The organism is Flaviaestuariibacter amylovorans (assembly GCF_039541815.1).
GTDB classification, from domain to species: domain Bacteria; phylum Bacteroidota; class Bacteroidia; order Chitinophagales; family Chitinophagaceae; genus Flavisolibacter; species Flavisolibacter amylovorans.
In genome coordinates this window covers 56,030-112,774 of record NZ_BAABGY010000011.1, presented here as the reverse complement: position 1 = coordinate 112,774, position 56,745 = coordinate 56,030, and the positions used below count along the sequence as shown (strand labels likewise).

Sequence of the window (56,745 nt, the reverse complement as noted above, 5' to 3'; positions counted from 1 at the left end):
GGCGGAGGCGGACGCCGGGAGGAGGGAAACAGCGGCTAAAAGTTTGAAAATTAAGCGCATATATAATCGACGTTTAATTAATGAACACTGTTTAGTATAAGGTCAAAAAAATAGCTAGGCCCGTTCCAGCATTTCGATGAAGTTGCGTTGCCCGGCATCCACCAGCGTCTCGGGATCCACCCCTTCGAAGGCCTGCACCCGGTTGCGGACGTACAGGGCGGCGATGCCGTGCACCCCGGCCCAGATCGTGAAAGCGAGCCCGTCCACATCCTTACCCGGGAAGCGCCCGGCGGCCTGGCACTCGCGGATCACGCTTTTCAGGATCCCCAGCGTGCGGTCGCCCTCCTCCCACTTCTCGTGCTCCATGCATTTCATGGGCGCCCGCATGATGAACATGAGGTCATAATAGTCGGGATTCTTCCGCGCAAAGTCAATATAGACGTGCCCCATGGCCTTCAGCCGCTCAAAGGGGTCGGCCACGTGGGCCAGCGGCGCCATGTACTCCAGCATCTTCACGAAGCCCTCCTCGTGCAGGGCATGGAAGATCTCGTCCTTGTCCTTGAAATAGAGATATAGAGTGCCGGCGCTGTACTGGATGGCCTCGGCGATCGTGCGCATGCTGGCGCCTGCGAACCCCTTCTCCATGAAGATGCGGCGGGCCGCATCCAGGATCAGCTGGCGCATCTCTTCCTTCTCTCTCTGCTTTCGGGCGGCGATGGTCATACGTGGATTTGCAGGAACAAAAATAATGAACAGTGTTTAGTAAAGAAAAAATATTTGTGGCGAGCTGTGGGGCCGGGCGTACGAACTGCCGGTTTCGGGGGATGGCCGGTGCCCGCATAAAAAAACCCCCGACGCTTCCGTCGGGGGTTTTGCAGATGTTCCAATAGAGCTTAGAGCTTTACCAGCGTGCGGCGGCTCTGAGCGCCGGTGCGGCGGTCGGTGAGCACCACCTGGTAGGAGCCGGGGCGCAGGAGTGCGGTTCCGATCGTGACGTTGTTGCCGCTGAAGCTGATGGGCGACAGCACGGGCACGCCGGAGGCATCGAGTACCTGCACGGTGAGCTGGGTGGCGGCGCCGCTGTACTGCAGGCGCACGTTGCCCTGGGCCGGGTTGGGGCTCAGCGTCATGGCCGGGGCGATGCGGGCCGTGTTGCCGTCGCCTTCGGTGTCGCCGTGGATCGTTACCGGTCCGCAGGGGTTTACCGTAATGCGGAACAGGCGGGTCTTGCCGGGGCAGCTGCCACCGGTGCCGATGGGCGTTACGCGGATGTTGGCGTACTGAGCGGTAGCGCCGTTATTGACCGTGTTGAACGACGGGATGTTGCCCGTGCCCGAAAGCGCGAGGCCGATCGACGGGTTGTCGTTGGTCCAGGTATAGCTGCTGGCGCTGCCGGTGAACACGATGGGCTGCGTGGCGGTGCCGCTGCAATACACCGGGTTATTGGGAGCGTCCACTGCGGCCTGCGGGCGGATGGTGATCGTGGTGGACGCGTAACCATCGCAGTAGTAATCATAGGCGTTCAGGTAATATTCTACCGTATAAGTGCCGGGTTGCGAGGCCGCAAGGTTCACGGTGCCGGTGGCCGAGTTGAGGCTGAGGCCGCCAGGATAGGAATAAAAGCTCCCGTTGTTGGAAGCGGTACGCGTTACCGTAGCCGTACCGGTGCGGCAGAAGGAGCTAGCGCCGTACGAAATAGTGCCGGCGGCAGGGCTGATGTACGCGTATCCCGAGAGGGGGGCGCCGGAGCATCCGCCCAGCGAAGGCGTGACCGTGATCGTGGCGTAGTCCATGTAATCCAGCTCGTTTACGGCCTTGAAGGCAGGCAGGTTGCCGGTGCCGGAGGCAGCCAGGCCGTTGGTAGTGCTGCTGTTGGTCCAGGTAAACGTAGTGCCGGGGAGGTTGCTCTGGAACACCACCGGGCTGGTAGTGCTGCCGGCGCACTCGAAGATCTGGACGTTGGGGCCGGTGATGACGGGCGTGGGATTTACGGAGATGCGGAATACTTCCTTCTTGAAGGAGCAGCCCGTACCGCCGCTTGCCTGCACCCCGATCAGTGCGGAAACCGTGGTATCGTCGATTGCTTGCGGCATGAACGAAGGAATGGCGCCAGTGCCCGAAGCAGCAAGGCCGATGTTCGTGTTGTTGTTGGTCCAGGCATAGGTGAGCGAGCCGGAGCCGGGGAAGGCGATCTCACTGGAAAGCGTTCCGGCGCAGAACTGCCGGTTGCCGATGGGGGTCACGAACGCCGATGACGGGCGCACCCCTAAGGTAAAGGTGGAATGGTCGACACACTGGCCGTTGCTGACGGAGTAGGTAACCACGTAGTTGCCCGACTGCGAGGCAGCCAGGTCGATGGCGCCGGTAGCGGGGTCGATGGCGAGACCCGGGGTAGACGAGAAGGTGCCGCCCTGGAGGCCGGTGATCGTGGGCGTCACCACACCCGTGCTGACGCAGTAAGGCGCGTTGGCATAGGCGATGCTCGCGAGCTTCTGACCTACTGTGAGCGACACGGCGCAGAACGACTGGGTGGCCGAGATACCACCGGTGGCGCCGGTGAAGCCGAAGTAAACGGTGGGATTACCGCCAAAGATGGTGTTCCGGATGTCTTCCGTATGCGTAAACAGAAGGCTTCCGTTGCGGTACATCGAAAAAGCGGTTATAGCCGGATCCCACGTGAGGCGGACGGTGCTGGCCGCACCGTTCCCGAGCAACGGCGAGATATTGAAAGGTCCTTTCACGGGGGTATAGCTCCTGTTCTTGACGAGCGCGATGTGCGAGTTGTTCTGGTCGGCCTCAGTGCTGCCGTTGTTGTAGATGTCGAACTCAATGGCGAGCGACTGCTGGAACAAGTTGTGGGGGGCGTACGTGTTGTAATACCCTAGCTCGCCTCCGAGGGCGTTGGTGGCTACGTTGTTGCCGTCGTTCTGCAGGATGAACATCATGCCGTCGGCACCGCCCGACTGCGTCACCGTGAAGGTGAGGTCGAAGGGTTTAGTGAGGTCGAGCGGGGTTTGGTGCCAGGCAGTTCCCAGGAGTTCGCTCTGGTTGGGGGTCAGCTGCGTGCAGTTGCCGCTGCCGGTGGCCGAGCCGAGCCGGTTGAACGATTGTGTGCTGAGCTGGGTAAAGCACGAAGGCGCCAAAGCGGCGGAGCGTGCCTTGGTTTGGGCCGAAGCTAGGAGGCTGCTGCCGAGGAGAGCGCCGAGGAGGGCGAGGCGCTTGGGGGTAAAGTTGCTTCTCATTTGCGTTTTATTGGTTTAAGATCAGTTGACAACGGGGTATGCCGTCGCCAGGCCGGACGCTGCTGTGAAGACACAGCACAGCGCGCATGCCGGGAGGCTGGTTCACCTGGCTTTCGGCCAGGCGCTGGGTTGCGTGAGCAGGTAAAAGGGGAGCGGTGAATCCTGAAAACAGCAAATGCTGGAACGGAACGAGATAAGACCGGGCTCCCGGTAGCGTTGGTGGGAGGATGCGCCCGGGTGGGGCGCGGCCGGATCATTAAAGCAGTTCGGACAGCGGTGTTTTGGAAAGCCGGTCGCGAAGGTAAGAAGACCGTTCCTACCGAAAGCAGCGGATACCAAAAAAATTTCGACAACGCCCGATCAGGAGAAATACGATCGTACTCATACGGATTCTCCCTTACCCATCGGCATATTGAAGATGTCTGCCTGGCCACCGGGCGGGCGGCTTTTTTTACGATCGGGTTTGCCGCCTGCACGTCATGCACCTGTATTATTACTGAAGCACCGAGAGGACGTGGAAGCAAAACGACGGCACAAAAAAAGACACGGCAGGGCCGTGTCGTTCCTAAAAAGAAGGGGTGCCGGTTGCTACCAGATGATCATCAGCGTGTCCGTCTTTTCTTTTTTCCGGGCCACCGAGTCGCGGAGCGCGGGCTTCTTCCCGGCAGCGGCTGCCGATGCAGGGGCAACGGGCACGCCGGCAGGCAGCACCGGCGTGCCGGTGGAAAAGGCGGTGGTTGCAGTGGGCGCTCCCGGGGCAGCAACCGGTGTGGCGGGAATCTTACCGGCGACGACGGACTTCTGATCTTTTTGCGCCGGCCCCGTCGCGGGCACTGCTTTCGCGCCGGTCGTGGGCTTGCCGCCTTCTGTGTGCGCTTTTGTTTGCGCAGGTGCGGCAACCGTGGCCACTTCGGGTGAAGCGGCGGTTGGTGCAGAAGGCACAACGATGTCTCGCTGCGGGTTGCCGGTGCCCGTGTTTTGCGGGGCGCTGGAAGAGTCCGGCCACAGCAGTCCTGCAGTGACCGCGATGAGCAGCAGCGCGCCGAAGAGCCACAGCCCGCCGCGGCGCTTTTTCTTTTTCGCCGCGCCGGCCTGCAGGGCCTGGAAGGCGGCGAAGTCGGCGTCCATCGCGGCATTGTCTGCCGGCAGCGCGTCGAGTGCGTTGCGCAGGGCTTCGTCGAAGCGGTGGGGATCGTTATTTCTGGAGAATATGAGCTTCATGGATCGCTTGTTGAAGGAGACGTTCTTTTAGTTGCGTGCGGGCCTGGTGCAGGTGCCACTTCGAAGTGCCTTTCGGGATCTTCAGCGCGGCGGCCACCTGCTCGTGGGTGTAGCCCTCCATCACATACAGGTTGAAGACGGTGCGCGTGGTATCGGGCAGGGCGTGCACCAGGTCGAGCAGGCGGCGTGCCTCGATGCCGGCATATACCTCCGGACCGGCCGAAAAGGAATTCAGTCCCTCGTCGGTGAAGTCTACGGAGCTGAAGCGCAGCCTGCCGCGCAGCTCATTGAGGCAGGTGTTGACGATGATGCGGCGCACCCAGCCCATCACCGCACCTTCGCGGCGGTAGTCGCGGATCTTTTGGAACACCTGCAGCATCGCCTTGTTGAAGGACGCGGCCGCCTCGTCGGCCGAGGCATGGTAGCGCAGCGCCACCTTCATCAGCTCGCCGTGGCAATGCCGGTAGAAGGCAGACTGGCAGCGCGCGTCGCCCTGCTCGAGCCCGTTGAGTATTACTTCCAGTTGCTGCTGGTCCATTTGGTTTATTGGTCTATTAGTCTATTTGTCTATTAGTAAGAGGTCGTTCACAGGGCAAAAGTCATTGCGTCGATCAACAGGCATTGTCACCCTGAGCTTGCCGAAGAGTCCTTCGTTACGCATAGTAATGGACGCGGCCACTTCCTATCTTACTCAGTTGATCTTTTCACCCGCTCACGTTATCCGTAGTCTTCGACTACGGATACAGCTCACCCAAACTTATACCCCACCTTCACCCCGATCGACGGGATGAAGGCCAGGTGGATGCCGGCCGCGGGCACGTTGAAGCGCTTGCCCACGAGCGGGTTCAGCGACACGCCCCAGGTAACGCCCTTCTCCGGCGGCACGTGGCGGTAGCCGATCATAAAGGTACCCAGCACGTCGGGAAGGCGCATACCCAATTGCTGGATGGTGTATTGATCCTTCGGGCCTTCGCGGGGGCGCTGCGGCACGGAAAGAAAATACGTGATGCCGGCTCCCAGCTCCAGGAACCCCTTGCGGCGCCCCACCAGGTAGTTGACCATGAGCGGGATCGAGAAGAGGGCCTGCTTCAGCGTGTCGTTGTAGTAGCTGATGGTGGGCACCATCCAGAAGCCGATGCCGGCGCGGAGGCCCCATCCGTCGCGGCGGCCGCGCTGCAGGCGGCTGTCGTAGCTCACCGAGTTGAGGCCGCCGGCGCCGAGCACCTCGAGGTACACGGCACGGTGGCGGTCCCTACCGGCACACGGCGCCGCTTTCCGCGGTGCCGTCGTGTCGGGTTTGGGATATTCCTTCGTCAGCTTCCAGATGCTGTTGAGTGGCACGGTCACCGTGTCTTTTTCGCGGCTCCGCACGATCTTGATGTACTTCGACGGGGCCTGCTCGATGATGAGCCCTTCGTATACGGTAACGCTGTCCAGTAGAAATACTTTTTCCGTGAACACCTGCGCGCGGGCGCCGCCGGCCGTCAACAGGGCAAGGAGGAGAAAGGCTGCGCGCATCAGGAACGTTTTACGTAAGTGTCATACAGAACATAGCTCTTTCCGGGCTCGTACACCGTACGCTTCAGCACCATCTTGCGGTCGCTGAGGTAGTCGATGCCCCAGGTGGCCACGTCGCCGGCCCCGAAGGCGCCCGGCATGGCGCGGGTATAGCTAAGCTTCAGCACGGCGCCGTGCTCGGCGATCTCCCAGGAGCCGTAAGAGCCGGAAGCGGTCGGGAACGAGGGGTTGCACTCGTTGGCCCCCCACTGCACCGAGGCATCGCCACTGAGGTCGAAGCGGTAGACGTCGTCGAGCTTGCAGGGCTCGGAAGGACCGTGGTCCACATCGTCGGGGCCGTATACGACCGCTTCGTGCTGGAAGATCCAGGCGCCGGTGGCGATGGCGGTCTTCGCCTCGTCGGGCGAGAGGATGCGGCCTTCTTCTTTTTCCTTTTTTGCGCAGGCGGTGACCAGCAGGGTGGCAGCGAGTGCGGCGGCGCCGAGGTGTTTCATTCGTTTCATATGATGGTTGTTTGCCCTAATGACACCGCCTTGTGAAAAGGGGTTGGCGAAAAGTAGACATTTCTTTGCGGCCGCGGAAAATACCCTGATCACGGTATTGCGCCGGCGCGCCGGAAAGGGGTTCTTTGTTTTACCGGCCCGTGTACACCGCGTGCCGCGGTTGACCGGCAACTGCTTCCGGGAAATGGTTTTAGGGTCGCCGCCAAGGTGGCTACTGCTTTTGAGACTGGGATTACAAGACGCCCCGGCGGTACCGCCGGGGCTTTTTTTGCGCCAGCAGGAACCTGCTCGTTTGTATAGAAGATACTGCGGCCATCAGCGGATGCTCGTTCCCCTGCTGTCGGTGCTGCTTTGCAGGTACCGGAACGAGCCGGGCGCGCCTGCATACTGCGACAGGAAGGTGAACGACACCACGAGGTTGCCCGCGCGGTCGACACTGATCGACTGCCGGCCGTTGGGCACGAACTGGAAGGAGACGCCACCGGGGAGTTTGGCTTGTGTTCCGGCCACCGCGGCCCCAACGTGCTGCTCCAGGTACATGGCAAGGGTGTCGGTCACCCCGCGGTCGACCCAGGTGCCGATGGCCGTTTCATCCTGCCCGAAGGCAAGGAACGGGGCGGAGGCGCGGATGGCGACCACGGTCTTCGCGCTCAGCGTGAACGACACCTCGGCGTAGGTAGTGGTATTAGGCACATTGGAATAGAAGATATTCCGGTGCATCCGCGGCGCCTCCTGTGCGGAAGCCGCCCCGGAGAGCGCAACAAGGGCAGGAAGAAGGAGGCGGGCGAAGCGCATGGAGGCACAGCAGTTGGTGAAACGGCAATGTAATCAACTAATATCACCCCGGCCGCGTTTTGTCAAACCAAAAAAGCCCCGGCTCTCGTGCCGGGACTTTCCATCTGTTTATTAAGGTCCTGCCTACACCACGCCCGAATGGTCGGTTTCGATACGCTGTCGGCCACCCGTGAGCGCGGCCACCGGCGACTCGAAGAGGCGGGGCTGCCCAAGCTCGTCCTGCACCAGGATGCCCGCGGCGCCTTCGTGCTCCGGGTCGTCCATGTAGTAGCTCACCGTGAAATACTCGGTGGGGATGATGTTGGGGTTCTCGCGGTGCACCGGGTGCACGTCCACCTTCAGCCATACGTCGCGGCCATTGATCTCCTGCTTTTCGATCATCGTTCCAGTTTAGGAAACTCCCTGCAAAGGTGAAGCCAGAGAGAGATCTCAGATGTGTGATCTCAGATCTATGGCTGACGCACGCGGGGAGGGATCTCAGATCTACAGCGGCGTTAGCCATAGATCTTAGATCCGAGATCCGAGATCAGATCTTGTGGAGCAGGGTCACCTCGGGGCGGCTGAGCACGCCGGCGCTTGCCATGGTCTTGCCCAGCTCGGGGTTGGAGAAGAAGCTCTGGAAAGCCTCGGCGGAGTCGGCCTCGCTGTGCATGGTGATGCGGTTGGGGTTGTCGGCTCCGCGGTAGATGGCGTGTACCCGGATGCCGGCGCCTTCGCGGGCGGCAGCGCCAGCGTCGAAATGAGGTTTCCAGGCATCGAAATCCTGAACGTCGTGCGTGATCATTGCGTGTACCATATAGCAGTTGGTTTGATGAGGCAGGAAGATAGAACATCTCATCCGTATTTACACGGATGGAGGATTTTAGATTTCAGATGTGTGATTTCAGATTTATTGCTGACGCACACCAGGAAGATCTCGGATTTGAGATGTGTGATTTCAGATTTGGGGCTGACGCACGCCAGGGGAGCAGGTTGCATCGGGGATTCTGAATCTGAAATCTGAAATCAAACATCTGAAATCCTTACCGGATGAGGTCCACGAATCCGTTGAAGCGCTGCCCGTTGTCGTCGATGCGGAGCACATAGTAGTAAGTGCCGGCGGGCAATTGTTTACCGCCGCTTTCGCCGGTCCAGGGCCGGGGGTCGTTGCGGCGGCGCAGCACCGGTTGGCCCCAGCGGTTGAACACCTCGAGCGTATAACTACGGTAGGCCTCCAGCGCGGGGATCTCCCATCGGTCGTTGACGCCGTCGCCATTGGGCGTGAATACGTTGGGCACTTCCACCTTACGGAACACGCGGATGCGCACCGTATCGCGCACCTCACCGCAGCCGGCGCTTGAGCGCGCGGTGAGCACATAGGCGGTATCCACCAGGGGGCGGGCGTCGGTTTCGAGACTCAGCGGGTCGGCCAGCGCATAGGGCGGCGTCCAGGCGGTGGTGTAATCGGAGCCGCTAACGGTGCCCGACAGCCGCACGGCGTCGCCGCGCATGAGGCTCCGGTCAGCGCCGGCGTCTACCACGAGCGGGGGGCGTACGTTCACCTGCACCCGGGCCGTATCGGTACATCCCTCGGCATTCGTAACCACTACTTCATACCCGCTGCTGTCGGCCGGGCTGGCCACGGGGCTGGCGATCGCCGGGTCGGAGAGGCCCGTAGCCGGCGACCAGAGGTAGCTGCCCCCGCCCGAGGCCGCGAGGACGCCGCTGCCACCGGCGCAGATCGTGATCGTATCGGCCCCTGCCACCGCCACCGGGCGCGGGTGCACCACGAAGGTGAACGCGCTGTCGTCGGTACAGCCATGCACCGAAGCACCCGTGAGCACGTAGGTGCCGGCATCGGAAGGGGCAGCCGCGCTGAGCGTGAGGCGGTCGGTGCTGTTGCCATCGGCGCCCGAGGGGAGTCGCCAGCTGTAGGTGGCCGCGCCCGCCGCCACGAAGCTCACCGCCGCGCCGGCGCAAGCCGACGCCGGGCCCGTAACGGTGACCTCGGGCAGGGCGTGCACGCTCACGGTGAGGGGCTGCGAAGCGATGGTGCAGGTGGCGTTGCCCCAGTTGGCGCTTTCGGCCACGGTGAGGCGGTAGCGGTAAGAGCCGGGCGCCGTACCCGCGGGGAACACGACGCGCCAGGTTTGCGTAGTGGCGAAGGCGATATCGTTCCAGGCACCGCCGTTCAGGCTCAGCTGCCATTGAAAGCGGGGTGCGGTGTAGCCGGCCGACAGCAATACGTTGAGGTCGTACGCTGCGGTGGTGCCGAAGCAGAGGTTCTGCTCCGGCCCGGGGCTGCCCACAAACGAAGGCGTGACCAGGGGCCCGCAGGGGCGGAAGGTGATGTCGTCGAGGATGAGGTCGTTGCCGCAGCCGCCGGGCGCGTTGTTGACGATGCGCACCACTACGTCGGAGAGCGTGGCGGGCGTGGTGAAGAAGAAGCCGTACTGGTTCCATTGGGGCGCCGCGGTCAAGGGCACGTCGCCGCTGTTGTAGGTGCGGAGCAGGGTACCGTCGGTGCGCTCGAGGCGGAAGGTGAGGTTGGGGCGGATGGGGTTGCCGTTGCAGCCGTTGGGGCGGCTGACGTTCATTACCCAGGCTGCGAACTCGTAGGTGGTGCCGCTGCAGAGCCCGCGGATCGTGTCTACGTAGAAGTCGCCGGGCGTGTGGCTCGCATTCACCAGCATGAAGTAGCCGCCGGAGTTGCCACCATGATCTTGTGTGATGTTGTGCCAGGTGCTGCCCCAGCAGTTGACGGTGCTGTTGCGTACGGAGTAGGAGCCGTCGGGCGGACAATCGTTGCCGGAATACAGGTAGGCAGGCCCGGCGGTGGAGAGCGAAGGGCCGGGGTTGCCGCCGCTGCCGAAGGTGATGTGTACGATGGGATCACCGAGCGAGCCGGTGCACAGCTGCGCGGCCGAGCGCACGCCTAACAGCATCAGAGAAAGCAATAGCAAGACCGACCGGCCCATGGCAAGGTGTGTTTTCGTTAGCGTGCAGCCCACCGAAGATAAGCAATGTGCTAATGGGGTGATGGGGTAATGTGCTAATGAGGTTCAGGGAGGTTCAGAAGGGTTCAGAAAGGTTCAGGAGGGTTTGGGACACGAAGGGAAATTTGAGAAGATACAGCTGACATCCCCCGCGTGCGTCAGCCCAGATCCGAGATCTGAGATCCCCACGTGCGTTAGCAATAAATCTCAAATCACACATCTGAAATCTGAAATCCTCCACAGATCTGAGATCCGAGATCACACATCTGAGATCCCCAGGCAGCCTTTCCCGGCCCGGGTGCGTATTCACCTCCGGATGCTGCGCCACCTTTCCTACAACGCCCTGCAGGGAGTCATCAACCAGGCCCTCGGCCTCGCCGTGTTCGTGCTGCTGGCCAACGGCCTGCCGCGCGCGGAATTCGGCGCCTTCAACTGGATGGGGGCGCTGCTGCTCACGGCCTACGGCATTGCTTCGTTCGGCACCGAGCAGCTGCTGGTGCAGCAGGTAGCCGCCGGCCGGAAGCCGGCAGAAGCGCTCCCGCCTGCCCTCCTGCATGCGGCCGCCGGCATCGTGCTCTTATTGGGAGCCTGGGCGATCTGGGGCCGCAGCGGCGCTGCCGGCAACGCCCTGGCCGTGCTCCTGCTCGGCAAGGGGGCCTACGCGCTGGCCGCACCCTACAAAAGCGCCGCTGCAGGCCTCGAGCGCTTTCGGCTGCTGCTGCCGATGTCGGTGGGCGCCAACATCGCGAAGGCCGCCGGGCTGCTCCTAGCCGGCGCCGATGGCATCAGCCTTTTCGAAGCAGTGCTGGTATTTGCAGTGTCGGATGCGATCGAGCTCCTGGCCGCCGCCACCCTTTTTCACCGCTCCGTGCCCGGGGGCCTGCAGTGGCGCGGCCTGTGGCCGCGCTACCGTGCCCTGCTCCGCGATGCGGGGCCCCTGCTCGGCACCGTAGCCCTCGCCGCCGCCACCGCCCGCTTCGACTGGATCTTCCTCGGCGCCCGCTCGCCGGCGCTGCTGGCCGAATACAGCTTCGCCTACAAGGCCTTTGAGCTCGCGCAGCTCCCGCTGCTGGTGATCGCCCCGCTGCTCGTGCCCCGCTTTACGCGGCAGCTCCGGTCGGGCGAGGCCCTCTCGTTCGAAACCCTGAACCGCTACGAGGCGCTGCTGGCGGCGGGCGTGGCGCTCGGGCTCAACGGGTGCTGGGCGCCGCTGGCCGACCAGGCTTCCGGCGGCCGCTACGGCGCGGTCAACACCGGCACCATCGCGTTGCTTTCCCTGGCCATGCCGCTGCTTTACCTCAACAACCTGTGCTGGTCGCTGCACTTCGCGGCGGGTAGGCGGGGTCTCCTCTTCCGGATCTTCGCCATCACCTTTGCCATAAACGCGGTGACCTGCGTGCTGCTCGTGCCCGCCTGGGGCAAGGAAGGCGCCGCGGCGGCGTATACCATTGCCATCGGATTGCAAACCGTGCTCTACCACCGTGCGCTGCCAGCTGCGCAGCGTCCCTCCTGGAGGCCCCTCCTCGCGTGCTCGGGAGCGGCAGGAGCCGGGGTCGCACTCGCAGCCTTGCTGGGCGGACCCACCGGCGTCCTCAGCGGTGCGCTCCTGTTTGTATTGCTGCTGCTGGCTACGCGCCAGTTGCGACTCGGGGAATACCGGCTTCTTGCAGCATGGCGCCGGTCCTGACCGCTGTTCGAGTTACAAGAGGCGCAAGAATTGCCAAAACAGACGGCCGCAAGCGGCCTTATCACGCAACGACGCAACGACGCGACGGCGTGGCGAAGAAATACGAGCTGGCTCTTGATGATTAAGTCGTCCTGGTTGCGCCGCCCTTCGTAGCGCCGCCGCGTGGAACAGGCCGCTTGCGGCCGTCCACTCAACAAATTACAAAGCGTCATGATTACCAATAGCCACGAAGCCTCCCTAAGGTGCTGTGATAAGACCCTTCCTTCCCCTCCTGTGCACCCAGCAGGCAACCGATGCAGCCCGGTTTGCGTATTCGACATCAAAGAACCCGCATGCACCCACCGGCTGCCGCGTGGCGGGCGCAGCTAAACAAGATCGACCCGCTGCTCCTGCTGTTCCTGATCCTGCTGCTCAACGTGAAGCTGGTGGTGAAACTCCTGGCCCTTGCCCTCGTATGCCTGCTCCGCCCGCACTTCCGCTTTGGCTTCCGCGAAGGCCGCCTGCCCCTCTTCTACCCGGCCATTATAGGCCTTGCCGTCATCGGCGCGCTGGTCAACGGGAGCTTCGGCGCCCCCAACTACGGGTATGCCTTTGCCACCGGCATCGCCTTCTGGGGGGCTGCGCTGCTGGCCATTCACCAGCTGAAAGGATTCACCGAGCGCAACAGCGACGCCCGCCTCCACCGCACGCTGCTCGTCTTCTTCGTGCTCAACGCGCTCGTATCCTGGGGCACCCTCGCGGGCATCATCCTGGAAACCGGGGCGCTCAACCCCTACCGCTACCAGGGCGATTTCCAGAAATACTTCATCAACACCGGCGATCATATCCGCGGGCTTTCCTTCGACACCTCCACCACCAACGCCGCCATCAACGCGGCCGCCGTGCTGTATTTCTACGGTCGGAGGCACTGGTGGCCGATGGCCCTATGCCTGGGCACGCTCCTGCTCGCCGGCTCCAACCTCGTGAACGCGGCGCTCCTCGGTTGCTTCGTCTTCCTGTTCTGCTTCCGCTCCGACCGCACACAGAAAAGCATCCTCGCGGGCTGCTGCCTGCCGATGATCGTGTTCTGGGCCCGGGTGTCGCCGCAGAACAACGACTATATCGGCAAGATCCTCTCCGGCACCCTCGGTGTAAGCCGTCCACACGCCCCTGCAGCAAAACCCGTCCCGATTTGGGAGCGCCCCGACAGCAGCCTCACCTCCGACGAGCGCCGGCAGAAGCGCGCGCGCCTGTACCTCGACAGCCTCGGCAGCGGCATCCTGCAGGAGCTGCGCACCGCACCGCCCGCCCCTGCGGTGAGCGCCACGCTGGCCGCCGTCGCCGAAAAGCCCGCGCTCCCCGAGGCCAATATCCACACGGCTCCCTACCAGCACAAGGACGATACGAGCACCGAGCGGCGGCAATGGATGCAGTTCGCCGCCACCGCACTACCGGCCGCTACCGCCGCCGCCCCGGCACCATCGCGCCTGCCCGGGAAGCTGCGCGCGCTGCAGCAAACGGCTTCGCACCTGGCGGCGCACCCGGCACTGCTCCTCTTCGGCGCCGGCACCGGGCGCTGGTCGTCGAAGCTCGCCTTCCGCGCTACCGGCCTCCGCATCGCCGGCGCCTATCCCCAACGCCTTACGTACATTGACCCGGCTTTCCGCGAGGGTCATCTCGCACTCCACCTCTCCTACTTTACCCGCTCCGAATACCTGCACTCGGTGATCCACACACCCAACTCGGTGTACGACCAATTGGCCGGGGAATACGGGCTCCCCGGCGTGGCCGCATTTCTACTGCTCTACGCCGGCTTCTTCCTACGCAAGTGGCGGCGCCTCACCTACGGTCTGTCCCTCCTGCTGCTCGCGTCGGTGCTGATCGGAACCGACTACTGGTTCGAGCAGCTCTCGCTCCTGCCGCTGCTCGAGCTCCTGCTTTTCCTTGACCTGAAAACCACTGCCCATGACGCCGCATGAGCCGAAGATCACGGTGCTGATGCCGGCCTACAACGTAGCCCGCTACATCGCCGACGCGGTGCGCTCCGTACTGGCGCAGACCTTTACCGACTTCGAGTTGCTGGTGATCGACGACGGCTCCACCGACAACACGGCTTCTGTGGTGCGCACCTTTGCCGACCCCCGCATCCGCCTCGTGCGGCAGGCCAACAGCGGTGTGGCGGGCGCGCTGAATACCGGTCTTGAGCTGGCGCGTGCGCCGCTCGTGGCCCGATTCGATGCCGACGATATCTGCTACCCGCAGCGGCTCGCCGTGCAATACGCCGCCCTGCAGGAAGACCCGTCGCTCGTGGTGCTCGGCTCCGCCGCCGACTATATCGACGCCGAGCGCCGCTTCGTGTTCGCGGCCACGCCGCCCGCACTCACCGACGCGGCCATCCGCGCACAGTATCAACAAGCCTGTCCCTTCATTCATTCGAGCGTGCTCTACCGCAAGGCCGATGTGATCGCCGCCGGTGGCTACGACCTGCGGGCGCACAGCTTCGAGGACCACCTGCTCTGGGGCCGCCTCCTACAGGCGGGCACTGCCCGCAACCTCGATACGCCGCTGATCCAGGTGCGGCTCAATGCGCAGTCGGTGACCATCGACGAGCGCTGGCGTACGGCCCGCTTCCGCGCGCTAAAAAGCGAAGTGCTGCAACGCGGCGCCATCAGTGCCGAAGAAGGCGAGGAGCTGAAGGCGATCCTTCAAAAGCAAGACCGCCGCCGCATCAAGGAAGGCGCCTACCACGCGCTGATCGGAAAGAAATACCTCTGGAACAATTACCAGCCGGCGCATGCCCGCCGCAGCCTTCGCCGCGCCCTTGCGTGCCGGCCGTTTTATGCCACCGGCTACGGGCTGCTGGCCGCCTCCTTCCTGCCCGAGGCCTGGCTCCGCCGCATCTACCAAACCATCAAAAAGAGCGGATGACGAATCACCGGCCCATACGCCTCTTTGTGGATGCCCACGTGTTCGACGGCCCTTACCAGGGCACGCGCTCCTTCATCGGCGGCCTCTACCGCGAGCTCGCCGGGCGCGAAGGCATCGAGCTGTACCTCGCCGCGCGCGACACCGCAGCGCTGAAAGAGCATTTCGGCGAGCGGGACGGCGTGCACTTCGTGCCGCTGCGCAGCCGCTCCTCCTACCGGCGCCTTCTGCTCGAAATTCCGGCGCTGCTGCGGCGGCACCGCATCGACTTCGCGCACTTTCAATACATCGCGCCGCCGCTGAAGCGCTGCCGATATATCGTGACCACGCACGACGTGCTGTTCTGCGACCTGCCCGGAGCGTACACAATGGGCTACCGGCTGCTGAAGCGCTGGCTCTATGGCCGCACGGCCCGGCGCGCCGACATCCTGACCACCGTGTCGGCGCACGCACGCGGGGCGATGGAGCGGCACCTGCGGGTACCCCGCGAACGCGTGCACCTGCTGCCCAACGGCGTGGCCCCGCATTTCTACGGGGGCGCCCCGAAGGGCGAAGCGGCCCGCTATATCCGGGAAAAGTATGGACTGGAGTGCTTCGTGCTGCTGGTGAGCCGCTTCGAGCCCCGCAAGAACCACGCGCTGCTGCTGCGGCTCTTCTTCGGAAGCGGCCTGCACCGGCAGGGCTATCGCCTCGTGCTGATCGGCAGCCCTACCCTGCCGGTGCCGGAGCTCGACGAGCTGCTGGGGCGCCTTTCGCCCTCGGAGCAGGAGGCCCTGCACCACCTTCCCTGGGTGCCGCCCGAAGACCTTCCGTATTTCTACAAGGCGGCGGAGCTGTTCCTCTACCCGTCGAAGGGTGAAGGCTTCGGCATCCCGCCCCTCGAAGCCGCGGCGGCCCGCACGCCGGTGCTCTGCTCCAACGCGCTTGCCCTCGGCGACTTCGACTTCTTCGGTCCCGACCACCTCGACCCTGCCGACGAACGCGCCTTCGCAACCCGCTTTCAGCAGCTGCTGCAGGCCCCGACGCCGGAATCGGAGCTGCAGCGCCGCGCGGCGCTCGTGCAGGCCCGCTACTGCTGGAAGCGCTCCGCCGATACGCTGCACCAATTGATCCTTGCTCACCATCAAAACCTGCCCGCATGATCCGCTTCGACCATCTGGAGGCCCATAAGGATGACTACCGCCTGCAGTTCCTGCTTGCCCGCCCCTTTCCGCACCTCGCCATCGACGGACTTTGCGAAGACGACAAGCTGCACGCACTGCTGGCCGGCCTCCCGGAGCTCCATACGAAGAGCCGCGACTACGTGTTCGCGGCCAACAAGTTCGAGAAGTCGAAGTTCCGCGACCTGTCGCCCCTCTTCACCGAGCTGTACAACGACCTGTGCTCGGAGCGCTTCGGCGCCTTCCTGCAGTATATCTCCAATGAGCCCGTGTTCGTGGACAAAGCCTTCCACGGCGGCGGCATCCACCAGGGCAAGAAGGGTTCCTTCCTCGACATGCACATCGACTTCAACTACCACCCGCTCCACAGCAACTGGTACCGCACGCTCAACCTGCTGCTGTATCTCAACAACGACTGGAAGGAGGAGTACGGCGGGCAGCTGAAGCTCGAGGACCTGCGCACGGGCGAGAAGAAAAGCATCGGCATCCCCTTCAACCGGCTCGTGATCCAGCTCACCAACCGCTATACGCTGCACGGCTACGACCGCACTTCCTTCCCCGAAGGGCAGCACCGCACCTCCATCGCCGGCTATGCTTATATGATCCATCAACGCACCATCGAGCGGCCCCGCACCACCGACTGGCATGTGGGCGACGACGAGCCCCTGAAGAAGCTGCTCGCGCGCCTCTACGACCCTGCGGTGAAGATCAAGAACAAGCTGTTCGGGTCGGCCACGGCGAAGCATTAGCGTCAATCGTGAATCGTCAATCGTGAATGAGCCGTTCAAAGTGGGAGACCTTTTTGTACCGCGAGTAGTGCGAGAAGATTTGACTAAATTGGAATAACTGCTAACTAATAAAATGGGTACTAACCAGCTATACCGGATGAATCCTCCCAAAGCGTGCCGGTGCACGGATGTCTTTACTTGCGGCCTGATCCTCTTCACGATTCATGCTTCACGCTTCACGAACACCGGTGCCCCATGCGCATAGCGATCATCGGCACCAGGGGTATCCCGAACCACTACGGCGGCTTCGAGCAGATCACGGAGTACCTCTCGGTGGGCCTGGCCGCGCGCGGCCACGACGTGTCGGTGTATTGCTCGCACCGGCACCCCTACCAACAGCCCGAGTGGAACGGCATCCGCCTCATTCACTGCTACGATCCCGAGCACCTGCTGGGCACCGCCGGCCAGTTCGTGTACGACCTCAACTGCATCCGCCACGCGCGCCGCGCCCGCTTCGACGTGCTCCTCTTCATGGGTTATACGAGCTCCTCGGTGTGGTACCCGCTCTTCCCACGCCGCAGCGTCATCCTTTCCAATATGGACGGCCTCGAGTGGATGCGCAGCAAGTACTCCGCGCCGGTGCAACGCTTCCTCAAATGGGCCGAAGGCCTCGCGGTACGCCACAGCGACGGGCACATCGCCGACTCCGAAGTGATCAAGGAGCTCCTCGACGGCGAGTACGGGATCAACAGCCGCTACATTCCTTACGGCGCGGAGCTGCCCGGCCCGCCCGATGCGCGGCACCTCGAATCGTACGGACTGCAGCCCAACGGCTACTTCATGCTGATGGCCCGCATGGAGCCCGAGAACCACATCGAGACCATCCTCGACGGCTTCGTGAAAAGCGACATCCCGCGCCAGATGGTGGTGGTGGGCAACACCGGCAATGCCTATGGCACGATGCTCCGCAAAAAATACCGGCGCCAGGAAAGCATCCGCTTCCTTGGCCCCATCTTCGACCAGGCGGTGGTGCACAGCCTGCGCGCCGACGCGGCCTTGTATTTCCACGGGCACAGCGTAGGCGGCACCAACCCTTCGCTGCTGGAGGCGATGGCCAGTGGCGCCCTCATCGCAGCGCACCGCAATCCGTTCAACCAAAGCATCCTCGGCGCCGACGGCTTCTACTTCTCCGACCTGCAGGAGGTGGCCGACCTCATGGATGGCATCGTGCGCCACGAGCACCGCCAAAAGACCCGCAACAACCGCGCGAAGATCGCGCGGCACTTCAACTGGGAACGCATCGTATCGGCCTACGACGAGCTGATCTGCGCTACCGTAAAACAACGCTCCGCATGCCCGCAGATACCGCTCCCCGAATAACGGCGGCGCAGAAGATCTCGCTCGGGCACGGGCTGCTCTTTGTAGCGTCCCTGCCCTTCGAGCGCTTCTACAGCCAGCTGCTGCTGCTCTCGCTCGTGGCCCATACGCTCATCCAGGTACGGCGCAGCGATCTTCACAGGCTGTGGCGCCGGGAGGTGCTCCTGCTGCAAGGGGTATTCTGGATCACCCTCGCGGCCACGGCCTGGTCGTCGGAGAAAGGCACCGCCTTTACGATGTGGGAGCGGCACCTCGCCTTCGCGCTGTTCCCGCTGCTGCTGCCCCTGCAGGACGGCGACCTGCGGCGTGCCACGCACCTCATCCTGCGCGCATTCGCGGTCGTCAACGCGGCGGTGGTGCTGTATCTCTACGGTGACGCGCTCGCGGTGATCCGCTTTCATGGGCTTCCGATTTCCGACCTGTTCGGGCCGCACTTTATCAGCCACCGGTTTGCCGAGCCTATCGGGCTGCACGCTACGTACGGGTCGCTTTTCTGCGCGCTGTCGCTGACCGTAGTGCTGCGCGAAGGACTGCGCGAGCGGCGGAGGCTTCGGGCAGCGGGCTGGATGCTGCTTGCCTCCGTGCTTTTGGCCGCACTCGTGCAGCTCGGCTCGCGGTCGGTGCTGCTGGCGACCGGGCTCATCGTGCTCGGCATCGTTCCCTTCTTCCTGGAGCGCCGCGCGGCCCGCATCCGCTACCTCGTGGTGACGGTGCTGCTCACCGGCATCCTGGCAGTTGCCATCAACCGCTCCGACGGCTTATCGCAACGCCTCGTTACCGACCTGCGCAGCGACCTCACTACGGAAGGCGGCCGCTACTCCGTGGCCGACCCGCGCGCCGCGCGCTGGGCCCTCGGCTGGGAGCTCGTAAAAGCATCGCCGCTATGGGGCCACGGAACCGGAGACGAGGTGGCGCTCCTCAAAGAAAAGTACTGGAACGCACGGCTATATGACTCTTACCTCAACGAGCTCAATGCGCACAACCAGTACCTCAGCTTCGCCATTCGCGGCGGCATACTGGGAGTGTTGGGCTACTGCGGCTTCCTCGCCTTCCTTGCCCGCCTTGCGTGGCGGAGCCGCAACGGCGTCTTCGGCGCCTTCGTGCTGCTGGTGGCCGTTACCGGGGTTTCCGAAAACCTGCTCGACGTCAACAAGGGGATCTTCTTCGTGGCCTTTTTCGGATCGCTCTTCGGATGGGCCGCGTTACAGGAACATGAAATAAAGCATGCACCGGGCAACCCCGCCACCACGCGCCGCGTTTTTACTGGAAACCGCATCCCGGTAAAAATGTGATCGCCTTGTCTCCCCACACCGACATACTCGCCACGCTCACCTACTTCGACCTGTTCCATTACCCGCTCACGGCCGTGGAGCTGCGCCTTTTCTCGCACCATACGCATACACCCGCCGCCATCGGCGCGGCGCTGCGCGAGCTGCTCGCCGCCAAGCAGGTGTATTGCTTCGACGAGCTCTATACGCTGCACAACGATCCTTCGCTTGCCCCACGCCGGCGCGCGGGTAACGCGAAGGCCCGCGCCCTGCTGCACACGGCCGGCAAAGTGGCGCGCCTCGTCTCCTGCTTTCCCTTCGTGCGCGGCGTGGCCGTATCGGGCTCGCTGTCGAAGAACTGGGCCGACGAGCGCTCCGACATCGACCTCTTCATCATCACCGCACCCAACCGCCTCTGGCTCGCACGCACGCTGCTGCATGGCCTCAAGAAGCTCTCCTACCTCGCAGGCAGGCAGCACCATTTCTGCATGAACTATTTCGTGGACGAATGTGCACTCGAGATCCGCGAGAAGAACCTCTATACCGCCACCGAGATCGTGACGCTGCTCCCGCTCCGCGGCATCGGCGCCTTCGATGCCTTCTTCCGGCAGAACGCCTGGACGCGCAACTACCTGCCCAACTTCTCGATGCGCGTTTCCTACCTCGAAGAGACCCGCCGGCACCCGCTGCGCCGGGCCGTCGAATGCTCCCTCAACAACGCGGCGGGCAATGCACTCGACTCGCTGCTGTGGCGCATCACGGCACGACGCTGGAGCCGCAAGACCGAGCGCGGGCGCCGCAACAGCCGCGGCATCGTGATGAGCATGGCCGCCGGCAAGCACTTCGCCAAGCCCGACCCGGCGCAATTCCAGAACAAGCTGATGGCGCGCTACGAGGCCGGCGTGTTCGGCATCTACACCGCGCAGCCGCAAAGCCTCCGGCCCGTTTGCTGATCTAAAACACCTGTTATGGCACCGATCTCCGTCGTCATCATCACCCACAACGAAGCAGCCAACCTGGGCGCCTGCCTCGCCTCCGCCCGCCGGCTCAGCAGCGATATCGTGGTGGTCGACTGCGGCTCCGACGATGGCACGGCGGCCCTCGCGCAGGTACTGGGCGCTACCGTGCTGCACCTGCCCTGGCGTGGCTACGGTGCCGCGCGCAATGCCGGCGCCGCGGCCGCGAAACACCACTGGGTGCTGGCCCTCGATGCCGACGAGCGTCTTTCGGAGGAGCTGGTGGCCGCACTTGCCGCACTCCCCCTGCACGACCCGTCCGTCGCTTACCGTTTCCGCCGCCGGAATCACTTCAAGGGTCGCGCCATCCGCTTCGGCACCTTCGGCTTCGACGCGGTTACGCGGCTCTACCACCGTGGGGTCGTACGCTGGAACGACTACCCCGTGCACGAGTTGCCCGAGGGCCACACGCGCGTGCAGCACATAGCGGGCGACCTGCTGCATTACGGCATCACCGACACCGCCCTCTTCCGCCGGAAAAAGGATCATTACGCGCTGCTCTGCGCCCGGCGCTACCACGACGCGGGTCTCCCGGCCGGGCCGCTGCAGCTGCTCGCGCCGCTGTTCAACTCGGTGAAGTCGTACCTTTTCCTGGGTGGCTTTCTCGATGGCTATTGCGGGCTCTTCCTCGCCCGCAGCATCTACCGCTACACGCGGCTTAAGTACCGGCACCTGGCGCGCCTGCGGCGCGATGAAGCGCGTTCCGCACCGCAATCATTCCCCGCCCGCTCAGGACTTTTTTCGTAAGGTGATGATGAAGTAATCGCCGATGCCGCGCCAGGGCCGGCTGCTCTTGAAGCGATCTTCCAGTCGCTGTAGAATGCGATAGAGTCGCGGCCACCGTTGCGGAAAGCGCTCCCGGTACGAGGGCGGCACCAGCGTGCACAATCCTTCCAGATCCAGCACATCGAATTCTTCTGCCACCATCCGGCGCACGGCGCGTGGCGAGTAGTACCAGCAGGTAAAGGGCAGGCCGTCGATGGTGGCGGTGCGGCCTCCGTGGCTGAAGAAGCGGCGGAGTGCCGTGCGGAACTCCCCTTTGAAGAGCAGCAGCGTTTCCCACAGGCAGAAGGGTGGAATGATGACCAGCGTAGCCGTGCCGCCCGGCCGTAGTAATACGGATGCCTGGCGCAGCACCGAAGGGAGGTCGCCTGTGCAGTTGAGCCCGCCGAAGTTGGAAAAGAGGTGATCGAAGGGGCCGCGGTGCTGCAGGCCGTCGAGTGCCTCAAACGAGCATTGCTCCCAGGTAACGGAGTCGCCCGCCCCGGCGGCACGCACCTTGCGGCCCAAGGCTTCCAGCATGCCGGTGGAAAGGTCCGTAGCATGCACGCGGTGTCCCTGCCCGGCCAAATAAAGCGCGTCTTCGCCGGTGCCGGCGTTGAGCTCGAGGATGCGGCTTCCGGGCCGCAGCCAGCGCACCGTGGCCGCCCGCACCCGCGCACGCTTGTAGGCAATGATGTCGTTGCTCCCATAGGTGCTGTCGAAGTGCGCCGACTGCCGGCTGAAGGCCGCCGCCGCGGGCGTTTCGGTAAGAGGGGACGCAGGCCGGCTCATGAGGTGCCGCGGAGTTGGTGAAGGCGATAGCGGGCCACGAGGCTCGCGGGGATATAGAAAAGGGCGGAGGCCGCTTTTTTGAGCGAAGCCCCGTTGGCGCGCAGCGGGTGCCGTAGCAATTGCGCGGCCTGTTGCAGTGCCTGGCGCTTCCGGTACGACCGGTGCACGTAGCGGTGCAGCTGCCGGTAGAAGCGCGCGCCGTGGTGGTTGCGGAACAGGAGCAGCAGCTCGTCGGAGTCGGTCCAGTTGGCCTTTTCGCCGAGCTGCGCACGCACCTTCTCGTAGAAGCGCGTGCCGGGCAGCGGGTACGATACGGAGATACCGATATCGTGCGGGCGCAGGGAGCGGATCATACGCAGCGTGGCGTCGATGTCGGCGTCGGTTTCGCCGAGGTAGCCGAACTGGATGAAGAAGCAGGGCGCGATGCCGTGGCGACGGAGCTGCGCGGTGGCTTCGGCGATCTGCTCCACGGTGATGCCTTTGTCCATGGCGTCGAGGACCGCCTGCGAGCCGCTCTCCGCTCCCATCCACACGGTGGCGCAGCCTGCGGCGGCGAGCGCGGCAGCGTAGCGCTCCTGCAGCAACAGGTCGGCGCGCGACTGGATCTTGAAGGGAATCCGCAGGCCTTCGGCGCGCAGCAATTCGGCAAAGCGCTCCACCCAGCCCGGCTTCAGCCCGAAGATGTCGTCGCAGAACCAGATATGCTTCGGATCGTACAGCTTGCGCAGCCACTTCAGCTCGGCTACCACCGATTCCGGCGAGCGCACATTGTAGCGGTTGCCGTAAATGGGCTTCGCGCACCAGTTGCATTTATACGGGCAGCCGCGCGTGGTGGCGATGTTGAGTGAAAGGGCGCCGGCGCTCCGCTCCCACATGTAGCGGTACGGAGCAATGTCGAGCAGGTTCCAGGCGGGCAGGGGCAGGGAGTCGAGGTCGCGGAGCACGGGGCGCTTGGCGGTCTTCATGATTCCGACCGCGGATCGGTACGCCATGCCGGCTACCGTCGATACATCCGTCCCTTCCTGCAATGCCGTTACGAGCTCGAGCAGCGTCGTCTCGGCCTCGCCGAGCAACACGTAGTCGGCGCCCGCTTCCAGGTAACGTTCAAAATGGTCGGTGCTGTCGGAGCTCGATACGATGACGGTGCAGCCCATCTTTTTTGCACGAGCAATGGTAGCGAAGGCGGCATCCCGCATATTGGAAAGGCACATCTTCGTGAGGTAGTTGAAGCCATCGTCGAAGAGTACGAAGCAGCGCGGGCGATAACGTTGCAGGGGGGTGTCGATAGCTTCGGGTCCTTCATCGAACTGTGCATCGTGCACCGCCACCTCGTGCCCGTTGGCGCGCAGCAGCGCCGCGGCATAGAGGGTGCCCAGCGGCGGGTAGGGCTGCCGCAGCTTCCACTGCTTCGGATCGAGGCGCAGGAGGTATGCGTGTGAAAGCAGGATCATGGCGCGGTGGGCAGGGGGCTTTTATGAGGGGGTAAGTATAAGGCGCACACGCAGCGGCGGCAGGTGTCGTTGACCGCGGTATCCAGTCCCTTGCGAAAGGCGCGGGCGGCCGCACCGTTGAGTGCAGCGTCGAACCCTTCGTGGTGGATGTTGCCGATCGCCGCATGAAAGAAGCAGGGGCGCACGGCGCCGTCGGCCTCCACCACGGCCGATACCCAGGGGGCGTTGCAGCGGCGCTGCGGGAAATCGCCCTGCCCGTGCGCGGCGCGGTAATAGGCAACGATCGCGCGCAGCTTCTGCGGCGACTCCAGAATGAATCCTTCGTCGAGCGCATCGTGCTGTGTGCGCAGCAATCGCCCGAGTACGGCATCCAGCTCATCGAGGTCGGCTTCGGGAATGAGTACGTCGTGCTGGCGTTCGGCGCCCCAGGGATCTTTGCGGTTGAAGGCCGTGCTGCTCACGTCGGCCGGCAGAAACGACACGGAGTCGACGCCGAGGTCGCGGGCCGTATCCACGATGAGTGGCCAGTTGCGGAAGTTCCACTTGTGGATGACGCAGCGCGCGCTCACCTGGAAGCGTGCGTTCAACGCCTTGAGTGCGCGTACGCCGGCCTGCAGCTTGTCGAAGGCTCCGGGTACGTTCCGAACCGCATCGTGCGTGGCGGGATCGCCGTCGAGCGACACGATCACTTCGTCTACCGCCGTCACCAGTTGTGGTGCATGGCGCTCGAGCGTAAGCCCGGTCGACAGCAGTGTCAGATACAGGCCTTCGCTTTTGAGGAGCGCGCAGAGCTGGAAGAAAGCGGGATGCAGGAGGGCTTCGCCGCCCGAGAGCAGCACCTGCTGCGTGCCGAGGCGCCGGAAGGAAGCGAGCAGGCCGGCGATATCGTCCACCGACAACTGCCTTGCATCCCGGTTGCCCTTCCAGATATCGCACATCACACAGCGGCAGTTGCAGCCGCCATGCGGCATGAGGATGGCGATGGGCAGTGCATGCAGGCGGTGCGTGCGGCGGCTGCGGTAGCGTTGCCAGGTATGATACAGCGCATTCATGGGGCAACAGCTTTTGTGATCGTATACCACGGGAAGGGCCTTGCACCCCGCCGGAGGAGGCCGAAGATCATTTCCGCGCGGTTGCCGAGCCGGGGCCGGAAGGGCGCGAGGGCGGCGCGGCGGTGATGAAAATAGTATCCGGCCATCCCGGCACAGCCCATCGAAGCAAAATAGGCGCGGCTCCGTGCTGCCGCGGCAACGGCTTCCCGGTTGCCGTAGAAATACGTGTCCACGACATGCACCGCTCCGCCCGGCTTCAGGAGCGCCAGCGCCGCTTGCAAGGCGCCGCCCAGGTCGGGGAAGTAGTGCAGCGCCGCGGCAAAGACCACCACGTCGAACGAGCCGGGCGTAAAGCGATCCAGCCCGGTATCGGTGAAGAACAGGTTGCTGCGCACGAACACCCGCTGTGCCTGCGCCAGCTCCTGGCGGTTGATATCGGTGCCGACCACCACGCACTGCGGCACCGCCGCCAGCCGGTGTGCCAGCCAGCCGTTGCCGCAGCCCACTTCGAGCACGCGAAGCGGGCGGCGCTGCGCGCCCAGCCAGCGGCACAGCCGCCCGGCGCTGAGGCGACGCAGCTCCCACTCTGCGGCATAGGGATGATCGGACGGCACCTCGGGAAGCATCCGGAGCTCGGCGTCGGAATATAGCCGCCCTTCCTTCGCGCGGAGCGCGAGGTAGGCAGGCTCGAAGGCGCCCCCGGGGTTTGTTGCCGTATCCTGCTTCATGCCGTTTCGATCCGGTAAATAAAATGATCCTCGAGGATCCCCTGCCTGCGCTGCACCAGCTGCAACACGAAGCCGCCCGCTGCCGCATGCGCGCCGATCATGGCCAGGTCGCAGCCGGAGCAAAGCACCATCAGCACATCGCTATCCGCATGTAAGAAACCGCGGAGCTGCGTAAAAAGCCGTTGAAAATATTCGCCCTCCGCGCCGCAATACCAGGCCTGCTCCTTCGGCGAGGCCGGCTGCCGGCGGTAGTAAGGCGGGTTGATGGCCACGACGTCGAAAGCACCGGCGGGAAACGCATCGAACAGGTCGGAATGCAGCACACGTAGCGATACGCCGTTCTGCCGCGCGTTGCCGGACAGTATTTCCACGGAAGCGGGGTTGATGTCGGAGGCGGTCACGACCGCGCCCTGCTGCGCCGCATAGACGGCCAGGAGCCCGCTGCCCGCGCCAAGCTCCAAAAAAGACCGCCCCTTCAGCGGCGTCCGCTGCAGGTAGCGCAGAAGCATCCGCGTGCTCGTAAAGAAGCCCGGGTGAAACACCTCCGGCGGCACCTGCAGCACGATGTTGCGGTACCGGTACGTACGCGTGCCGGAGAGGTATTTCACCAGCACCGGCTTTACCGTGATCGAAACGAGGTATTTGACGAGGGATTTCAAGAAGGTTTAGGAGGTTTAGGAGGTTTAGGAGGTTGGTCCCATTCACGATTGACGATTCACGATTCACGACTAGAATCCCTCGATCTCCGGTTGCCGGTAGCGCCAGAGGCGCTGCAGGGCCTTCACTTCGTAAGGCATCTTATACAGGCCCGTCTTGTAGCGGAGCGACGACACCGTGCGGATGAGGCGGCGCTTCAGGGGGCTCATGCGGATGTCGGACACCGTCGGGTAATAGCCGTTGAGCACCGTTTCGAAGTCGCGGATGGTATCGATCATCTGGGGCGTGAGCCAGGGCGTGAGCGGGTTCTTGCGCAGGTCGAAGGCGTCCCAGGCGGGCGAGATCCAGTCTTCCAGCGTTTGTGGAAAGCGGAAGCCGCTCTCCAGCACCTGCTCATACAGGGCCGTTCCCTCCGCGGGCACCGGGCTGTACACGTAGATCACGATCTCAGTGGCTGGGTTGATGGACTTGATCTCCCGGATGAACGCGATGTCGCCGTCGATCTGCGCCTGCACCTTTTCGGGCGTCTCCGCGGGGGTGCCGAGCACGAAGGAGTATTCGGGAATGATGTCGAAGCGGGCCATGCGCGCGGCGAACTCCTTGATCTGTGCCGCCGACTGCGTACCGCCTTTGTCCATCCGCCGGAGCACCTCGTCGTTGCCGGTCTCGGCGCCGAAGAAGATCATCTTGCAGCCCGAGTCGCGCAGGATGCGGAGCGATTCGTCGCTGTATTTGCTGAGGGTATCGATGCGCCCTTCGCCCCACCAGGTCATGCCTTCGGGCGCGATGAGCCTGGCGAATTCCACGGTCCGCCTTTCCGATACGAAGAAGTTGTTGTCGTGAAATTCGATGGCATTGCCGCCGTATTGCTCCTTGAGGTACTTGATGTCTTTGTAGATGGCCGCGGCCGACTTCCCCGACCAGCGCGCATTGTAGATCGGCACCACGGCGCAGAAGGCGCATTTGAACGGGCAGCCGATGCTGGAGTGATAGGCGATGGTGCGGGTACCGAGACAGCTCTTGCCGAGGTATTGCCGCAGCGGGTAAAATTCGTTGAGGCGCTCGTAGGGCAAGGGCGGAAGCGCGTCCTGGTCGTAGAGTGCGTCCTTTTGCGTCTTCACCAGGGCGTCGTTTTCGAGATAGATCAGGTTGGGAATGGATGCGCAGGAAGCACCGCTTTCAAGGGCATCGAGCAGCATCGGGAAGGCGCGGTCGCCGGGGCCGTTCACCACGAAGTCGACATAGCCCGAGCGGAGCACCACGGCCGGCTGGTTGGAGGCGAAGTAGCCGCCCCACACGGTGCGTATCTCCGGGAAACGTGCCCGCACCGCCTTGCTGATGGGGATGGCCTGCTTCAGTTGCGGGCCGGGCATCGCCGTCACCGCGAAATAGCCGAAGCCGCCCCCTTCGAGGTAGGCCATGATCTTTTGCCCCGGGTCGGTTTCGCGGTTGCCGTCTACGATCACGTAGTCGTAGCGGCCCGCGATGGACGCGGCAATGCTCAGCACGGAGTTGGGCAGTCGGGGCTTGGAGCGGGCGCTCCGGGGGTTGAACAGCAGTACCTTCGGCATCGGCGATGGGTCTGTTGGTACATACGGGCAGCGGCGCGTATAGTTGCCTGCGCCCGGTTTTTTATACCCTCTACCAAGAGGCTGTGTGAAGTAATGTGCTTTCCCTAAAGCACAGAAATGATCGGCCGCAAGCGGCCTCCGCGCGCGACGGCGCAACGACGCGACGGCGCGACGGCGCGACGATGAAACGCATGGAAGAATTTTCAGCACGTTGCTACTTCGCTGCGCCGCCGCCCGCTGCGTCGCCGCGTGGAATAGGCCGCTTGCGGCCTTGCCCCCCATCAACCAACTTAAACATCCTAAAGCAGCCTTTTTGGCGGATCCTGCGTTTTAAAGGATAGGCCCCAACAAACCTGTGGCTATCACGAAACGCCCTCCCGATGCGCCTGCTGTTTACCGGCTATACACAGACTTCCGGATTCCGGAGCCCCCAGGCCTGGCTGGAGCGCCTTTCGTTCTACACGGGCATCCACACCGCGCTCGCGGCTACGCATACCGTGTGCAGCGTGGAGCACATCGGCTGGAGCGGATCCTTGCTGCAGGGCGGCGTGCACTACGAGTTCCTGCCGCTCGGGCCGGTGGCGCAACGGCTTCCGGTCGCAACGCACCGCTTTATCCGGCAGTGGCGCCCCGATGCCGTGCTTGTGAACGGCTTCCACCAGCCCGCGCAATTGCTGCAGCTACGCTGGGCCCTCGGGCCGCGGCCGAAGCTGCTGGTGCTGCACCGCGCCGACCGGCCGCTGCACGGTTTCCGGCGGCGCCTGCAGCAAGAGGTGGCAAAGTCTGTGTCCGGCTGGCTCTTTACTGAACGGGCACAGGCGGAACCGTATCGGTTGGCCCGTATTATTACGGACGACTCCCGCGTGCACGAGGTGATCCAGGCTTCTTCGCACTTCACCCCGCTCGACCGTGCCGCCGCGCGCACCGCGCTGGGCGTTACCGGTGCACCGCTCTGCCTGTGGGTAGGCCGGCTCAATGCCAACAAAGACCCGCTGACCGTGCTGCGCGCGTTCACCCGGTTTCAGGCAGAGCGGCCGGGCGCAAGGCTCTATGTCATTCATCAATCTTCGGAGCTCCTTCCCGAACTGCAGTCCTTCGTGGCCCGGCACCCGGTTGCGCGTGCCGCGGTGCAGTTTATCGGACCGGTACCGCACACCGCGCTGCAGCAGTGGTATGCCGCCGCCGACCTCCTCCTGTCGGGATCGCACGCGGAGGGCAGCGGCATCGTGGTGGCCGAAGCCATGTCGTGCGGATGTATTCCCCTGCTCACCGAAATTCCTTCCTTTCGCCGGATGGTGGGCCCGCTCCTTCCGCGCTACACGCCCGGGGATGCCGATGGATTGTACCGGCTACTGGCCGATAGCAGGAGCTGGAACTTCGATGTCTTAAGGAACGAGGTGCTCCGGCGCTTCCGGCAGGAGTTGTCCTTCGATGCCATTGCGGAACAGATCGACCGTATTCTTACGGGCTAGGTCCGGGAACAGCGTTGCCAGCTGATCCACCGTGTCGGTCATGAGAAAGGGCTGCACCGGCACCTGGGGTTCTTCATTACGTAACAGGTCCAGCGCTGCGGGCAACAGGCCCTCCGCTGCGGGCACGATATGCCATTGCGGCACGGGGCTGTCGAGCGCAGCGCAGTGGCTCAGCACCCGGGCGCCGGCAGCCAGCGCTTCCATGCATACCCCTGAAAAGCCCTCGTAGGAAGAAGGGTGCACGAAGAGCCGGCTGCGCTGCATGAGGAGAAGTACGTCGGGCTGCGGCAGCTCGCCGGTGAAGGTGAGGTTGTCTTCCACGCCCAGCTCCAGCGCCAGGGCGCGCAAGGCCCCTCCTTCGGAGCCGGCCCCGACGAGTATGGCGCGCACAGCCGGCCACTCCTTTTTGAGGGCAGCCACCAGGGCAATGAACCGGTCGAACCGCTTCAGGGGAATGAGCGAGCCGGCCGCCATCAGGTCGATGTCGCGCACGCGGGGCAGTGGGGGAAAGTCTGACGGATCGATGCCGGGAAGCAGCACCCGCTCCGGCAGGGTCCCATGGCTGCGCGCGAACTCCGATTGCAGGAAGGGCGAAAGTGCGAGCAGCCGGGCTGCGGGCAATTGCAGTCGCGCCGGCCACCGGTTCGCCGCCCGCGCGTCCTGCCCGAGGATCCAGCAGAAATGGGGTACCCCCGTTCGCTGCATAAAGCGCTCGCCCACGGCCGCGCAGTCGCCATACCAGAAGCTCAGGACGCCGAGCACCGCGCGCTGCCGGTTGATGCGCAACAGCCGCCGCAACACCTTCCGGCGCAGCTGCCAGGCCCGCAGCCCGCCGCGGTTGCGGCCGTTCATCGGGAGCACATGAACGCCATGGAACCCGTAAGGCTCCTCGCGGTACGGGTACTGAAACGCGATAACCTGCAGCTCCACGCCCGGGTAGCGCGCGGCAAGCGTGCGTGCGAGGAGCGCGTGCATGGGCAGGCAGGCGCGGTCATCGGCCGACGCCGGAAAACCGGGCGTCAGCAAGAGCAGCAGCGGTAGTTGCGGGTTCATGGAGTGTCCAGGTATGCGTACAATAAGAAAGGCTTTGGCGGCGGTGCGTGATGAGGAGCACGATGCGTCCACCGGTAGCGAGGCGGCGCAAGCAGCGCAGGAGGTTCTTTTCGCTTTCGGCATCGAGCTCACTGGCGGGCTCGTCGAGCAGGAGCAGCGTCGCGTCGCGGTAAAGGGCGCGGGCCAGGCAGAGCCGCTGCAGCTGCCCGCCACTGAGGTTGCGCCCGCCTTCGGCAACGATCGCCTGCAGTCCATCCGGCCACGCGTCCAGCACGGCATCGAAACCCGCGTCGGCGAGCGCACGCCGCAGCCGGTCTTCATCAGGCGCTTCGTCGGAGAGCAGGATATTGCGCAGCATCGTATCGTGCAGCACAAAAGGCTGCTGCGGCACGTAGGCTACCGTAGGCCAGAGTTGCTGCCGTGCAGTCGCGTTACGCATTGCTCCGTTGACGCGTATTGTGCCGGCATCGGCCTCGAGGAAGCCGAGCAGGAGGTTGATGAGGGTGCTCTTGCCGGTACCCGAGGGGGCGCTGATGCCCACGAGGTCGCCGGCCTCCGCCTGCACCGAAAGATCGCGCAGCACCGGGGAGGCCCCGTAACTAAAAGAAATGTGTTCGAGCCACAGCGAGCGCACCGACGGTGCATCGTCCGTAGATCTACGGGGCGCCGGGGCGGCAGCGGCGGTAAACGCATAGGCCCTCATGAGCCCGCCGAGGTTGATCACCTTTACCAGCCCGGGAATGATCTTGTAGGCCGCGGCCAGGAAGGCGCCCGCTGTGATGAGCAGCGAGGGGCCAAGCGCTTCGCTACGGGCGAGCCACAGCAGGAGCAGGAGTCCGCCGACGGCAAAGGTTTCGATGATGCGGGGCGGCAGCGCCTGCAGGCTGAGCGATCCGAAGAAGTGACGCGCAAAAACGCCGCGGGCTTCGGTAAAACGGGCGGCCAGGAACGGGTGCGCGCCGTGCACGCTGCCTTCGACGTAGCCGCGGAGGGCCTCGTTCAGGAACTGCGTGGCCACCTCGTTGCTGTTGCGGATGCCGATGCGGGCGCGGGCGATCCTTTTCCTGAGCCCGTAAAATGTAGCGGCGGCGGGTGGCAGCAGCACCCCGAGCAGCAGCAGGAAGAGGCGGCCATCGTACAGCAGGATGGCGCCGATGGCTACGGCGATGAGCACGCACTGGGTGAGGATGCCCTGCAGGCCGGCAAGCAGGTACTGGCAGAACTCGAGCGGCTGAAAGGAGATGGACCGGATGTGCGCCGCCGAGTCGGTGTACACATAGCGGTCAAATGGGATCTGTTGATAGGCCTCGAGCGCCTGCCGGCTGAGGCGAAGCGCGACCTTGCCCGCAAAGGCGTTCTGCGCGCGGGCCACGGCGAAGGCGGCGCCGTTCTTCAGCAGGAAAGCCATAAAGAAAACAGGGAGCAACAGCCAGGACCGCAAAGCAAAAGGCGCAGCTGGCGCAGCCCGTACTTCTACGGGTTGCGTCCAGGCCTGCACGATCCAGATCAGCGCGGCCAGGAAGGCGAGGTCGACGAGGTGAATGGCGATGTCGCATGTGCACAGCAGTACGAAGCGCCGGCGCTCGGCCGGTGTGAGGGTGCGCCAGGTATGTTGCGCAGCGTCGATCATGTGGCCTTATTGTGAGTGGTGCGGATGAGGCGCCAGGCGGTCTGCAGCAGGATGCGGGCATCGAGGCGCGGCGACCAGTGGTGGATGTAGTGCAGGTCGTGGGCGAGGCGGGCGCGGATGGCGACGGCGTCCTGGGTGGCGCCCACGAAGCCGGCCACCTGGGCGAGGCCAGTGATTCCGGGCTTTACTTCATGACGCAGGTCGTAGTGATCGGCCAGCGATGCGAAGAGGCGGTGGTCGACCACCATGTGCGGGCGCGGCCCGATGAGCGACATGTCGCCGCGCCACACGTTGAACAGCTGGGGCAGCTCGTCGAGGTGCGTGCGGCGGAGGAAGGCGCCGACGCGGGTGATGCGGGGGTCGCCGTCGAAGCAGGGATGCGTGTCGGCATAGCCGTTCACCACCATGGTGCGCAGCTTATAGCAGGTGAAGAGCTGGCCGCGGCGCTTGTGGCGCTGCTGGCGGAAGAAGACGGGGCCACGCGAGTTGAGGCGGATGACGACAGCCAGCAGGGGCAGCAGCCAGGGAAAGAGCAGCAGCATGGCGAGCGTGGAGCCGGCCAGGTCCACAGCGCGCTTGAGCCAGCGGTTGCGGCGGCGGCCCAGCGGCGAGGGCACCACGGGCAGCGGGCGCGGGCGGGTGGCGGCGCGTACGGCGGTGAGCGATAAGAGATCGGTGGGCTCCGGCAGCGGAACGCTTTTCATGCAGTGGCTTTACTGCTTCTTCAATACGCAGCAATAAAGAGCGGGGTTGCTCCCTCGTAGAAATAACATCCCTCCGCTTCGCTACGGGATGACAACGTGGGCTGGTGTTTACATTGAACACCCACGACCAAAGTCGTGGGCTGGTTATGATCGAATACCCACGGTTAAAACCGTGGGCTGGTGGGCCCCAACCTTCTGAACCTTTCTGAACCCTCCTGAACCTTTAGACTCCTGCCAATTTGGCCACCCTTGCGCCGGGGCACATTCTTTGACACCGGGAAAGCCAGCCACTAAATGCGCTATCATGGAAATAGAGATCTTCACCATTTGCGACCATGCCCAGGATACGGGCGGCAAGCTGTTCATCATCGGCACCTTCGATATGCTCAACGCGCCCTCCTTCCCGATGGTCTACCCCGCCTTTACGATCGCCGGACGCATGCGCTTCTCGCGCAAGGAAACCGGCGAGCACTCCTTCCGCATCCGCGCCCTCGACCCGCAGGGTAAGGAGCTCATCCAATCCATCGAAGGTCAGATCAACATCGGCGAGCCGCCCGCCTTTGCCGATTATACCTCCACCAACTTCGTGATCAACCTGCAGCAGGTAAAGCTGGAGCACCCGGGCACCTACACCTTCGAGCTCTACCTCGACGACGAATGGAAGACCGGCCTCAAGCTGATGGCGATCAAGCCGCAGTAGTGGGTTTGAAGTTTGTGATTTGAAGTTGGGTGTACGATCATTCTGAATTTGCTCACCCGGCCCTACGATCATAATCGCACATACGCAGACAGGACAACAAGCAAAATAACAAAGGCGACTCTTGAGTCGCCTTTGTCGTCATCTATAAGCAAGCACGAGAACGAAAACATCAAACGCCAAACACTCAGAACAGGTCCTTCGAGATGCCAAGGCGCAGGCCGCCGCTCGTGAGCGGAAGTCCGCCCCAGCCGGCACCCTTCAACGGTAGCTGCACATAGGGCTCCACCCGCACGCCGAAGCCGCGCTTCAGCGAAAGCTGGTAGCCGAGGGAGAGCTGCATCACCGACATCCAGTCGCGCGTAGCGTTGTAATAGGTCCAGGGATAGATGTAGGTATAGCCGGTGCTCTGGTGAAGATATTCGTACTCGTAGTCTTCCTGCTTCATCAGAAAGCTCGATACGCCGGCGGTGGCAAACCACTGCTGCCTGCGGCCAAAGGAGTAGCGCAGGCTCAGGGGGATCTCGAGCATGCGGCAGTCGCCTTCCACGCGCGTGATCTCGGTGCCGGCGGGGCGGTACACCTTCGGATTGGTGAGGTGCTCGCCGCTGCTGTAGTAATGCTTGCGCGTAGCGAAAACACCAGCCTCCACGCTCCAGCGGCGCCCGATGCGGTAGCCAAGGACACCGCCCCATTCGGTGCCGATGCGCTTTACCTCCTGGCCTTTTACGGTGGTGGCGCCGGCGCCGGCGAGTGCCGCGATGTAGAAACGTTTCGGTTTCCCGGCCGCGTCCGCTTTCCTGGGCGCCGGGGCAACGGGAGCTGCAGCGGAGGTATCAGGATCTTTAGAGCCAATCGCTTTTTGCGGCGCGGCAGCAGCTGCCGTGCTATCGGCAAGGGCCGCCGCTCCGGAACCGGTGCGGGCACCAGGTGCGGCACTAAGGTCGGTGGCCGGGGCAACCGTGCCGCCGCCCGGAGCGTCAGCGAACGCGGTCACCGTAGTATTACGGACGTCGTTCTTACGGGCGGCGCCTGGCGTAGCCGGCTGCCTGCGTGCCCGCTTACCTGCGTTGCCGCTGGCAACCCTTTGCTGCGAAGGCAACGAACCATCCGGGTTGGTGTTCTTGTTGGCGCCCGCAGCCGCTGTGCCCTTGCGTGCCGTGCGCGCGCCGGCCGGGGTCGGCTTCGCGTGGCCTTTGTGGCCCGCGCTGTTGCCCGCTATCGTAATTGCACCGGAATGTTGCGCACCGGTTGGAACCGCGGCCGCATCGTCGATGCCTGCAGCATTCCTGTTTTGACCTGTATTGGCAGTGGCGGGGCCGCCAGGACTGCCATTCGGGGTAGCGGTTTGCGCCGGCGTGACCACCGTAGTGGCGTTGCCGCCTTCATTGGGTTTAGTTGCGGGGTCCGGGGTGGGCGCTCCGGCAGCGGCCGGTGGCGGGTGCGCGGCGCCGGGCGTGCCGGTTGAGGCCGTAGTGTCTTGATTGTCCTTGTCGCCATCGCTCCAGCATACCCAGGGCAGCGGCAACAGGAGCAGCAGCAGCCAGAGGTAGCGGCGGTCGCGGCGACGCCGTGGCGGGGCGGTAGCCTCCTCGGGAAGCTCCAGCGCGCGCGCGACCTTACTCCAGTCGGCGCCCCCCGTATTCAGCGGGAATTCCGATCCGGCCCGCCGGAACACATCATCCATATCGTCATTTACAAATTGCATAGGTCACGTCCAGCTCGTTGTTTTTCAGGATCTTTTGCAAACTTGCCCGGGCTTTCGCCAGGTTGGATTTCGAGGTCCCCACGGCGATGCCCAGCTGGTCGGCGATCTCCTGATGGTTGAACCCGTCGATAACGTACATGTTGAAGACCGCACGGTAGGCCGGCGGTAATTTCTTGATCTGCTTGATCAGCTCCTTGTACAGCAGCTTCTGGTCGGAATGGCCGCTGTGGTCGGCCTCCTGCCACACCTCGTCGGGCAGCGTGCCGATCTCCTGCAGGAAGGAGTTCTTGCGCAGGTGGTCGATGGCCGTGTTGACCATGATGGTCTTGATCCAGCCCATGAAGATCGGCTCGAGGTCTTCCGGCTTGTTGCATTCGAAGCGCGGGAGGTTGCGGAAGATCTTTACGAAGCCGTCGTTCACGACGTCGGTGGCATTGTCGTAGTGATACACATAGCGGAACACGATCTTCAGGCAATAGCCATAAAAATGCTCATAGAGGGCCTTTTGCTCCCGATGATTGCCGGTGATGCAGTTCGCTATGGTGCGTTGAAGTTCCAGTGGCGTTGGTTTACCAGTGAAAAAATACGGATTCCGGGCAGGGAGGGTTGCCTCGGGGGGCAACTATTTTTAGCGTTAAAGGCATGGTTTGATTCGTGGGCGCAACTTTCCGGGAGGCGCCGTTATTATCGCTAAGGCGCGAAGGGTGATCTGTTTTGGGTCGCTTACAGTAGACAGCCTCCGAACAACGGTAGCGGCGACTCCAACAGCCACTGGCTTTTTTCAAGAGCGCTAAGGAGACGGCCGCGGGCGGCCGTTAGCGGGGATTCCCTCACCGAAGGTCATTGCAAGCGCAGCGTCCGGTCCCGAAGCTTCGGGGCGCGGAGTGTTTCCAAAACCGGCGTTACGCAAGGTATCCGAACGTGTATGTACCAACTGCGTATTGCGCCAGTGGGCACTTCCTGCCAGGCCTCACGCGTAACGTAGGAGATCGCATTGTCAGATTACTCGCTTTCAACGATGACCTTTCACTTAGTGCATTCAACTGTGCGTGCTCCGCGTCTTTGCGGCTTTGCGGGAAACCCGCGTTGTGCTTTAGGAAAGCAAGGCGCTCGCGCCGGCGGGCCGGAAAGCGCTGCCTCAAACAGCGAATGAGCCACAACAAACTTCAAACTCCACCTAGCTTTGCGGCCTCATGCTCTTCGTATACCTCCTCCTCGGACTCCTGGGCCTGGCCCTGCTCTTCGTCGTTGCCGGCTTCTTCTTCATGCGCCGTGCGCCTTTCGGCGCCACGGCCCGGGGCGCCCGCGCCGCCCGCCGTGCCGCCTCCCCTCATTTCCGCAACGGGCAGTTCCAGAACCTCGCCCACACGCCCCAGCTCACCGAAGGCGTCAGCATGGGCCGCATGCTGATCGAATTCTTCTTCACCCGCAACCCGCGTAAGGAGCCGCCGGCGCCGCTGCCTGCGGTACGCGCCGAACTCAGGGCACTCGATCCCGCGCAGGATGCCCTCGTGTGGTTCGGCCACTCTTCGTATTTCCTGCAGCTCTCCGGAAAGACCTTCCTCGTAGATCCCGTACTGAGCGGGTCGGCCTCCCCCGTTTCGTTTACGACGCGCGCCTTCAAAGGCGCCGACGCCTACGGCGTCGACGACCTGCCGGCGATCGATTACCTGATCCTCACCCACGACCACTGGGACCACCTCGATTACGAAACGGTGAAAGCGCTTCGCTCCCGGGTGAAATACGTGATCACGGGCCTCGGCACGGGAGCGCATCTCGAGCGCTGGGGTTATGCGGCGGAAGCCATCACCGAGCTCGACTGGTGGGAAGAGACCGACCTTGAACCCGGCTTCCGGATCGGCGCGGCGCCCGCCCGCCACTTTTCGGGCCGCGGCCTCCGGCGCAACGGCGTTCTGTGGTCGGCTTTCGTACTCCGCACACCGGCAAGGCAGCTGTTCCTCGGCGGCGACTCCGGCCCGGGCGATCATTTCAAAAGCATCCGCGAGCGCTGGGGCCGCTTCGACCTCGCGCTCCTCGAATGCGGGCAATACAACCAGAACTGGAAATACATCCACATGACGCCTGAAGAAGGCGTAGCGGCAGCTATCGACCTCGGCGCCGCGGCCCTTATGCCGGTGCACTGGGGCAAGTTCTCGCTCGCGATGCACGACTGGGACGAGCCCATCACCCGGAGCGTGGCCGAGGCGCGGCGCCTGGGCCTGCCGGTGCTCCATCCCCGCATCGGCGAAGTGCTGCTGCTCGATGCCCCGGGGCGGCAGGTGGAATGGTGGAAAGAGGTAAAGACCAAAATTCAAAAGTAAAAAGGCAAAAGCGCCACAAAAAGGTCGGATGAGCCATTGTTCAGGCAGACAGGCTCGACTTCATAACTTCTTGATAATTAGTCCTGTTGGGGGTGATGAATTGGTTGGCGGGCAAAACAGGCACCCTGTTTAACCTGCTGAATTGATCAGGAAGCCAATCAGGGCGCCTGTTTTTGCTCCCGATTTGATTGTTGGCCCGAACAGGGTTACTGATCGAGGTGCGGAACGGCTCAGGAAAACGATCAGGGCACCTTTTTTCCTTGCAGACCAGATCGCGACTACGAACAGCAAAGCGTTGCTCCTTCCTGCTTGTTTCGTATGCAAGAATAATTTACCTGACGTGGCCCTGTAGCTTTTTTTTAGAGCAGAGCACTACCCTTAACAAAAAGCCCCGTAGGAATACGGGGCTTGTGCTATAACCTAAAAACACATATATCGTGAAACGTCTCCCGAAGTTTCGTGACGTGAATGGGCGTACCTACGCTGCGGCATTCCTTCCCTCCTGGCCACCTCACCTCATTAGCACATTACCCCATTAGCACATTAATTCAGTTCTTTCAGCCACTGAAACGCAAACGCGCGGGCGCCCTTCACGGCCTCGGGGCCACAGCGGTAGTAGAACTTCCAGTCGTTCGGCTTTGCTTCGTAGGCTGGGTCTACGAATACGATCCTGCTGCCCTTGGGCTGCGTGGCGGCCTTGAAGTTGATGCCTTCGGTCGCTTGCAGGAACTCGCCGAGCTCGCGGCGGATGATGGTCTTGTAATCACGCAGTTCTTCCTTGCGCTTCGCGTTGGCCTCGAGGTCCTGTTCCTGCGACATGCGCTCGGAGCGCAGCTCCTGGTCTACCTTGAAGGCCACGTATTCTTTCTTGAACCGCTCTTTGTCCGACTCGTGGAGCGGGCGGATGCGGGCCACCTCTTTCTGGATGTGCTCGAAGTCGGATTTCTTCAGCTTGCCCATCGGCATATCAGGATTGTCCTTCAGCATATCGAGCATCATCTTCGATGTCGACGACTGTGCCTCGAGGTACATCACGGCACCCTGCAACGAGAGCGGGTCTTTGAGGTGCCCCAGCTCGTAAGCCTCCATGCGCTTGCGCTCGGCGGCCGTCTTCTCGTCGTCCTTCAGCTCGGGGCCGCGCACGTTGGCATCGATATAGGCGAAGTAATCTTTCTGAAACTCGGGGGAGGCTACGTAGTCCTTCACCACCTTACCGAGGGAAAGCATGGTGGCCTCGCGCACGCCGGCGGGCAGGTTCTTACAGGCATTGCGCACCTTTCCGTCGACCCAGGGCATCGAGAAATGGCCGGCGTACACCGATTCCACCGTCATTTTCTTCACTTCGCTGATGGAGGTGCCCACATCGGAAAGCACATCGTCGGCCGTGTTGAAGGCCAACAGGGCGCCGGTGAACACAAGGAGTACATGCAGTAGTTTTTTGCGCATGGCGGGTTGATTGAGAAAACAAACATAGAAACACAAAACGGCCATCTGGAGAGAGGCTGCATGAACTGGCCGGCTTTGCGGATGGAGTGCGGAATCATACACCCGGGACCTGCGTTCCGGTGGCGACCGGGTTGGACCAGGGCGCCTATTTTTGCGCATGCGCCTCCGTGTTCTGCTTTCTTTGTTCTGCCTGCTTTCGGTATTCGCTGCCTGCTTTCCTTCGTGGGAGCCGCGCTCCGTAGACGGGCAGCAGGAATGGGCCGAAAACGGCAGCCGTCTTAAATCGCTTGCCGCCGCGGTACGCGCCGATACGGTGCGTTACAGGCCCGGCATGCATTCCTTTCCCGATGGCTTCGGTTACCCGTTCGACGAAGGCTTTCACGTAGCGCGGCATTTCTACGCCACCCCCATGGTGCAACCGGGCGATACAACCGCCGTAACCCTCACCTTTTACCTCGACCGCGGCATCGGTGAGCATTACTCCGCTATCGTCTTTACCCTCGACCAGGGCAAAAGGAGCGAGCTCGATGAGAACGTCCGCAACGGCGGCAACGACTTCCTGCTGGAGCCCAATTGGTACCTGGTTAACGACTGACTGATCTCCTTTCCCTGTTCCTTGTTCCCTGTTCCTTGTTCCTTGTTCCTTGTTCCCGGTTCCTTGTTCCCATGGCTAAAGCCATGGGCTGGTTCATATCGAAAACCCACGGCTGAAGCCGTGGGCTGGTGTTGTATTTCTATATTCCTTATTCCCTGTTCCTTGTTCGATTGTTCCCTGTTCTTTCCGGGAGATGCATATGCGGGGACGCATAATCATGCGTCCTTACGCTCCCCTTCCCCTAGGGAGGGGGCCGGGGGATGGGTCCCGATCCGCAACGCGCCGAAGTACTCGGCCTGCGTCAGCTCGCGCACGCCGCCAGCGGGCAGGTCGCCGAGCTCCAGGTCGCTGATCGACGTGCGTACGAGGCGCACACAGGGATGATGCACCGTCTTCACCATCTTGCGCACCTGGTGAAACTTACCCTCGGTGAGCACGATGCGGAGCCAGCTGAATTGTGCATGGGGGCTGTAGATATACGGTGTGGCGAACGAAAAGCCCGGATCGGGCACGATGTCTACCGCACACGGGGCCGACGTATAGGGGCGCCCGCCGTGGATGGTGAAGGGGATCCCGCTCCGCAGCCGCTCCACCGTTTCGGCCGACACCACCTTTCGCACCTGCACATAGTAGGTGCGCGGGTGCGGCTCCGTGTCCAGGAACAGCAGCCGCGTCACGCGCTTGTCGGTGGTCACGAGCAGCAGCCCTTCGGAAAAGCGGTCCAGGCGGCCGATGGCATGCGCCCCCTCCGGGAAGTCAAAGTCCAGGTCACCAAGCATCGGGAGCCCGTCTTTGCCGATGAACTGCGACAACATATCGTAGGGCTTGTTCACGACGAAATAACGGAGCGGGGTATCGGACATGGAGGCAAAGGTAGTAAAGGAGTCGGGGGCGGCACTCTGGGCCGTTCCGACGAAAAAGAACACGGATCAGACGGATGGTGCGGATAGCGACGGGTAATCCCTTCGCATTGATCCGTACGATCTGTCCAATCCGTGTTCCTTGTCTTAGTGCCAGGCGGCTTAGTATAGCTACCACTATGTTGATCTTGCCCTACAAAGGCCGGTGGCCGTCATTGCGAGCGCAGCGTCCCGAAGCTTCGGGACAATCCCCTGCGTTACGCGGAGTGATCCTAAACGTTGCAGCTATTGGAACACTCCGCCAGTTGTGGAGATTGCTTCGCTGCGCTCGCAATGACCTGGTTGCCGAGCAACACGCGCTTTTTAAACTGAACCAACCGCTTAAAAGGTCTTCTTCGACTCCTTACCTCCAGCCACACCCTCGAACTTCGGCGTCAGCTTCATGTTGTGGAAGATGAACGAGTAAATGTCGGCCGTGGTCTCGAGCGACTTCTTCAGGTTGGAGGCGCCGTGGCCCGAGTTCACGTCCACGCGGATCAGCACGGGGTTGTTGCCCTTGTATAGCTCCTGCAGCGTAGCCGCGTACTTGAACGAGTGGGCCGGCACCACGCGGTCGTCGTGGTCGGCGGTGGTGATGAGCGTGGCCGGGTAGTTGACGCCGCGCTTCAGGTTGTGAATCGGGGAGTAGTTATACAGGGTCTTGAAGTCGGCCGGGTTCTCGCTCGAGCCGTACTCGGCGATCCAGTTCCAGCCGATGGTGAACTTCTGAAAGCGCAGCATGTCCATCACCCCGACCTGCGGAATGGCCACCTTGAACAGGTCGGGACGCTGGTTCATGACGGCGCCCACGAGCGTGCCGCCGTTGGAGCCACCCTGGATGGCGAGGCGCTCGGGCGAAGTGTATTTCGTTTTCACGAGGTGCTCGCCCGCAGCGATGAAGTCGTCGAACACGTTCTGCTTCTTGTGGCGCATGCCGGCCTCGTGCCACTTCTCGCCGTACTCCGATCCGCCACGCAGGTTCACGAGCACGTAGACGCCGCCCTGCTCGAGCCAGCCGATGCGCGTGGGTGAGAAGCCGGGGTTGCTCGGCACGTTAAAGCCGCCGTAGCCGTACATAAGCGTAGGGTTGCTGCCGTCGCGCTTCAGGCCTTTCTTATATACGATGAACATCGGCACCTTGGTGCCGTCCTTGCTCGGGAAAAATACCTGCTCCGTTACATAGTCGTCGGAGTTGAACTTCACCTCGGGCTTGCGGAACACGTCGGTCTTGCCGGTGGCGATATCGTACTTGTAGATGGTGGGCGCAAACGTGAACGACGTGAAGGTGAAGAACAGCTCCTTATCGCCCTTCTTGCCACCGAACACCGAGGCGGTGCCGAGCGCCGGCAGCTTCACCTCGCGCTCGCGCTTCCCGTCGAGGCCGTGCACGTACACGCGGCTCGTCACGTCTTTCAGGTAGCTCACGAACAGCTTACCGCCGGCCGTAGAAATACCGGTGATGTTCTCGGTGCCTTCGGCGATGATCGTTTTCCAGTCGGAGCGGTCGGGGTTGTTCGGGTCGATGGAAACGACGCGGTTGTTCTGGGCGCCGTCGTTGGTGAGCACCAGAAAGCGGCCGTCGGGTGCTTCGGTCACGAAGGAGTAGCTCAGGTCGGTGACTTCGCCGATGAGCGGCTTGTAGGTGGATCCGGCAGCGCGCTCGTCGCGGAACCAGAGCGCGTTCCCAAGCTTGCCCTTGGCGCCGCGGTCGCGGATATAGAGGAGGGAGTAGCGCTCGTCTTCGCTCGTGCCCACGTTGTGAAAGCGCTGCACGTTGGCCTTGTCTTCATACACCAGCACGTCCTGCTCCTGTGCAGTACCCACCTTGTGGAAATACACCTGGTGGTTCTCGTTTTTGGCGGAGAGGTCGGAGCCCGATGCGGGCTTCGGATAGCGGCTGTAGAAGAAGCCGTCGCCGCGCCAGGCTGCACCGGAGCTTTTGATCCAGGCGAGCGAGTCGGGGAGGTACTTCAGCGTCTGCATGTCCATCACGAAGTAGGTGCGCCAGTCGGAGCCGCCGGCCGATTTGCCTACCACGGCATAGCGGCCGTTCTCGGAGAGCGAGAAGGTGGCAAGCGACGTGGTGCCTTCGGCCGAGAAGCCGTTGGGATCGAGCACGGGCTCGGGGCGGCCGCTCAACCCCTTCTGCCGGTAGAGTACGCTCTGGTTCTGCAGGCCGTCGTTCTTGTAGAAATAGTAGTAGTCGTTGTTGCGGAAGGGCGCGCCGTACTTCGGGTAGTTGTTGAGCTCTTCGAGGCGCTTCATCCACTGTGCGCGGTAGGGAATGTTCTCGAGGTAGCCGAAGGTCACTTTGTTCTGGGCGGCCACCCAGGCCTTGGTCTCCTCGCTCCGGTCGTCTTCGAGCCAGCGGTAGGGGTCGGCCACCCTGGTGCCGTGGTAGTCGGTGAGGGTGTCCACCTTGCGGGTGGTGGGGTAGGCCAGCGGGCCCGATTGGGCGGCAAGGGCAAAGGGCGCGGCCAGCAGGGCGCCCAGCAGGGTTGCTTTCATGCGTGTACGTTTTGAGGTAGGCTTAAAGATACGGGTTCGCGCCGGCAGCGGCTCTGCGTTTTGGAGGAGCGGCATCCTTCGACAAGCTCAGGACAACCTACTGCCTTTGAGTTATAAGGGTAAAATGGCTGCGCCGCCTGTGCAGGTCGATCGCGGGCACAGGGCGGCCGCGAGCGGCCTTAGCACGCGGCGGCGCGGCGGCGCAGCGAAAAGCGGTCGGGCAATTCGCTTTTTCGCCGCGGCGGCGCTAAGGCCGCCTGCGAACCTTACTTAAAGTAACAGCTTCCGTCAACCAAAAAAAGGAACGGCCGGAAAGATCCGGCCGTTCGCTTCGTGTGTGCCAGGAGCGGGCAGAAGCCTGTTCCGTCGGGCGATTATGAACGAGTGAAACACCGATGCTAGTTGGGGCATTGCGGTGGTAGTACCAGTACAAAAGAGGCGTCGGGCGGCGCGCCCTGCGGCCGGTAGCGGATGCGGAGGGCGGGGCGGGCATCGTGCTCGTGGATGCGGGCCGCCCGGGGGTCGGCAGGATCGAAGCGGGCCCCGCAGCGGGCGCAGTATCCGGGAGGGGGCGCTTCCCGTTCCGGGCGTTCGGGCGTTTGCATAGCAAGCAGGTTTAAGGATCTATCAGCAAGGCGGCAGCCGGTATCAGTACTGAAAAGAAAGGGCCATCCCGGGGCGGTTTGCGGCGCGTTGGTGCGAAAGCCCCTGAGCTACAACGCACTAGGAAATTATGCACGGCAATCCACAACCGAAACGGGGAAATGTGCGCAACGTGTTAATTGCCTGACTGCAAAGCAGGTAGGGCCGAACGTGCTTTTTTGGTGATTGGGGAACAAAGGGTGCAATGTGTTGCGCACTGCGGCTGGAGTGGCAACCGGTGCGAAGGGAGATCCTGAACGCGGAGGTAAACAAGAGCGCCGGGCCGTTTGCTTAAAGAGCGAACGATCGTATGCGATCGGTTACCCGCTGCCGGTCGTAGGCAAAGCGTTCTGCGTACGCAGGACATGCGCGAAAGCCTCCTGTTCTGGTTCCGGCCATTCTTTCAGAGGCTGTTTGAATTCATGTACTTTCCTAAAAGCTAGGAAATGTCGGCCGCAAGCGGCCTTGGCACGCGACGGCGCAACGACGCGGCGACGATAAAATGCAAGGATAAATAGGTAGCACATTTCCGATTCGCTGCGCGGCGCCCCGAAGCTTCGGGGCGCCGCGTCGCCGCGCGAAACAGGCCGCTTGCGGCCTTGCCGGCCTTTCAATTAATTCAAAGAGCCGCTTTTAAACAGGTAGCCGGAAGATCCAAACGGGAGCAATTCAGGAAGGGGTGATACTACCTCCGCGCATGTCCCGCCCGGCGGGACGCTCCGCTTACGAAGGGCAGTGTGCGCGTTGCGGGAACGGAGTATTGGCATCCCCAGGTTCTGCGTAGCGCCCTCAGTCACCTCCGCGCCCGTATGCACCTCCGCGCCTTTGCGTTAAAGAATAACGTCCGCAAGGAATACTCCGGCATCTGAAAAAAGTTCAGGACCCAGGCAACCACCGCTTCTTCCGCCGCATTTATCTTAGTACCCCCGTCCGCATGGAATTAGCCCAACTCATCGAAGACTGCCGCCACGAGCGCCGCAGCGCCCAGAAAGCGCTCTACGGCCACTTCGCGCGCCCGTTCTTCGGGCTCTGCCGCCGCTATCTCAAAAACGAGAGCGAAGCGGAGGAAGTGTTGCAGAACGGCTTCGTGAACATCTTCGCCGCGCTCCCGCGCTTCGAATACATCAGCGAGGCGGCCACCGTGGGCTGGATGAAGCGGGTGCTGGTGAACGAATGCCTGCAGCACCTGCGCCGCAGCACCTCCTTCCTGCAGGTAGGCCTCGAAGAGGCGGCGGAAGTGCCCGGTGGCGAAGATCCGCTCGAAGGCCTCGAGGCCGCCGAGTTGCTGCGCACCATCCTGCAGCTGCCCACCGGCTACCGCACCGTCTTCAACCTGTACGTGCTGGAGCAATACAGCCACAAGGAGATCGCCGCGCTGCTCGGCATCTCCGAAGGCACCTCGAAATCCCAGCTCAGTAAGGCCCGCGCCCTGCTGCAGCAATTGATCACCCAAGCTTATCCCGGTCATGGACTCCGTAAAACCCGATAAGACGCTGGCCGGCAGGCTCGATGGCCTGGAGCTTCCCGGCGCCCCGCCTTTCCGCGAGGAAGCCGTGTGGAACGGCATCGCCCGCCACCTCCGCGCGCGGCGCCTGCGGGCCCTGTGGCCGCGGATGGCGGTAGCCGCGCTCCTCCTGCTGCTGGCCGCACCGCTGCTCCTGCTCCGCACCGAAGTATCCCCGCCACCGCAGGCACGGGTAACGCCTGAAACGAAGGACCGTATTTCTACCGGCGCCGCACCGGCTGTGGAGCCGACAACGAAAACGATGTCTCGTGAAGAAGCAACAGTGGCAACGAAGACCCGGGTGACCCAACCGGCCCCTGGCAAGGTGGTGGTAGCTCCTGCGCTTCCCGGCGACAGCAGCGTGGCCATCGTCCAGGTAATGGTGCCTGCCGACACCGTACCCGCGCCCCCGGCGGCAGCGATCGCAGCAACGCCGGCGGTGGCTGTAACAGCGCCGGTACGCCGCTTCCGCATCGCCCACATCAACGACCGGGGCACGCCGGTGCTGCCCGAAATAGCTGCCACACCGGTGCCCGACGAAGACCGCGACCCCCAGGGCGTGCTGCGCCTGCGCCGCGGCGCCTCCGGACCGCAAACCGAGACCGAGGGGCCGCACGAGCGTCGTCCCCGCCGATTTTCGCTTTCCCTTTCCCCTCAATAATTAACGCTACATGAAAAAGCTCCTCCTGCTGCTGGCGCTCGCCGCCGGCACCACGCCCCTTTTTGCCCAGGTCGAAGCACCGCGCCTCAGCCGCTCGGAGGCCATCTTCAACACGCCCGCGCCGAACACGCTGAAGCACCGGTTTCATTTCGCGCTTGGCTCCGGCAACCTCATGGCCATCGAAGTCACCGATCCACGACAACTCCAACAACTCAACGACCTCGATTCGCTGTTCCGCGCCGTGTGGACGACCCTTCAGCCCTTCACCGACTCGCTTCGCAAGCCCCTCGTGAGCCGGCGTATCGATTACGTGATGAACCGGGTGGAGACGCGCATCCGCCTGCTCGAGCACCCGCAGCAGGGGCTCCAGTTCCGCATCCGCGGCGCCGACACCGCACAGGTGAAGGTGGAGCAGGACACGCTGCGCATCCGCCTCTTCACCCTCGATACGCTGCGCGACCCGAAGCGCATCCGCCTGTATACGAGCGAGCCAAGCTACGTTTATGAGCAGCCTTACTACGTAACGCTGTACCTCAACCAGGTGACCGACGTGGAGAACCTCTCACCCGCCGACCTGCACTGGGCGCTCAACCACCTCAAAGAGGAGCTGGGCAGCAACCTCACGAAGCAGGTGCCCGGATACTCGATGCTCTATGCCTTTTACGATGTGACGCGCCGGCGTAAGATTACCCCCGTGGATCCCATGCGCTTCAGCTACCGCAAGCGCTCCTACTTCAACCCTTACGTGCAGGTCGGGCTCCAGTTCGTGCGCGGCGCCTGGGCGCCTTCCACGGCGGCGGGCTTCGAGCTCACGCGCAACGTTCGCGAAACGCGGCAGGTGCACTGGCGACTCTACTGGGAACCGCACTTCTTCTTCAACCGCGGCGAAAAGGGCGCGCTCATCACCGACCGCAACGACTTCGTGACCTTTGCCTATACCGACAAAGAATACACTACCGACCGGAAGAGCATCCGCTTTTCCACCCACCTCACCGTCGGCTACCTCGTGCGCCGCGCCGGTCCCTGGCTGAAGCCGGGTACCGTCAAGATCTCGGTGCCGTCGGCGATCATCTGGAAACAGCTGCATCTGGAGCCCGAGTTCTGGTTCAACGACCTCTTCAAGGGCTTTAGCCCCTCGCTCAAGCTCACGATCCCGTTTGATTAAGCCCGCTTCGGTGGCATAGTTTTTCGCGCAGTTGTCTGTAAAACGATCCTTATGCAACCCGATGATGTTTTGCCCGTTCCCGGCACCGGCTCCCGCGGTAATGCCTCCAACCCTGAGCCCGAAGGCAACGAGGCACCCGGCACGTCCCCGCTTTTCGATAAGAAAGCCGAAACCTACCTGCGTGAAGGCGGTGTGATCGAAGACATGCCCGACCCGCAGGAAGAGCAGGAAGCGGAAGACACGATGCGGGAAGGAGATCACGACGGGGCTTAGCGGGAGAGAAAGCACGCAGATAGTTATGATTGATACGATTGCCGCAGAGCCGTTGTTCGTCGACTGCCAGATCGCTTTACTTCTCTGCCAAGGTTGATCGCTACGGTATGGAAGTATGTAGGATCGGTATGATCACGAGGAATGATGACGCACAAGGGATTACTCCAGAAGAGCAGTCTGTTTTGCAATGCTTGTTGCTTATTCATCGTACCCGATGATCATACTGCTGCAAGCGCAGAGTAGGAAACGCTGTTCAATTGACATCCGCGCTTATCGGATCAAATCATAAATATCTGCGTTCCTTCTCTAACCATGCCGGCTACGGAAAAGGTGGATGGCTATGCCCCATCCGCACATCAGCACATTAACCCCTTAGCACATTCCTTATTGTGCAGCGCCTTTGCGCGTAGGTGCCCGCGGCACGATGTGGATGACGTATCGGGTCTGGTTGCGGATGCTTTCCACGAAGATCTTGTATTCGCGGGCCTCGAAGCTTTCGGCGATCTCGCCGGGCTCGGCCTTGGTGGGCACGCCGGTAAAGAAGGTGCTCTGCGCGAGGTCGCGGCGGAACTGCGTGTAGTTGTCGAGGTGGCGGGTGCTGTACTGGAAGCCACGGATCTCGCCGCTGAGGATGTTCACGATCACCATCTCGGTAAAGCGCTTTGCCTTTTTGTCGGCGTCGCCCATGAATACGGCGTGCTCGCGGTCGATGACGCCGCGGCGGTCGAAGCCCTTGCTGCGGAGGAAGGTGCTTACGAAAGCCGTGTCCTTGCGCTTGTCGGTGAGCTGCATGAGGTCTTCGAGGCGGAGCTGCTGGGCGCCGGCTTCGGAAGCGGCGCCGAGGGCGAAAAGAGAAAGGGCGATCGTGAAAAAGCGGGTGCGGTTCATAGTTTGGCTCCTTTGATCCAGATGGAGATGACGTACTTGGTTTTCTTGTTAACGGACTCGAGCAGCATATCGTATGAGCGGCTTGTGAAGCTTTCGATAAACTCGCCCTCGTCGGCCGCCGGTATCGGCTGCGCCCGGAAGTCGCGGTTGGCGCGGATCGCCTTGAGCATGCCTTTATACACCTCCTGATGACGCGTGCAGTACTGGATCAGTTGCACCTCGCCGGAGGCCGACTGCAGAAATACGATCTCCGTGAAGCGCTTCACCGTGTCCGACACATCGCCCATAAAGGCCACCTGGTTCTTGTCGACGGTGGCATTGCGGTCGAAGCCCTGGTCTTTGAGCAGGGTGCGCTGGAAGGCTGTATCGCGCCGGTTCTCCAGGATCTGGATGAGCTCATCGAGCCCCAGCTGCTGGGCCCCGGCCGAGGTGCCGGCCAACAGCAACAGGGTGAAGAAGAGGTATTTCATGAGCGCCGTTTTGGTGGGTCAATGCGGGGTGGGTGGCGTCCGCTTAGGGGGTACAAGTTCCCGAATTTCGTGCGGACAGCCAAATCAACGGAAGTCCGCGGTAAGGCAGCGGAAGGAAAGAGGGGATTTTTACCGCTAAGAGGGAGTGTTTATTTGTTTATTAGTCTATTGGTTTATTGGTAAGGGGTCATTTCTGTGGAGCATCCCTTATCGTACCAAAAGATCTTACCTACGCGGCTTGCAATCGTAGAGACTCTACAAGGCAAGCACCTATCCGCGCTTATCGCATCAAATCCGTATCATCCGCGTTCTTTCTCTTACACAGGCCCATCGTCACTACGCTGCCCATAAAAAAAGACCCCGCCTTTCGCGGGGCCTTTACCTCGACATTCAAAATTCCTTGTTCTTTATTCTACTGTTCCCTGCGTGCGGGCTCGTAGGCCATGATCGCCTCGGCAAAGCGCTCCATCTCCTCGAGCTGCGGCGAGCATTGCAGGAGGAAGAAGTCGACGCCGGCGCGCTCGAAGCGGTCGATCTGCTCCGCTACCCCCTCCGGTGTGCCGGTGAGGCCGCTGCGCAGGCCGCGGTTGGACACGGAATAGTCTTCGAGCGATACGCGCTTCTCGAGCTGCGTGCCGTTGATCCATTGCTGGTAGTTGCCATAGCCACGGGCAGAGGCCTGCACGTCGGTGATGCGCGCAAGCTCCTTTTTCACTTCTTCGTCGGTGTTGCGCACGACGCTGTACGCGGCCACTCCGTAGCGCATTTGCGGCAGGCCGAGCTTGTCGCGCCGCTCGCGCAGGTCCTGGATGCGGCGGCCGATCACGTCGGGGTCGTCGCCGTGCATCACGTAGCCGTCGCACAGGCGCGCGATGAGGTTCTTGCCCGCTTCCGACTCACCCCCTGCGTAGAGCAGCGGCTTCGTAGCCGGCTTCGGCTGCAGCACCGTGTCGTTTACGCTGTAGTATTTGCCTTCGAAGGAGAAGCCGTCGCGCTCCCACATGCCCTGCACGATCGTCATCCACTCTTCCATGCGCGCATAGCGGTCGTCGTGCTGCTCGTACTCGATGGCGTACTTGAGGGCCTCGTCCTTCCACCAGCTCGACACCACGTTGAGCGAGAGGCGGCCACCCGAGATGGCCTGGATGTTGGCGGCCTGCTTGGCGAAGATGGCCGGGTTGTGAAAGGTAGGACGCACCGCCACCATCAGCTCGAGCTTCTTCGTGATGGCGGCGAGCGCTGCCGTGGTAGTGAGGGCGTCGAGCGAAGGCGCGTCGATGCCTTTGATGTCGTTGAGAAAGAGCTCGGCAATGAGGGTGAGGTCGTATCCCAGCTCCTCGCTGCGCTGCACGAGCCGCTGCACGTAGGGCCAGCTCGTTTCCATGCCTTCATCATCCACGTTGCGGAGCCATCCGCCAAATACCGGTAACCAGTAACCGAATTGCATAGATCAGTTTTAGTGTGTTAATGAGGGAGAGAAAGAACGCAGATGATACGGATCGTGCGGATACGAACGGATCGATCCGTTTTCACCCGTTTTATCCGCCGGATCCGTGTTCCTTGTCTTTATTGTTCTGGATTCAAGGAGTCGATATAATCCACCAGGTTCTGGAACGGGTCAAATCCCACGACGTTCACGGCGTCGGCGATGAAGTTCGAGAGCGCGTTGATGTCGTAGAAGAGGGCCTCGCCCGTACGGTCGTCGATGAGGTACTCGATGCCGCCGACGTCGATGGACGCTTCCGCCACGATGCGCTCCACGGCGGCCACGATCTCCGCAGGCGGTGTGAAGGGCTCCACGCGGATGCCCTTTTTCGCAGCGGTGGTGAGGCAGGCCTCGCCGATGGCAACGGGGGCTTCGGGCTCCGGTGTGGTCCTGGGAGATCCCTCCTGCGTCGGGACGCTCGCTGCCGAAGGCAGCGGCACCTGGCAGATCTCCGCCGGGCACAGGTTGAACGAATCGCCGGGCGGGTACACCTTCAGCGCATAGAGGAACTTGCCGTCGAGCGTTTCCACGCGGTGGATGTGCCCGCCGCGCGCCGGCACGAACTCCTGCACCAGCGCGGTATGGTCGATACCGAGGTCGATGGAATCCGCCTCGACCGCGGCCGCCAGCGCGCCTTCGGTGTCGAAGCGCAGGATACCGGCACCCGAGCCGCCGATATTGGGCTTCACCACCACGGGATAGCGCAGCCCCTGTGCGGCCGCCACCAGCTGCGACGGGTGATTTACCACCACCGCCTTCGGAAAGGCGATGCCCAGCTTGCGGAACAGCACGAGCTGCAGCGCCTTCGAGGTCTCGATCTCCGACGCACGCGTGCCGTTGATGACGCGCACGCCGTTGGCCTCGAGGTAGCCGATATAATCGTTGGCGTAAAAAATGGCCTGCGTATGGCCACGGAGGTACGACGAAGATGAGACGCGGTTGATCACGACACCATAGGGCGGGTCGGCGAGCGGATCGAAGCGGTGAAAACCCGCGTGGATCTTTTCATAAGGAAGCCCGCGCTCCTCGAGCGTGCGGAAAAAAGGCTTGAACCATTCGGGGTGCTCATAAAAGACACCGATGGGTTTTTTCATGTAAACTATTTTAGAAGGGATGGAAGGAGTGGAAAAGGTACGACGAGGCGGGCATCAGCGCCAACAACAATATAAACGGGAAGCAATGTATCGGTCTACCATTTTAGTATAGTAATGCAAAGAAAAGGGCGGGCCGTCTTTCCCGCGCCGCGGTGCTGCTAAAATTTTTTAACGTTTGTGGAGGGTCCCGCCTCACCCCTACTGCTATCTTTGGCACAATGGTAGCGCACGCGCACCATCTTATTAAAACGAACATATGAATCGAAAGAACCTACTGCTGGCCGGTACCCTGGCCCTCGGTCTTGCCTCCTGTGTCAGCAAGAAGAAGCTGGCTGCCGAGCAGGCGAAGTACGCTGAACTGAATACCTTTTATACCCAGGTGCAGACCGACCTGAAGGCCTGCCGCGATGCGCAGGACGAAGCCGCACGCCGCCGCTCCCAGCTCGAAGGTGAGCTCGAAAGCGCCCGTACGCAGCTCGCCCAGCAAAAGGAAAGCAACACGCTCATGGTGAACCAGCTGAAGGATCTTTCCGTGATCTCCGCCTCCCAGGCCGAAAGCATCAAGAAATCGCTCGAGAACATCGGCTCCAAGGACGCCTATATCCAGGACCTCAACCGCGCCATCCAGCGGAAAGACTCGCTCAACCTCGCCCTCGTCACCAACCTGAAGAGCGCCCTCAAAGACATCAACGACCAGGACATCGAGGTGAAGGTGGAGAAGAGCGCCATCTTCATTTCCATCTCCGACAAGCTGCTCTTCAAGAGCGGTTCCTACGAGGTGAGCCCCGCCGCCATGACCGTGCTCGGTAAGGTAGCGCAGGTACTCAACGCGAAGCCCGAGATCGAGTTCCTGGTCGAAGGCCATACCGATAATGTGCCCATCACCGGCGGCGCCATCCAGGATAACTGGGACCTCTCCACGAAGCGCGCCACCTCGATTGTGCGCATCCTGCAGAAGCAGTTCAGCATCGACCCGAAGCGTATGACCGCCGGTGGCCGCGGCGAATACCTGCCGCTCCAGGGCAACGAAGGCCCCGCAGGCCGCGCCGCCAACCGCCGCACCCGCATCGTGATCCTGCCCCAGCTCGACCAGTTCTTCAAGCTGCTCGAGAAGCCGCAGCAATAATCAGCTACGTTACTTTATATAAAGAGCCATCCCGCTTCGGGATGGCTCTTTTGTTTGGTCCAGGCAGCAAACCCGCCGGCTACCCCGAAGCGCGGCGGTACCGGGGAAATACGGGGGATCGGGCAGGCGGGCGACAGGATCCGGGTATCCGGATACCTTTGTCCCGTTGCCCGGCACACACGTCGGGTGCGCCGCCACCAAACCGATCTGCACCATGAGCATTCGCCCCGGCATTGCCACCGACATCCCGGCCATTCACGCGCTCCTCCTCGAGTTCGCTACGTTTCAGCAAACGCCGGAAAAGCTGACCGTGACCATAGCCCAGCTGCAGGCCGACCACGAGCTGTTCCGCTGCTTCGTGGTCGAAAACGTAGCAGGCCGTATCGTTGGCTTTGCCAGCTATTTCTTTGCTTATTACTCCTGGTCGGGAAAGGCGCTTTACCTCGACGACCTCTATGTGCAAGAGGCTTTCCGGCAGCAGGGCTTCGGAAAAGCCCTGCTCGAAGCGGTGATCGAAATGGCGAAGGCGGAGCAGTGCGTGAAGGTGCGCTGGCAGGTATCGAACTGGAATACTCCCGCCATCGCCTTCTACCGCGCTATGGGCGCCACCATCGACGCGGTAGAGCTGAACTGCGACCTCGCGCTCCGGTAAAGCGCTCATCACGCATCATAAGAGTTACTGCACATCCGGCGGCCTTGCGAAACAGGGTATCTGCCGCACCATCCAGCTACTGCACACGCGCTTGTCGGGCCTGCTTCTGGTTGCTAACGGGCACCGACGGATCACCATAACGAGTGCATCCAACTCATCAGGTAGCTTGTAATAGTCTTTCTCGGATCAAATCCATACGGCAAACAACCACATCCGTGAGGCATGCGGATTGGCAGCGTCTATAGTAAAAGGCTTATAAGCGCATCCGTAATACTACGGATGAGCACGCGAATACTGCCGGCACTTGATCGCTATAATAATAGGTGTAACGACCACCCGTATTTCTGTATGATTCCATACCTCCGGCCTACAGCTGAACTGTACCTTTTTTACCGCGGTAGTTAAGCTGCTTTAAAGCAGGCAACGCAGCCATGACCTTGAGTACAAACACCCCTCTCCCAACCCTTTAACACGTTAAGATTTCTTTAGCACTTGTGCCCGCAAATGCGCGTCCCTGCTGCATTTGCCGTGATTGACCCATTTTATCACCAGGGTCTTAACCCCCGATTTCCCCCTTCCGTCCACGGTCTGGCCCCATCCACCGAAGGCAGACCCGAACCGCCATTTGGGCGGGCTACTTTTACTATGTCAATCGCAAGAACGACACACCCCACACCCCTTTTAACCTACGACCGATGAAAACGAACACCCGCACCTTCGCAGCTATCGCCAGCATCCTCTTCACCGCCACTACCCTCGTTAGCTGCTCCAAAGAAGATATCGCCCGCCCCGCTTCCGCTACAGAAAGCAATATGATCGAAGCGCCCATGGCTACCGACACCAGCAGCATGGAAGCCCCGGTTCCCAACTCTGCTACCGCCCTCGCTTCTACCACCACTACCGGTACCACAGCTTATAAAATTGCCGTCAACTACACCGGCCGCGCCAACAGCATCTACGGCCTCACGCAATCTGCCACCGACTACAAGACGGTTTCTTACTGGAACGGCGGTACCCGCAGCAATATCTCGAACGGCACCCTCACCACCAAGCTTGCCCGCAACGTGGTAGGTGTTTCCGGTGGCACGATGTCGAAGATGAACACGCCCGACGCCGCTGAATACACGGTTACCTTCCGCATGATGTTCGCCTCCAACTTCGACTTCTCCTACGGTGGCAAGGTAGGCTTCGGCCTGCTGCTCGGCAACGGCTACACCGGCGGTACTCCGGGTTGGGACGGCAAAGGCGGCTCCGCCCGTATCATGTGGTACAAAGGCAAAGACGGCCGCGTATACCTGAAGCCTTATATCTACCACAAAGACCAGCCTACCCAGTACGGTAATGATTTCGGTAAGACCTACCCCGCTACCGGCTCCATCGCCAAGGGTGTATGGCACACCGTGAAGATGTACGTGAAGTCGAACAGCGGTTCCAACACCGACGGCCGCATCACCATCACCATCAACGGCGTTACCCTCATCGACCAGGCCATCCGCTGGACCACAGTTGACGCCAACCGCCTCGTGAACAACGTCGTATTCGAAACCTTCCGTGGCGGCGCCGAGTCTTACTGGCAGTCTTCCACCGACGGCATCATCTCCTTCAACAACATCACCTACGGTGTTGGCAAGTTCTAAGTTTGTTTGTATGCTGATATCGAGCCGCCCCTTCGAGGGCGGCTTTTTTTATGCCGGTCCGGCAGCCGCATAAGACGTTCTAAGATCGGAGCCGGCTGGCCCTGGGGAGCGCGGAGCAGCCGGTGAACGAAAGCAGCCCGGGCGGCCTCCGGGCATCGCTCTTATTGTATTATTACGGAGCGCCCCACGCCACCCCGGCAATGACGCCGGCAAACAGCAGAGCGGGCGAAATCCCTTGCCAGCACTGCGTTTCATCGATAAGCACCACGCACGGAAAAGGCTTAACTACGGATACCGGCGACTCACCTTTCCTTTTGCTTCGTTCGTCTAAAGTGAGCCCGAAAGGCCTCCTGGCGATAGTACTTTTATAATGCCCGAACGGTACGACAGGGCACAACCTACACCTACACCTTTTTAACCGACAACCGATGAAAAAGATAACCAACTCCCCCCTCGCTGTAATCGCCAGCCTGCTTCTTGCCTCTTCTTCTTTTGTTGGCTGCACCAAGGAAAATCTTTCGAATCCCGATGCCGCGACCACTACCGAGGAAACCACCGCTGCTCTTGAGGCTCCTGTACCGGGAGGATCAACGGCACTCGCTACCACCACTACTACCGCTCCTACTACCACCACTACTCCGTTCAACCTGAGTGTTACTTATGCCGGCCGCGCCAACAGCGCTTATGGTTTGTCGCAGGCCTCCCCCGACTACAAGAATGTTTCTTACTGGATGGGCACCAACACTTCGGTGGAAGGCGGCACCCTGCGCACCAAGCTTACCAAGAATGTGGTCGGCATCTCCGGCGGCACGCTCTCCAAAATGGACGTTCCCGACGCACGCGAGTACCAGCTCACCTACAGCATCAAGTTCGACAACGACTTCGACTTCTCTTACGGCGGTAAGGTTGGCTTCGGCTTCCTCATCGGCAATGGCTACACCGGCGGCACCCCGGGTTGGGACGGCAACGGTGGCTCGGCTCGCCTGATGTGGTACAAGCAGAACGGCCGCGTATTCCTGAAGCCCTATATCTACCACAAAGACCAGCCCGGCACCTACGGCAACGACTTCGGCAAGAGCTTCCCGGCCACCGGTTCCCTCCAGAAGGGTGTGTGGTACACCGTGAAGATGTACGTGAAAGCCAACAACGGCTCCAACACCGATGGCCGCTTCCGCCTCACGATCAATGGCGTGATCGTTATGGACCAGGCAATTCGCTGGACTACCAACGATGCCAACCGCCTGGTGAAACACGTCGTATTCGAGACCTTCCGCGGCGGCGCCGAATCTTACTGGCAGTCGGCCACCGACGGCAACATCTACTTCAACAATGTGAAGTACACCGTACTGAAATACTAAGCTGGTCTATGCATCAGCCCAAAAGAGAAGGCCGCCCTGTTCGGGCGGCCTTCTCTTTTGGGTCAATCACCGGTAGGTTTGTTTCCGGCTTCACGGCACGGAACAGCTATACCACTACACTACGGCTAGGGGTAACTGTTACCGACCAGCTTCCAATAACATTCCGGGAAAGACCGGTGATAAGGGGTATCTTTAAAGACGCCTGTTGCCCGCATCAGGATCTCGTAACACCCTTATACCTATGACATGTACCGGAACACCAATCGCCTCATAACGGCGCTAACCTTACTCCTGCTCTATACGGCCTGCATTACGGGCTGCTCCAAGAACGAAGCCTTACCGGCAACGGATACCGAAAGCGCACTAGTCGACATACCCCAAACGCCACAGGGAAGCCTTGCGCTACTCACGGAACCTACTGCCGCTAGAGCTGCGGGAACCACTTATAGCGTGAGTGTGGTGTATAGTGGCCGACCCAACGGGCCTTATGAATTTACCGAAGCGGCCCGCGATTATGTCTTCCTGAAATTCTGGAAAGGCTCCGGCTCACGGATCTCAGGTGGCATGCTCCGCACGACGCTGCTGCGCAACATTCTCGGACCCGACGGAGGCACGGTGGCGGAAGTGGATGTGCCCGACGCAGTGGCTTACCGGTTGTCGTATAACCTGATGTTCGCCAGCAGCTTCGACTTCAGTGCCGGGGGTAAAGTAGGCTTCGGCCTGCTGATCGGTGCCGGCCACTCGGGTGGCGTCCCTTCCTGGGACGGGAACGGCGGCTCCGTGCGCCTCATGTGGTACAAGGGTACCGACGGCCGGGTGTGCCTCAGGCCCTATGTCTACTACAAAGACCAGCCCGGTATCTACGGACATGATTTTGGCAAGACCTTTCCCGCAACCGGCAGCCTTATCCGCGGGAAATGGTACCCGGTAAAGATATTCGTGAAAAGCAACAAGGGCCTGGTGGCCGATGGGCGGATATCCATCACCATCGCGGGTGTTGTGGTGCTGGACCGCGCCATCCGCTGGACCACCAATGACCTCCAGCGACAAATAAAAAAAGTGGTCTTCGAAACATTCCGCGGTGGCATAGAGCCTTACTGGCAATCGGCTACCGATGGCAGCATTTATTTCAACAACGTTACGTGGTCCGCGATGTAAGCAGCGCAGCTGGCAGCCCAGCCCTTGCCGCCGGTACCGGAAAGGAAAAAGACGACCCGTATTTCTCCAACGTAAGCAAGAATCAAGGGTGCGCCATAGCTGGATCAGGCAGCACACGCAGGTGATGCGTACAGCACCTTAGCTGCAACACTGATCGTGTTACCGGGCGCACGTCAGTTTACGCTCCCCGG

52 protein-coding genes (1 of these 52 running past the window's edge) are annotated in these 56,745 nt (G+C 62.1%); 22 read left to right on the top strand and 30 right to left on the bottom strand.

The window, feature by feature from the left end; translation table 11 throughout:
• The 11 genes from ABD937_RS17355 to ABD937_RS17305 form a co-directional block, all read right to left on the bottom strand.
• Positions 1–60 carry the 5' portion of a TolC family protein gene (locus ABD937_RS17355; RefSeq protein WP_345257079.1) on the bottom strand. Its footprint begins 1,290 nt before the window's first position, so only the first 60 of its 1,350 coding nucleotides appear in the window; it begins with the start codon at positions 58–60; its stop codon lies off the left edge, out of view.
• A gap of 54 nt (positions 61–114) precedes the next feature.
• Positions 115–723 (bottom strand): TetR/AcrR family transcriptional regulator, encoded by a 609-nt coding sequence (locus tag ABD937_RS17350; RefSeq protein ID WP_345257078.1) that lies wholly within the window; start codon positions 721–723, stop codon positions 115–117.
• Between the two features lie 170 nt (positions 724–893).
• Entirely contained in the window at positions 894–3,242 is a 2,349-nt protein-coding gene (locus ABD937_RS17345; protein ID WP_345257077.1) for a lectin-like domain-containing protein, read from the bottom strand.
• 588 nt (positions 3,243–3,830) lie between these two features.
• Positions 3,831–4,463, bottom strand: coding sequence for a RodZ family helix-turn-helix domain-containing protein (locus ABD937_RS17340; protein ID WP_345257075.1), 633 nt, complete (start codon positions 4,461–4,463; stop codon positions 3,831–3,833).
• Complete coding sequence (locus tag ABD937_RS17335) at positions 4,438–5,001, bottom strand: RNA polymerase sigma factor (protein ID WP_345257074.1); 564 nt, start codon at positions 4,999–5,001, stop codon at positions 4,438–4,440. The genes ABD937_RS17340 and ABD937_RS17335 overlap by 26 nt, the downstream gene beginning before the upstream one ends.
• Positions 5,002–5,210: 209 nt before the next feature.
• A complete protein-coding gene (locus ABD937_RS17330) occupies positions 5,211–5,981 on the bottom strand; it encodes a hypothetical protein (RefSeq protein ID WP_345257073.1) in 771 nt (256 codons plus the stop codon).
• Positions 5,981–6,484, bottom strand: a complete 504-nt coding sequence (locus ABD937_RS17325; RefSeq protein WP_345257071.1) for a hypothetical protein — start codon at positions 6,482–6,484, stop codon at positions 5,981–5,983. The genes ABD937_RS17330 and ABD937_RS17325 overlap by 1 nt, the downstream gene beginning before the upstream one ends.
• Positions 6,485–6,799: 315 nt before the next feature.
• On the bottom strand, positions 6,800–7,279 hold the full coding sequence (locus ABD937_RS17320) for a hypothetical protein (RefSeq protein WP_345257070.1): 480 nt from the start codon (positions 7,277–7,279) through the stop codon (positions 6,800–6,802).
• A 123-nt stretch (positions 7,280–7,402) separates the two neighbouring features.
• Positions 7,403–7,660 (bottom strand): hypothetical protein, encoded by a 258-nt coding sequence (locus ABD937_RS17315; protein ID WP_345257069.1) that lies wholly within the window; start codon positions 7,658–7,660, stop codon positions 7,403–7,405.
• 145 nt (positions 7,661–7,805) lie between these two features.
• Entirely contained in the window at positions 7,806–8,075 is a 270-nt protein-coding gene (locus tag ABD937_RS17310) for a hypothetical protein (RefSeq protein ID WP_345257068.1), read from the bottom strand.
• A gap of 226 nt (positions 8,076–8,301) precedes the next feature.
• Positions 8,302–10,203 (bottom strand): T9SS type B sorting domain-containing protein, encoded by a 1,902-nt coding sequence (locus ABD937_RS17305; protein WP_345257066.1) that lies wholly within the window; start codon positions 10,201–10,203, stop codon positions 8,302–8,304.
• Positions 10,204–10,570: 367 nt separating this feature from the next.
• Here ABD937_RS17305 and ABD937_RS17300 point away from each other — a divergent pair, with 367 nt between their 5' ends.
• From ABD937_RS17300 to ABD937_RS17260, 9 genes are all read left to right on the top strand, one after another.
• Positions 10,571–11,941, top strand: coding sequence for an oligosaccharide flippase family protein (locus ABD937_RS17300; protein WP_345257065.1), 1,371 nt, complete (start codon positions 10,571–10,573; stop codon positions 11,939–11,941).
• 332 nt (positions 11,942–12,273) lie between these two features.
• A complete protein-coding gene (locus ABD937_RS17295) occupies positions 12,274–13,899 on the top strand; it encodes a hypothetical protein (protein ID WP_345257063.1) in 1,626 nt (541 codons plus the stop codon).
• A complete protein-coding gene (locus tag ABD937_RS17290) occupies positions 13,886–14,848 on the top strand; it encodes a glycosyltransferase family 2 protein (protein ID WP_345257062.1) in 963 nt (320 codons plus the stop codon). The genes ABD937_RS17295 and ABD937_RS17290 overlap by 14 nt, the downstream gene beginning before the upstream one ends.
• Positions 14,845–15,987 (top strand): glycosyltransferase family 4 protein, encoded by a 1,143-nt coding sequence (locus tag ABD937_RS17285; protein WP_345257061.1) that lies wholly within the window; start codon positions 14,845–14,847, stop codon positions 15,985–15,987. The genes ABD937_RS17290 and ABD937_RS17285 overlap by 4 nt, the downstream gene beginning before the upstream one ends.
• Positions 15,984–16,754: a 2OG-Fe(II) oxygenase gene (locus tag ABD937_RS17280; RefSeq protein ID WP_345257059.1), complete on the top strand. Its 771-nt coding sequence runs from the start codon at positions 15,984–15,986 to the stop codon at positions 16,752–16,754. The genes ABD937_RS17285 and ABD937_RS17280 overlap by 4 nt, the downstream gene beginning before the upstream one ends.
• Before the next feature lie 234 nt (positions 16,755–16,988).
• A complete protein-coding gene (locus tag ABD937_RS17275; protein WP_345257058.1) occupies positions 16,989–18,113 on the top strand; it encodes a DUF1972 domain-containing protein in 1,125 nt (374 codons plus the stop codon).
• On the top strand, positions 18,086–19,402 hold the full coding sequence (locus tag ABD937_RS17270; protein ID WP_345257057.1) for an O-antigen ligase family protein: 1,317 nt from the start codon (positions 18,086–18,088) through the stop codon (positions 19,400–19,402). The genes ABD937_RS17275 and ABD937_RS17270 overlap by 28 nt, the downstream gene beginning before the upstream one ends.
• 5 nt (positions 19,403–19,407) lie before the next feature.
• Positions 19,408–20,331, top strand: a complete 924-nt coding sequence (locus ABD937_RS17265; protein WP_345257055.1) for a nucleotidyltransferase family protein — start codon at positions 19,408–19,410, stop codon at positions 20,329–20,331.
• 15 nt (positions 20,332–20,346) lie between these two features.
• Positions 20,347–21,141, top strand: coding sequence for a glycosyltransferase family 2 protein (locus ABD937_RS17260; protein ID WP_345257054.1), 795 nt, complete (start codon positions 20,347–20,349; stop codon positions 21,139–21,141).
• On the opposite strand, the gene ABD937_RS17255 is transcribed toward ABD937_RS17260, so the two are convergent.
• The 6 genes from ABD937_RS17255 to ABD937_RS17230 all read right to left on the bottom strand — a co-directional run bounded on the left by ABD937_RS17255 (position 21,124) and on the right by ABD937_RS17230 (position 27,407).
• Complete coding sequence (locus ABD937_RS17255; RefSeq protein WP_345257053.1) at positions 21,124–21,948, bottom strand: class I SAM-dependent methyltransferase; 825 nt, start codon at positions 21,946–21,948, stop codon at positions 21,124–21,126. The genes ABD937_RS17260 and ABD937_RS17255 overlap by 18 nt on opposite strands.
• Entirely contained in the window at positions 21,945–23,399 is a 1,455-nt protein-coding gene (locus ABD937_RS17250; protein WP_345257052.1) for a B12-binding domain-containing radical SAM protein, read from the bottom strand. The genes ABD937_RS17255 and ABD937_RS17250 overlap by 4 nt, the downstream gene beginning before the upstream one ends.
• Positions 23,396–24,451 (bottom strand): radical SAM protein, encoded by a 1,056-nt coding sequence (locus ABD937_RS17245; RefSeq protein WP_345257051.1) that lies wholly within the window; start codon positions 24,449–24,451, stop codon positions 23,396–23,398. The genes ABD937_RS17250 and ABD937_RS17245 overlap by 4 nt, the downstream gene beginning before the upstream one ends.
• Positions 24,448–25,179, bottom strand: a complete 732-nt coding sequence (locus tag ABD937_RS17240) for a class I SAM-dependent methyltransferase (protein ID WP_345257049.1) — start codon at positions 25,177–25,179, stop codon at positions 24,448–24,450. Before ABD937_RS17240 ends, ABD937_RS17245 begins: the two co-directional genes overlap by 4 nt.
• Complete coding sequence (locus tag ABD937_RS17235; RefSeq protein WP_345257048.1) at positions 25,176–25,838, bottom strand: methyltransferase; 663 nt, start codon at positions 25,836–25,838, stop codon at positions 25,176–25,178. The genes ABD937_RS17240 and ABD937_RS17235 overlap by 4 nt, the downstream gene beginning before the upstream one ends.
• Positions 25,839–25,907: 69 nt before the next feature.
• Entirely contained in the window at positions 25,908–27,407 is a 1,500-nt protein-coding gene (locus tag ABD937_RS17230; protein ID WP_345257047.1) for a B12-binding domain-containing radical SAM protein, read from the bottom strand.
• Positions 27,408–27,787: 380 nt separating this feature from the next.
• Between ABD937_RS17230 and ABD937_RS17225 the strand changes: the two genes are divergently transcribed.
• Positions 27,788–28,879: a glycosyltransferase family 4 protein gene (locus tag ABD937_RS17225; RefSeq protein ID WP_345257046.1), complete on the top strand. Its 1,092-nt coding sequence runs from the start codon at positions 27,788–27,790 to the stop codon at positions 28,877–28,879.
• On the opposite strand, the gene ABD937_RS17220 is transcribed toward ABD937_RS17225, so the two are convergent.
• Genes ABD937_RS17220 through ABD937_RS17210 form a run of 3 tightly spaced genes read right to left on the bottom strand, consistent with a single transcriptional unit; the run spans position 28,793 to position 32,266 of the window.
• Positions 28,793–29,932: a glycosyltransferase family 4 protein gene (locus ABD937_RS17220; RefSeq protein ID WP_345257045.1), complete on the bottom strand. Its 1,140-nt coding sequence runs from the start codon at positions 29,930–29,932 to the stop codon at positions 28,793–28,795. The two genes, ABD937_RS17225 and ABD937_RS17220, sit on opposite strands and share 87 nt — an antisense overlap.
• Positions 29,871–31,562: an ATP-binding cassette domain-containing protein gene (locus ABD937_RS17215; RefSeq protein WP_345257043.1), complete on the bottom strand. Its 1,692-nt coding sequence runs from the start codon at positions 31,560–31,562 to the stop codon at positions 29,871–29,873. Before ABD937_RS17215 ends, ABD937_RS17220 begins: the two co-directional genes overlap by 62 nt.
• Positions 31,559–32,266, bottom strand: coding sequence for a sugar transferase (locus ABD937_RS17210; RefSeq protein ID WP_345257042.1), 708 nt, complete (start codon positions 32,264–32,266; stop codon positions 31,559–31,561). The genes ABD937_RS17215 and ABD937_RS17210 overlap by 4 nt, the downstream gene beginning before the upstream one ends.
• Before the next feature lie 304 nt (positions 32,267–32,570).
• Here ABD937_RS17210 and ABD937_RS17205 point away from each other — a divergent pair, with 304 nt between their 5' ends.
• On the top strand, positions 32,571–32,966 hold the full coding sequence (locus ABD937_RS17205) for a DUF6941 family protein (protein ID WP_345257040.1): 396 nt from the start codon (positions 32,571–32,573) through the stop codon (positions 32,964–32,966).
• Positions 32,967–33,150: 184 nt separating this feature from the next.
• On the opposite strand, the gene ABD937_RS17200 is transcribed toward ABD937_RS17205, so the two are convergent.
• The gene (locus ABD937_RS17200) at positions 33,151–34,671 is read right to left on the bottom strand and encodes an outer membrane beta-barrel protein (RefSeq protein WP_345257039.1); all 1,521 of its coding nucleotides are present in this window, start codon (positions 34,669–34,671) and stop codon (positions 33,151–33,153) included.
• Positions 34,655–35,293: an RNA polymerase sigma factor gene (locus tag ABD937_RS17195; protein WP_345257038.1), complete on the bottom strand. Its 639-nt coding sequence runs from the start codon at positions 35,291–35,293 to the stop codon at positions 34,655–34,657. The genes ABD937_RS17200 and ABD937_RS17195 overlap by 17 nt, the downstream gene beginning before the upstream one ends.
• Before the next feature lie 571 nt (positions 35,294–35,864).
• Here ABD937_RS17195 and ABD937_RS17190 point away from each other — a divergent pair.
• The gene (locus tag ABD937_RS17190; protein ID WP_345257037.1) at positions 35,865–36,992 is read left to right on the top strand and encodes an MBL fold metallo-hydrolase; all 1,128 of its coding nucleotides are present in this window, start codon (positions 35,865–35,867) and stop codon (positions 36,990–36,992) included.
• 543 nt (positions 36,993–37,535) lie between these two features.
• Here ABD937_RS17190 and ABD937_RS17185 read toward each other — a convergent pair.
• On the bottom strand, positions 37,536–38,438 hold the full coding sequence (locus ABD937_RS17185; RefSeq protein WP_345257036.1) for a hypothetical protein: 903 nt from the start codon (positions 38,436–38,438) through the stop codon (positions 37,536–37,538).
• A gap of 157 nt (positions 38,439–38,595) precedes the next feature.
• Between ABD937_RS17185 and ABD937_RS17180 the strand changes: the two genes are divergently transcribed.
• A complete protein-coding gene (locus tag ABD937_RS17180) occupies positions 38,596–39,033 on the top strand; it encodes a hypothetical protein (protein WP_345257034.1) in 438 nt (145 codons plus the stop codon).
• 215 nt (positions 39,034–39,248) lie between these two features.
• On the opposite strand, the gene ABD937_RS17175 is transcribed toward ABD937_RS17180, so the two are convergent.
• From ABD937_RS17175 to ABD937_RS17165, 3 genes are all read right to left on the bottom strand, one after another.
• Positions 39,249–39,959: a pseudouridine synthase gene (locus tag ABD937_RS17175; RefSeq protein ID WP_345257033.1), complete on the bottom strand. Its 711-nt coding sequence runs from the start codon at positions 39,957–39,959 to the stop codon at positions 39,249–39,251.
• A 315-nt stretch (positions 39,960–40,274) separates the two neighbouring features.
• Positions 40,275–42,440 (bottom strand): prolyl oligopeptidase family serine peptidase, encoded by a 2,166-nt coding sequence (locus tag ABD937_RS17170; RefSeq protein ID WP_345257032.1) that lies wholly within the window; start codon positions 42,438–42,440, stop codon positions 40,275–40,277.
• Between the two features lie 398 nt (positions 42,441–42,838).
• On the bottom strand, positions 42,839–43,045 hold the full coding sequence (locus ABD937_RS17165) for a hypothetical protein (RefSeq protein ID WP_345257031.1): 207 nt from the start codon (positions 43,043–43,045) through the stop codon (positions 42,839–42,841).
• A gap of 971 nt (positions 43,046–44,016) precedes the next feature.
• On the opposite strand from ABD937_RS17165, the gene ABD937_RS17160 reads away from it, so the two are divergent.
• The 4 genes from ABD937_RS17160 to ABD937_RS17145 are packed head-to-tail and all read left to right on the top strand — an operon-like array spanning position 44,017 to position 46,685.
• Entirely contained in the window at positions 44,017–44,571 is a 555-nt protein-coding gene (locus tag ABD937_RS17160) for an RNA polymerase sigma factor (protein ID WP_345257029.1), read from the top strand.
• Positions 44,549–45,247, top strand: a complete 699-nt coding sequence (locus tag ABD937_RS17155) for a hypothetical protein (protein ID WP_345257028.1) — start codon at positions 44,549–44,551, stop codon at positions 45,245–45,247. The genes ABD937_RS17160 and ABD937_RS17155 overlap by 23 nt, the downstream gene beginning before the upstream one ends.
• A 10-nt stretch (positions 45,248–45,257) precedes the next feature.
• Positions 45,258–46,412: a hypothetical protein gene (locus ABD937_RS17150; protein ID WP_345257027.1), complete on the top strand. Its 1,155-nt coding sequence runs from the start codon at positions 45,258–45,260 to the stop codon at positions 46,410–46,412.
• Positions 46,413–46,463: 51 nt separating this feature from the next.
• Complete coding sequence (locus ABD937_RS17145; RefSeq protein ID WP_345257026.1) at positions 46,464–46,685, top strand: hypothetical protein; 222 nt, start codon at positions 46,464–46,466, stop codon at positions 46,683–46,685.
• 384 nt (positions 46,686–47,069) lie between these two features.
• On the opposite strand, the gene ABD937_RS17140 is transcribed toward ABD937_RS17145, so the two are convergent.
• The 4 genes from ABD937_RS17140 to ABD937_RS17125 all read right to left on the bottom strand — a co-directional run bounded on the left by ABD937_RS17140 (position 47,070) and on the right by ABD937_RS17125 (position 50,623).
• On the bottom strand, positions 47,070–47,573 hold the full coding sequence (locus tag ABD937_RS17140) for a hypothetical protein (RefSeq protein ID WP_345257025.1): 504 nt from the start codon (positions 47,571–47,573) through the stop codon (positions 47,070–47,072).
• Positions 47,570–48,043 (bottom strand): hypothetical protein, encoded by a 474-nt coding sequence (locus ABD937_RS17135; protein ID WP_345257024.1) that lies wholly within the window; start codon positions 48,041–48,043, stop codon positions 47,570–47,572. The genes ABD937_RS17140 and ABD937_RS17135 overlap by 4 nt, the downstream gene beginning before the upstream one ends.
• Positions 48,044–48,455: 412 nt before the next feature.
• Positions 48,456–49,490, bottom strand: a complete 1,035-nt coding sequence (locus ABD937_RS17130; RefSeq protein ID WP_345257023.1) for an LLM class flavin-dependent oxidoreductase — start codon at positions 49,488–49,490, stop codon at positions 48,456–48,458.
• Positions 49,491–49,609: 119 nt separating this feature from the next.
• Positions 49,610–50,623 (bottom strand): ATP-grasp domain-containing protein, encoded by a 1,014-nt coding sequence (locus ABD937_RS17125; RefSeq protein ID WP_345257022.1) that lies wholly within the window; start codon positions 50,621–50,623, stop codon positions 49,610–49,612.
• Positions 50,624–50,879: 256 nt separating this feature from the next.
• Between ABD937_RS17125 and ABD937_RS17120 the strand changes: the two genes are divergently transcribed.
• The 5 genes from ABD937_RS17120 to ABD937_RS17100 all read left to right on the top strand — a co-directional run bounded on the left by ABD937_RS17120 (position 50,880) and on the right by ABD937_RS17100 (position 56,554).
• Positions 50,880–51,749 (top strand): OmpA/MotB family protein, encoded by an 870-nt coding sequence (locus ABD937_RS17120; protein WP_345257021.1) that lies wholly within the window; start codon positions 50,880–50,882, stop codon positions 51,747–51,749.
• Positions 51,750–51,963: 214 nt separating this feature from the next.
• Positions 51,964–52,401, top strand: coding sequence for a GNAT family N-acetyltransferase (locus ABD937_RS17115; protein ID WP_345257020.1), 438 nt, complete (start codon positions 51,964–51,966; stop codon positions 52,399–52,401).
• Between the two features lie 695 nt (positions 52,402–53,096).
• The gene (locus tag ABD937_RS17110) at positions 53,097–54,038 is read left to right on the top strand and encodes a polysaccharide lyase (protein WP_345257019.1); all 942 of its coding nucleotides are present in this window, start codon (positions 53,097–53,099) and stop codon (positions 54,036–54,038) included.
• Between the two features lie 428 nt (positions 54,039–54,466).
• Entirely contained in the window at positions 54,467–55,396 is a 930-nt protein-coding gene (locus ABD937_RS17105; protein WP_345257018.1) for a polysaccharide lyase, read from the top strand.
• Between the two features lie 246 nt (positions 55,397–55,642).
• Positions 55,643–56,554 carry a polysaccharide lyase gene (locus ABD937_RS17100; RefSeq protein WP_345257017.1) on the top strand — a complete coding sequence of 304 codons (912 nt, stop codon included), beginning with the start codon at positions 55,643–55,645 and terminating at the stop codon, positions 56,552–56,554.
• Positions 56,555–56,745: the final 191 nt, after the last annotated feature.

Coding starts and splice junctions, on each gene's coding strand:
- ABD937_RS17350 (WP_345257078.1), bottom strand. CDS start 723: ATGACCATCGCCGCCCGAAAGCAGAGAGAGAAGGAAGAGATGCGCCAG.
- ABD937_RS17345 (WP_345257077.1), bottom strand. CDS start 3,242: ATGAGAAGCAACTTTACCCCCAAGCGCCTCGCCCTCCTCGGCGCTCTC.
- ABD937_RS17340 (WP_345257075.1), bottom strand. CDS start 4,463: ATGAAGCTCATATTCTCCAGAAATAACGATCCCCACCGCTTCGACGAA.
- ABD937_RS17335 (WP_345257074.1), bottom strand. CDS start 5,001: ATGGACCAGCAGCAACTGGAAGTAATACTCAACGGGCTCGAGCAGGGC.
- ABD937_RS17330 (WP_345257073.1), bottom strand. CDS start 5,981: ATGCGCGCAGCCTTTCTCCTCCTTGCCCTGTTGACGGCCGGCGGCGCC.
- ABD937_RS17325 (WP_345257071.1), bottom strand. CDS start 6,484: ATGAAACGAATGAAACACCTCGGCGCCGCCGCACTCGCTGCCACCCTG.
- ABD937_RS17320 (WP_345257070.1), bottom strand. CDS start 7,279: ATGCGCTTCGCCCGCCTCCTTCTTCCTGCCCTTGTTGCGCTCTCCGGG.
- ABD937_RS17315 (WP_345257069.1), bottom strand. CDS start 7,660: ATGATCGAAAAGCAGGAGATCAATGGCCGCGACGTATGGCTGAAGGTG.
- ABD937_RS17310 (WP_345257068.1), bottom strand. CDS start 8,075: ATGGTACACGCAATGATCACGCACGACGTTCAGGATTTCGATGCCTGG.
- ABD937_RS17305 (WP_345257066.1), bottom strand. CDS start 10,203: ATGCTGTTAGGCGTGCGCTCGGCCGCGCAGCTGTGCACCGGCTCGCTC.
- ABD937_RS17300 (WP_345257065.1), top strand. CDS start 10,571: ATGCTGCGCCACCTTTCCTACAACGCCCTGCAGGGAGTCATCAACCAG.
- ABD937_RS17295 (WP_345257063.1), top strand. CDS start 12,274: ATGCACCCACCGGCTGCCGCGTGGCGGGCGCAGCTAAACAAGATCGAC.
- ABD937_RS17290 (WP_345257062.1), top strand. CDS start 13,886: ATGACGCCGCATGAGCCGAAGATCACGGTGCTGATGCCGGCCTACAAC.
- ABD937_RS17285 (WP_345257061.1), top strand. CDS start 14,845: ATGACGAATCACCGGCCCATACGCCTCTTTGTGGATGCCCACGTGTTC.
- ABD937_RS17280 (WP_345257059.1), top strand. CDS start 15,984: ATGATCCGCTTCGACCATCTGGAGGCCCATAAGGATGACTACCGCCTG.
- ABD937_RS17275 (WP_345257058.1), top strand. CDS start 16,989: ATGCGCATAGCGATCATCGGCACCAGGGGTATCCCGAACCACTACGGC.
- ABD937_RS17270 (WP_345257057.1), top strand. CDS start 18,086: ATGCCCGCAGATACCGCTCCCCGAATAACGGCGGCGCAGAAGATCTCG.
- ABD937_RS17260 (WP_345257054.1), top strand. CDS start 20,347: ATGGCACCGATCTCCGTCGTCATCATCACCCACAACGAAGCAGCCAAC.
- ABD937_RS17255 (WP_345257053.1), bottom strand. CDS start 21,948: ATGAGCCGGCCTGCGTCCCCTCTTACCGAAACGCCCGCGGCGGCGGCC.
- ABD937_RS17250 (WP_345257052.1), bottom strand. CDS start 23,399: ATGATCCTGCTTTCACACGCATACCTCCTGCGCCTCGATCCGAAGCAG.
- ABD937_RS17245 (WP_345257051.1), bottom strand. CDS start 24,451: ATGAATGCGCTGTATCATACCTGGCAACGCTACCGCAGCCGCCGCACG.
- ABD937_RS17240 (WP_345257049.1), bottom strand. CDS start 25,179: ATGAAGCAGGATACGGCAACAAACCCCGGGGGCGCCTTCGAGCCTGCC.
- ABD937_RS17230 (WP_345257047.1), bottom strand. CDS start 27,407: ATGCCGAAGGTACTGCTGTTCAACCCCCGGAGCGCCCGCTCCAAGCCC.
- ABD937_RS17225 (WP_345257046.1), top strand. CDS start 27,788: ATGCGCCTGCTGTTTACCGGCTATACACAGACTTCCGGATTCCGGAGC.
- ABD937_RS17220 (WP_345257045.1), bottom strand. CDS start 29,932: ATGAACCCGCAACTACCGCTGCTGCTCTTGCTGACGCCCGGTTTTCCG.
- ABD937_RS17215 (WP_345257043.1), bottom strand. CDS start 31,562: ATGATCGACGCTGCGCAACATACCTGGCGCACCCTCACACCGGCCGAG.
- ABD937_RS17210 (WP_345257042.1), bottom strand. CDS start 32,266: ATGAAAAGCGTTCCGCTGCCGGAGCCCACCGATCTCTTATCGCTCACC.
- ABD937_RS17205 (WP_345257040.1), top strand. CDS start 32,571: ATGGAAATAGAGATCTTCACCATTTGCGACCATGCCCAGGATACGGGC.
- ABD937_RS17200 (WP_345257039.1), bottom strand. CDS start 34,671: ATGCAATTTGTAAATGACGATATGGATGATGTGTTCCGGCGGGCCGGA.
- ABD937_RS17190 (WP_345257037.1), top strand. CDS start 35,865: ATGCTCTTCGTATACCTCCTCCTCGGACTCCTGGGCCTGGCCCTGCTC.
- ABD937_RS17185 (WP_345257036.1), bottom strand. CDS start 38,438: ATGCGCAAAAAACTACTGCATGTACTCCTTGTGTTCACCGGCGCCCTG.
- ABD937_RS17180 (WP_345257034.1), top strand. CDS start 38,596: ATGCGCCTCCGTGTTCTGCTTTCTTTGTTCTGCCTGCTTTCGGTATTC.
- ABD937_RS17170 (WP_345257032.1), bottom strand. CDS start 42,440: ATGAAAGCAACCCTGCTGGGCGCCCTGCTGGCCGCGCCCTTTGCCCTT.
- ABD937_RS17165 (WP_345257031.1), bottom strand. CDS start 43,045: ATGCAAACGCCCGAACGCCCGGAACGGGAAGCGCCCCCTCCCGGATAC.
- ABD937_RS17160 (WP_345257029.1), top strand. CDS start 44,017: ATGGAATTAGCCCAACTCATCGAAGACTGCCGCCACGAGCGCCGCAGC.
- ABD937_RS17155 (WP_345257028.1), top strand. CDS start 44,549: ATGGACTCCGTAAAACCCGATAAGACGCTGGCCGGCAGGCTCGATGGC.
- ABD937_RS17150 (WP_345257027.1), top strand. CDS start 45,258: ATGAAAAAGCTCCTCCTGCTGCTGGCGCTCGCCGCCGGCACCACGCCC.
- ABD937_RS17145 (WP_345257026.1), top strand. CDS start 46,464: ATGCAACCCGATGATGTTTTGCCCGTTCCCGGCACCGGCTCCCGCGGT.
- ABD937_RS17140 (WP_345257025.1), bottom strand. CDS start 47,573: ATGAACCGCACCCGCTTTTTCACGATCGCCCTTTCTCTTTTCGCCCTC.
- ABD937_RS17135 (WP_345257024.1), bottom strand. CDS start 48,043: ATGAAATACCTCTTCTTCACCCTGTTGCTGTTGGCCGGCACCTCGGCC.
- ABD937_RS17130 (WP_345257023.1), bottom strand. CDS start 49,490: ATGCAATTCGGTTACTGGTTACCGGTATTTGGCGGATGGCTCCGCAAC.
- ABD937_RS17125 (WP_345257022.1), bottom strand. CDS start 50,623: ATGAAAAAACCCATCGGTGTCTTTTATGAGCACCCCGAATGGTTCAAG.
- ABD937_RS17120 (WP_345257021.1), top strand. CDS start 50,880: ATGAATCGAAAGAACCTACTGCTGGCCGGTACCCTGGCCCTCGGTCTT.
- ABD937_RS17115 (WP_345257020.1), top strand. CDS start 51,964: ATGAGCATTCGCCCCGGCATTGCCACCGACATCCCGGCCATTCACGCG.
- ABD937_RS17110 (WP_345257019.1), top strand. CDS start 53,097: ATGAAAACGAACACCCGCACCTTCGCAGCTATCGCCAGCATCCTCTTC.
- ABD937_RS17105 (WP_345257018.1), top strand. CDS start 54,467: ATGAAAAAGATAACCAACTCCCCCCTCGCTGTAATCGCCAGCCTGCTT.
- ABD937_RS17100 (WP_345257017.1), top strand. CDS start 55,643: ATGTACCGGAACACCAATCGCCTCATAACGGCGCTAACCTTACTCCTG.